Raw genomic sequence first — 57671 nt, 5'->3', positions numbered from 1 at the left:
TGTCCTGCTCCAGCGCTTGTCCCAGTCCCAACACATTGCCATGACCGAAAATGGCGAAAATGCCTTTTACAAACTTTGTCTCTGTGCCGTCTACGTCAATGTATTGATTATCGAGAAACTTAACTAATGCCTGTGCGGTAGTCAGTTTGATGGTGGCCATAAACCTTCCTCAACGTGCTGGCAGTAGCAGAGTCCGGCACCGCGCTAAAAAGGCGTGACGTAACGGAAAAGGCTACCTGAAGAACTGAAATGTCAGAGGATTATAAACAAATGCATTTTTCATAAAATACGATTACAGAAGAAATATTTCATTTTGCGAGGGGGATCAAATTTACCCTTGCTGACAGGGCAGCGGGAAGCTATGCCATAAGCGTAACTGGAATGTTTAGTGAGAGTTACAAAGTTTTCGAGATTTCATTTCATCACGCAGAAAGATGCTGCAAAACGGGCAGGAGCGTCATGGCCCTGTCGCACCGGGCCCGCGAGGTCCCGTCCGGCAACGCCTGACTGACGTGTCGGGCATAACAGATTTTTAACTGCTTCACATAATCGCAGTGTAAGTTTCATTTTGAATTGAGTTTGGAATATTTGTTCCTCATACTGCGTTTATCGTTAACCAGACACCTTCAGACCCCACGCACAACCTGTCCGCAGTGTCTGCTCATCACAGAAGGAAACCAGAAGCATGCAGAGAGAACAGAAGCGTCTTGATGTGATTTGTATCGGACGCATTGCCGTCGACTTCTATGGTCAGCAAATTGGCGCGCGGCTGGAAGACACCACGTCTTTCGCGAAATATCTGGGCGGGTCATCAGGCAATGTCGCATACGGTACGGCGATTCAGGGGCTGAAATCCGCCATGCTGGCTCGTGTAGGCGATGAACATAATGGCCGTTTTCTGCGGGAAAGTTTGCAGCGGGTCGGCTGCAATACAGAAGCACTTATCACGGACAAAAAGCGGCTGACCGCTCTGGTCATCCTGGGCATTAAAGATGAAGACACTTTTCCGCTGATTTTTTACCGCGACAACTGCGCCGATATGGCCCTGGTGCCAGACGACATTAATGAAGACTTTATCGCTTCTTCTCGCTCGGTTGCGGTAACCGGCACGCATTTGTCGCACCCGCAGACGCGAGCGGCCGTGCTGAAAGCGCTGGAGTATGCCCGTAAGCATGGTCTGCGTACCGCGCTGGACATCGACTATCGCCCGGTATTGTGGGGCCTGACTTCACTGGGGGACGGGGAAACCCGGTTTATCGCCTCCTCTGAAGTCACCGCGCAACTGCAGCAGGTTATGCATTATTTCGATCTCATTGTCGGCACGGAAGAAGAGTTTCATATCGCAGGCGGCAGCACCGATACGCTGACCGCGCTGAAAAACGTGCGCACGGTGAGCAACGCAACGCTGGTCTGTAAGCGAGGAGCAATGGGATGCGTGGTATTTGAAGGCGCGATTCCAGGCAACTGGGCAGCGGTGAAACTTCACAGCGGCGTGCGTGTCGAGGTCCTGAATGTGCTGGGTGCAGGGGACGCGTTTATGTCCGGTCTGCTGCGCGGCTGGTTAAACGATGAAGGATGGGAACAGGCCTGCCGCTACGCAAACGCCTGTGGCGCGTTGGTGGTTTCGCGACACGGGTGCGCCCCTGCGATGCCCACCCGACAGGAGCTGGATGACTTTTTAAGCCGCGAACAGGACGTGAAACGCCCCGATCTGGATAGCCGTCTGACCCATCTGCACCGCGTCACATCGCGTCAACACGCCTGGCCGGAACTGAATATTTTCGCTTTTGATCACCGCAAACAGCTGGTAGAGATGGCTACGGAGGCTGGCGCGGACGTTTCGCGCATTCCGCAGTTGAAACTTTTGCTATTGCAGGCTGCGGAGCAGGCCGTGCAGCAAGCCGGCATTGAAAGTAAAAGCGGCATTCTGGCGGACACGACCTTCGGTCAGAAAACGCTGAATGCGATTACGGGTAAGAACCGATGGATTGGCCGACCCATTGAACTACCGGGGTCGCGTCCGTTACGCCTGGAACATGGCAGCATTGGTTCCCAGTTGATCGGCTGGCCAGCGGAGCATGTGGTAAAATGCCTGGTGTTTTATCATCCTCACGACAGTGCCGAACTGCGCGAGGAGCAGGACGCGCTGTTGCTGGAAGTGTGGAAAAGCTGTAACCAGAGCGGTCATGAGTTACTGCTGGAAGTGATCCTGCCTGACAGCCAGCCAGACCACAATGAAGCGCATTTTCTGAAGATGCTGAACCACTTTTATGCGCTTGGCATCAAGCCTGACTGGTGGAAGCTCCCACCCCTGTCTCCGGCAAGCTGGCGTGACATAGGTGCCTTGATCGAACAGCAGGATCCTTACTGTCGTGGCATTTTATTACTGGGACTTGATGCGCCAGAAGCCACGCTTAAAGCGGGGTTTGCCGCGGCGGCGCAGGCCCCGTGGGTAAAAGGGTTTGCGGTGGGGCGCACAATCTTTGCACAGCCCTCGCGCCAGTGGTTGCAGGGTGAAATACGTGACGACGCACTGGTGGCGGCGGTAAAAGAGAACTACCTGCGGCTGATTGATTACTGGCGTCAGGCGCGCGAACAGTGTGTCTAAAGCAGAAGGGATGAGTGATAACTGAGCCATGCGGCAGAATGATCATTGCATGGCTCAGTATTAACGCGCGGTGGTGTGGTGTGCCCTTGCCGTTATTTCAGGGTAATGCTTTTCACCACGGTTTCAGCATCGCTTTGGGCCTGCTGTTGATTGTTCCCGGGCAGTGTAATCTGCATCGTCATCAGCTTACCATCGACTTTGGCCAGAACAACCGAGGACCAGGAGGTCTGGTTGTTTGCTGAGATGACGGTATCCAGCTGCTGTGCCGGCTCACCGCCCAGCGTGACCGCTTTATTGGAGACAACCTGAAGCTGGGGATCGCGATTACGCTGCTGTTGTTCCATGCGTTGCGCTAACACATCCAGGGCCTCATTCGTCGGCTCACCGGCAATGACGATAATCGCCCGCGCACCGCTTTCATCAGCATAAACGTGCATGTTGGTACTCTGAGAACCCAGTTTACCGCTCTTATCTGACAGGCCAGGTGGCAGTGTAAAACGTAATTTACCGTCCATCAGCGCCACGGTTTGTGCAGACTGACTGGCAGATGCGCCATTATCGTTTGCTGCTTCATCTTTCTTTTGATCGCAGGCGGCAAGGCCGAGTACCAGCAAACCAATTCCCGCATATTTCACTAAATTACGCATCAGAATCCCTTTTTAACATTCCACGAAGGCGTTTATACAACAGGAATCAGGTTGCAAACGCAACCTGAGTATTGTCAGGAGATTTTAGCGGATTGTCAGGAAAGGCTGTATTGCCGGTTAGCCGAAATGTATCTGCGGCTGGGCCTGGCGTTCGGCCAGGCGTTTGAGCGCAGCGTTGAGTAAAACACCATAGGCAGGCAAAAAGAAAATCATACAAATCAGCACTTTGAAACTGTAATCGACCAGAGCGATTTCTACCCAGTGCTGTGCCATAAACGGATCGGAGCTTTTGTAGAAGGCAATGAAAAAGAAGGCCAGCGTATCGCTGATGTTGCCTAAAAACATGGCACAGCCTGGCGCCACCCACCACTGCGGCAAGCGACGCAGGCGGTTGAAAACGTGCACATCCAGAATCTGGCCCAATGCGTAAGCCATAAAGCTGGCGCAGGCGATACGGGCGACAAACAGGTTTACCTGTTGCAGCGCCTGCCAGCCTTGCCATTCGCCCTGGTAAAACAGGCTGGAAATCGCGTAAGAGATAAACAGGGCCGGCACCATCACCGCCAGAATAATGCGGCGTGCAAGCGGCGCACCAAAGATGCGCACGGTCAGATCAGTGGCCAGGAAAATAAACGGAAAGCTAAAGGCGCCCCAGGTGGTATGAAAACCGAAAAGGGAAACAGGCAACTGCACCAGATAATTGCTGGAAGTGATCACCAGCAGATGAAACAGGGACAACCAGACGAGCGCATGAGCGCGCTGACGCGGGGTAAATGCGAGCATAGTAAGCCTTTTTAGTGGTGGGGTGAGGGAACCCAGTGCAGGCAACTGAACATTCAGTGCGCTGCAGTTGTATGAACAAAAAACGGCCGCATCTTACCCTGTTGTGCTATTAATGCAATGGCTAATTTTAACGCAATCGTTACCGCCTTGCGTCAAAGGGCGGACGCGCTAGAATAAGCGCCCGTTAACTGAAATCGAGACCGTCATGAGTGATGCATTTTCTTCCGCCGACCATCAACTGGATGCTCAGGGCCTGCGTTGTCCCGAGCCGGTCATGATGGTACGTAAAACGGTGCGCGGCATGCAGGACGGTGAAACGCTGCTGATTATCGCGGACGATCCGGCAACCACGCGGGATATCCCCGGTTTTTGCCGGTTTATGGAGCATCAGCTACTGGCCGAACAAACCGACACGCTGCCTTACCAGTTTTTGATTCAGAAAGGGATGGGAGAATAACGGCGGCAGTGAGCCGCCGTCAGGTTATGCATCCCGCGTGCGTAACAGCCGCAACGCGTTTGCCGTGACCAGTGCGGTGGCACCGGAATCAGCCAGCACCGCCAGCCACAATCCCGTTAACCCCGCCAGCGTCGTCACCAGGAACAGCGCCTTCAGCCCCAGCGCAATACCAATATTCTGACGGATAATCGCCCGGGTGCGGCGCGCCAGAGCAATCATCGGGGCCAGGTTACTGAGCTGATTGCGCGTCAGGGCGGCATCCGCCGTTTCCAGCGCGACATCCGTCCCACTGCCCATCGCAATACCCAGCGTGGCGGCCTTCATGGCTGGCGCATCGTTGATACCGTCGCCCACCATCGCCACCACCTGCTGCTCACTGAGCTGACGAACCGCCTCCACCTTACCGGCTGGCAACAGGCTGGCATGCCAGGCGATGCCTAAAGGTTGGGCGACGACAGCGGCCGCCCGCGGGTTATCACCTGTCAGCATGAGGCTGTTGATGCCAAGCGCTTTTAAGGCCTGCAAGGCGGCGGGGGTTTCGCTGCGCAGCTTATCCCGTAAGGCCAGCGCCCCCAGCACCTCGCCATTACGCAGCACCATCACAAGGGTTTCGCCCTGGGCTTCCTGCTCATGCACCATTGCCTGGTGCGCCGGGCTCAGGCTGCTGACGTACGACGGTGCCAGCAACGTTATACGCTGGCCGTCCACTTCAGCCTGAATACCGCTTCCCGCCAGTGCCTGCTGTTGAGTGGCAGACGGAAGCGGCAGTGCCCTGGACTGTGCGGCTGCCACAATCGCCGTTGCCAGTGGATGGGTAGAACCTTGTTCCACCGCGGCACCTAATTGCAGAATCGCGTCTTCGTTAGCCTCGCCGAACGGCAAAATTCGCGTCAACTGCGGCCGGCCTTCTGTCAGCGTACCCGTTTTATCGAACGCGATCGTCTGCACTGTGCTCAGCCGTTCCAGGGCCGCGCCTCCTTTAATCAGCGCACCACGGCGGGCGGCGGCGGCCAGTCCGGACGTGATGGCGGCGGGCGTGGAGATCACCAGCGCACAGGGACAGCCGATCAACAGCAGCGTCAGGCCTTTATAAACCCAGGGCAGCCAGGCACCCGCGCCAAACAGGGGCGGCAGCACCATCACCAGCAGGGCCAGCAGCATGATGGCTGGCGTATAAATCCGGCTAAAGTTATCGATAAAACGTTCTACCGGAGCACGATGACTTTCGGCTTCCTCAATCAACTGCAAAATGCGGTCAATGGCACTTTCGCCAGGCCTGGAAACCACCTCCAGTTCCACCAGACGATCAACGCTGGTCGCACCCGCCAGTATTTTTTCGCCACGCTGACGCAGCACCGGTACCGACTCGCCCGTCAGCGCGCTCTCATCGAAACTGGCGCTTTCCGCCAGTAAGCAGCCGTCGACCGGCAAACGGTCACCGGCGGCGATTACGATCCGGTCGCCAGGCTGCAACGCGGACAGGGGCACCTCACTACGGGTGCCATTTTGCAGGCGCACAGCGAACTCGGGACGCAACGCCATCAGCTGGCTTACCCCACTGCGCGCGCGGGTTGCGGCATAGGCTTCCAGTTTTTCGCCCAACAGGAACAGCAGCAGAACCATGGCGGCTTCCGCATGCGCACCAATTAATAACGCACCTGCCGACGCCAGGGTCATCAGAGTTTCAATGGTAAAGGCAGAGCCGGTTCGCAGACGTTGCCACGACTTACGCGCGACCGGCACCAGCCCGACCAGCGTCGTCAGAATAAATAACCGGTCGCCCCAAACGGCATTCACCTGCGTAAGCGCAGCGCTGGCTACCATGAGCGCAGCAAGCAGTAAAAGCGGGAAACGGGCACGCCAGGGCGATGGCGCAGGCGCAGAAACAGAGGTTGAGGAGAGATGAAAACCTGCTTTTACCACGGCGTCTTCTATTGCAGACTGAACCGGGGCGCGGGCATTAACGACAAGTTTTTCACTGGAAAAGACGACGCGGGCCTGCAGGACGTCAGGGAGTTGGCGAACGGCGGTTTCGATTGCGCGGGCACAACTGGGGCAGTCCATACCGCTAACCTGCCAGCTGAACTGAAAAGCATCAGAGGATCGTCGTCGGTCACCTTCGTCACTGGCTTCGCCGGCAGACGCGGCAGAGCAGCTACAGTCGCCGCCGCAGCTGGTGCTCTCTGTCGTTTCAGGAGAGGCCGCAGTAATGGATAAGGTGCCCGGACGAACAGGGCGAATGGCACAAAGTGGTTTTGCGGCTCGATGAGTATTGCGTGGCTTACCGCAGCCACAAGCATGATGTTGATGCATATAACCTCCGGAAGACGTGGGCGACGTGCCCACGGCTTATCTTACACCCAGAGGTTTAACCCAACGCCAGCATTATTGTGCCTTTTTTCAGTAGATCCACAGGGAGCGGACGATCATAAAGTGACCGGCAAAGTAGCAGGCCGCGACAATCGCGCTGTCGGCGCTGAAACGGCGGCGATAATGGCTGATAAACCACACGATATTGGCCAGCAGCAGCAGGGCAGAGCCAACCAGAATTGAGAAGCTGTAATCGCTGGGGCGGAAGACATATTGTTCAGTAGCCATCCAGTTCATGACCAGCGTCATGCCGATCAGCGTACAGACGGGCCAGCGCAGCGTTTCCAGCTTACTCCACAGCACACCAATCACAACCACCCCGATGATCAGAAACGTTAGTGGGATGGGCCAGTAAAATGTCATCGTCATATTGGCCGCAAAACACAGCGTGTACAGCAGATGCGACAGGAAAAACGCGCCCAGCGCATAAAGCATTTGTTGCCGCGGGAGCAGCGTCAGCGTGTCGCCGATGAGCGTGGCGACTAACCCAGCCACAATCAGGTAATCAGATGTATTGCGTGTGGGGGCCTGCCAGGCCAGACCGACTAACAGGAGCAACGTAACAGGTTTAAATAACCAGCGTTGCCATTGCGGGCCCCGGTAAGAGGCATCAACGTACAGCCAGCCGGAGAAAAGTACAGCGAGAAAGGACCAGAGCATTGCTTCTCCCTTTTTACCAAAATGGTGACAGTTCCTGAAACACTCCTGTCAGTCTAGGTTATGCCAGCGCGATGTGACAATCGGTCAACTCTGGTTGTATGCTTTATCGCGCAATGCAAGACGATCTGAGACCGGATAAACGCTGAGGAAAGATGAAACCACCGCTACTTTTTATTATCGTCGTGGCCATTATTGCCGTACTCGCGACACGCCAGTTCATCAAACAGCGGCGCGAGGCAGCCGTCAACGATGCCTCGCCGGTACGCACCGTCGCGGTTGAGGTCAAAACCAAACGTGAGTTTTCGGTATCCAGTCGCCGCTCACGTGAGCGCGAAGTGATCGCCGGAGACGAAATGCGCTATGAGGCCTGGTTTCATCCGCTCAATGGCGAAAGCGATATTAAGATGCGCGTTAATGAAAGCGACTACCACCTGATGGACAAGGGCACGAAAGGCGAGCTGACACTTCAGGGCACGCGTTTTATCCGCTTCACGCCTGCCGGAAACTGACGGCGAGCGTGACGCCCGCCGTTATCCTTTATTTACGTGGGAAATTTTTTTTCTGCCACGCAACCAGTTCGAACACGCCAAACAAAAAGACTTTGATCTGGGTAGCGCGATCGAGCGGTGGTGCATCTTTGCCCTGCGTCGTGCGCAGCAGGACTAACTGCAGGCCGTGCATCAGGATCATAAATATCAAGGCCACATTGATGAACCAGGTCAGGGGCTTCGGATACGGATGAATCAGGTTAAACAGTAAAAAACCCCATACGCACAGCATCAGCAGGCGTCCTAAATTAAGTAACATCATGCGTCTCCTGTTGGCGCTGATATAAACGATAGGCCACCTGGCCCGCAATTTTTTCGCGATGTAAATCCCAGTGAACCGGCACCGGCGGTGGGCCGTTTTCCACTTCGCTTTCAACGTAGACGAGTGCATCCGCTGTCAGCCAGTTATTTTTTTCCAGCAGTTGCAGGGTTTGCTCCAGCAAACCCTGCCGAAACGGAGGATCGACAAACACGATACCAAAGGGATGGCCATCCTGCGCCAGCCAGCTCAGGGTGTTGGTTTGTACGACGTTGCCGTTTGAGGCCTGCAATGTCTGAAGGTTTTTGCTCAGCTGTTGCGCCACCGGGCGCTCCAGCTCAAGCAGCGTCGCCGACGCGGCATAGCGTGAGAGCGCTTCCAGCCCCAGTGCGCCACTTCCGGCAAAGCAATCCAGGCAGTCAGCCTGCTGCAGGTGGGGTGCCAGCCAGTTAAACAGGGTTTCTCGCACCCTGTCGGTGGTGGGACGAAGACCCGCGCTGTCTGGCACCGGTAATTTGCGGCCGCGCCACTGTCCGCCAATAATGCGGATTTGGCCCGTACCACCTGTTTTACGGGGAGGTTTTATCATCTTGCTCACAAATCGTCATAATTTGTTGCGTAGTTTAACGGGCGAAACGATGAGAAGAAACGTTAAAAAAGGGTGCTGTGGTGAGCTGCCAGGAAAGTGTTAGACTACGACGCTGCTGATGTTATGCATAATTCTGCGGTTTAACGCCACTTTGGCGTTTATCACCAATACTGTTTTTAACCCTGGGAACATTGTGCTACCGGGATGAAGCCATCGAGGAGTGTGGTTACACAATGGCAAAAGAGAAGAAACGAGGCTTTTTTTCCTGGCTGGGATTTGGCAAAGAAGAAGAGAAACAACCCTTAACGGATGCGCAGACGGCACAACCGGAAGCCCAGCAGCCAGAACAGGAAGCCCCGGCACGCAGTCAGGCGGAAACCGCTGAACAGGAACGCGGTGCCGCACCTGAAAACCGTGTTGAACAGCAACAGGAAAGTGATGCAGCTACGTCTGAAGACGTACCGGTTACCGCCCGTGTAGCCGGGCCTGAAACGGCGGTTGATCCGCATACCGGTATGATCACGCCCGTTGAGCCTGCCGATGACGTCAACGATGAGGAACTGACTGCGCTGCCGTCAGCGGAGGTTGAGCTTGCCTCATCCGCGCCTGAACAGGCACCTGTGGCGGACGATGCGCCGCTGAGCGACGATGAGCTGGCCGCGCTGGCGCTGGCGGATGCCGACGTGACAGATATCGCGCCGCACGACGCTGCCATCGCTGAAACTGAACAGGCGGACGATGCGCCGTTGAGTGACGAAGAACTGGCTGCGCTGGCACTGGGAGACGCGGACGTCGTTAACGTTGAAACTGTCGGGCACGATGCCGGGGCGACAGCGCCAGACGACACGGTCAGCGATCTTCCGTTAGCCGCCGCACCGCTGGTAGCGCACGAGCAGGAACAGGAGCGCCCCACCAAAGAGGGATTCTTTGCCCGCCTGAAGCGCAGCCTGGTGAAGACCCGCCAGAACCTGGGATCGGGTTTTATCAGCCTGTTCCGTGGCAAGAAAATCGACGATGACCTGTTCGAAGAACTGGAAGAACAACTGCTGATTGCCGACGTGGGTGTGGAAACGACGCGGCGCATTATTACCAGCCTGACGCAGCATGCTGACCGTAAGCAACTGCGCGATGCGGAAGCGCTTTATGGCCTGCTGAAAAGCGAAATGGCGGCGATCCTGGCGAAAGTCGATGAACCGCTGAATGTCGAAGGTAAAACCCCGTTTGTCATCTTAATGGTCGGCGTGAACGGCGTGGGTAAAACCACCACCATCGGCAAGCTGGCACGTCAGTATCAGGCAGAAGGTAAATCTGTGATGCTGGCGGCGGGCGATACGTTCCGTGCGGCCGCTGTTGAACAGCTTCAGGTCTGGGGCCAGCGCAACAACATTCCCGTTGTCGCGCAGCATACCGGCGCGGATTCTGCCTCGGTGATTTTCGATGCCATCCAGGCGGCCAAATCACGTGGCGTTGACGTGTTGATCGCGGATACCGCAGGGCGCTTGCAAAATAAATCGCACCTGATGGAAGAGCTGAAGAAAATTACCCGTGTGATGAAGAAGCTGGATGAGCAGGCGCCACATGAAGTCATGCTGACCCTGGATGCCAGTACCGGGCAAAATGCCATCAGCCAGGCCAAACTGTTCCATGAAGCGGTAGGGCTGAGCGGCATTACACTGACTAAACTGGATGGGACAGCCAAAGGTGGCGTGATTTTCTCGGTCGCCGATCAGTTTGGCATCCCTATCCGTTATATCGGTGTCGGAGAAGGCATCGACGATTTACGGCCCTTCAAGGCCGAGGATTTTATTGAGGCACTGTTTGCCCGAGAGGACTAATTAGGATGATTCGCTTTGAAGAGGTCAGTAAGGCATATCTCGGCGGACGTCAGGCGCTGCAGGGCGTAGATTTTAATCTGCGTCCTGGCGAAATGGCGTTTTTGACCGGCCACTCCGGGGCAGGTAAGAGTACGTTGCTGAAGCTGATTTGTGGCATTGAGCGCCCCAGCGCCGGGCAAATCTGGTTTAGCGGACACGATATTTCGCGCCTACGTAACAGCGAAGTGCCGTTCCTGCGTCGTCAGATCGGGATGATCTTTCAGGATCACCATCTGCTGATGGATCGTAGCGTTTATGACAATGTGGCCATCCCGTTGATCATCTCCGGTGCCAGCGGCGAGGATATCCGTCGTCGTGTTTCGGCGGCGCTCGATAAAGTGGGCCTGCTCGACAAAGCAAAAAGTTTTCCTATTCAGCTCTCCGGCGGTGAACAGCAACGTGTCGGTATTGCCCGTGCCGTCGTGAATAAGCCCGCCGTTCTGCTGGCTGACGAACCAACGGGTAACCTGGATGAGGCGCTGTCAGAAGACATCCTGCGCCTGTTTGAAGAGTTTAACCGCGTAGGTGTGACCGTTTTGATGGCGACGCATGATGTTGCCCTTATTGGTCGCCGCAATTATCGGGTAATGACGCTGAATAAAGGACGCCTGCACGGAGGCCACGATGGTCAATAAACGCAACAAACGCGCGGCAGCCCCGAAGGCGAAGCAACCGTCAAAGAGTAAAGCGTTACGCGGTGGCTGGCAGGAACAGTGGCGCTACGCGCTACGCGGTACGCTGTCAGATATGTGGCGTCAGCCGCTGGCGACGTTGCTGACAGTGATGGTGATTGCGATTTCCCTGACGCTGCCCAGCGTCTGCTATATGGTGTGGAAAAACGTCAGTCAGGCGGCTTCGCAGTGGTATCCCGCGCCGCAGCTGACGGTGTATCTCTCAAAAACGCTGGATGATACGGCTGCTGAGAATGTGACCGCGCAACTGAAACAGGTTGAGGGCGTGGATCACGTTAACTATCTGACGCGTGAAGAAGCCCTGAATGAATTCCGCAACTGGTCAGGCTTCGGCGGCGCGATGGACATGCTGGAACAGAATCCGCTGCCTGCTGTCGTTATCATTACGCCAAAGCTCAACTTCCAGAATTCGGACACCATGCAAACGTTACGCGACAGAGTGGCGAAAGTGCAGGGCGTCGATGAGGTACGGATGGATGACAGCTGGTTTGCCCGTCTGGCGGCGCTGACCGGCCTGGTCGGTCAAATTGCGTCGATGATCGGTATCCTGATGATCGTGGCGGTCTTCCTCGTGATTGGTAACAGCGTCAGGCTGAGTATTTTTGCCCGCCGCGATACGATCAACGTTCAGAAGCTGATCGGGGCAACGGATGGATTTATCCTGCGGCCGTTCCTGTATGGTGGCGCGTTACTGGGGTTTAGTGGCGCGGTACTTTCCCTGATCCTGTCTGAAGTGCTGGTGCTGCGCCTGCAGTCTGTTGTGGCTCAGGTGGCGTCGGTATTTGGCACCACCTTCTCTCTGGAAGGGTTTTCCTGGGATGAGGCGTTACTGCTGTTGCTCATCGCCGCCATTATCGGCTGGATTGCCGCCTGGCTGGCAACCGTACAACATTTACGTCGATTTACGCCCCAGTAAAGCGCTGCAACATTTTTTTGTTATAATCATCCTCTGCTGCCGACAGTGGGCGCAGAGGATGTTGCCCTGCTGTCATCTGTGTGTAAAATATTCACTGCTATAATTGAACTTGTGGATAACTTTGTTTTCTAAGTAGCACAGATTGCTTTTGGTTTTCCTGCGACGTTGACATAATGTGACGTGCGCTTATGGAAAGATGCGGCAATTCCACTGATTTTGTGAGGGTTTGAATGACCAAAGAAATGCAAACTTTAGCTATTGCTCCTCTGGGCAACCTGGAATCTTACGTTCGGGCTGCCAACACCTGGCCGATGCTGTCGGCAGAAGAGGAAAAAGCGTTGGCTGAACGGCTGCATTACCAGGGCGATCTGGATGCGGCAAAGACGCTGATCCTGTCTCACCTACGCTTTGTTGTTCATATCGCTCGTAACTATTCTGGCTATGGCCTGCCTCAGGCTGACCTGATCCAGGAAGGTAACATTGGCTTGATGAAAGCCGTTCGTCGCTTCAATCCTGAAGTGGGTGTTCGTCTGGTGTCCTTTGCCGTTCACTGGATCAAAGCAGAAATTCACGAGTATGTGCTGCGTAACTGGCGCATCGTGAAAGTGGCAACCACTAAGGCACAGCGCAAGCTGTTCTTTAACCTGCGTAAAACCAAGCAGCGTCTGGGCTGGTTTAACCAGGACGAAGTCGAGATGGTGGCGCGTGAGCTGGGCGTGAGCAGCAAAGATGTGCGAGAAATGGAATCGCGCATGGCGGCTCAGGATATGACCTTCGATATGTCCGCTGACGATGAAAGCGGCGAAGGAAAATCTATGGCGCCGGTGCTGTATCTCCAGGATAAAACCTCTGACTTTGCGGACGGCATCGAAGAGGATAACTGGGAATCGCATGCAGCCGATAAGCTGACTTATGCAATGGAAGGGCTGGACGAGCGCAGCCAGCATATTATCCGTGCCCGCTGGCTGGACGAAGACAACAAAACCACTCTGCAGGAACTGGCCGATCAATACGGTGTTTCTGCTGAGCGCGTCCGACAGCTTGAGAAGAATGCGATGAAAAAACTCCGAATGGCTATCGAAGCCTGACGAGACAGGGCGGCCTCAGGTCGCCCTTTTTATTGCCCGCGATTTATTTTACCCAGCCATCAACCTGCGCACGAAATCCACAGGCCTGCATAAACGCCGCCCGAACGCGTTGATCTTCGCTACCGTCATCAGCAATCCACCAGTCCTCCAGCGATGGGTTCTGCTTCATCGTGTCTTCCAGCAAATATTGCCCGACACCGCGACGTCGCGTGACATCTCTGACGGTCAGATGATGCACTTTACCGTGGATACCGGCTATCTCTAACTGTAACGCCGCCAGCAAACGGTCGTTGAAGCGTGCGACATAAAGGCGGTGATTTTCATTTAACGCGTTTTCCAGCGTGGCCAAATCCCTCTCAGGCCAGATTTTCTCCAGATCGATCCGATCCTGCTGCGTTAGAGAGGTCAACCGCAAAATAGTAAGCTTCATAACAAACACCTGTCCGTGTAAAAGCCGAAAGTGTAGTCAATTCCCGTAATCAGAACCCCGGCACATTTTACGCAATAAAACAGGTCAAAACAGCGACAGAGTGCCAGGATAATAGTTATAAACAGGTAGTCAGCATTTAAAGCCAGCATAACGCGCTGGCCTGGTGAACAAAAGCCGCGCATTGCATCCAGTTGATTATGCTGCTTTTGGCCGCGAATCATGAATATGTCAGTTGCTTTACAGAATAAACTTCCTGTTTAATAGACTGAAATATAAAGCCTTATTATTAATAAAAGCCAGAAAAGCGTGCTAACTCCTTATTGTTAAATCAGTTTTCCCCTTTATCTGGCCAAAATAAAACCACTCACAACAAACACGACATAACTGATGGGGTAGTTCGCATGAAAATGACAGGTCGCGCGTTACTGGCAGGATGCATTGCATTGGCGATGAGCCATGCGGCAATGGCGAAAGACATTAAGATCGCTATCGTAGGTGCCGCTACTGGCCCGGTCGCGCAATATGGTGATATGGAATTTACCGGCGCCGCACAGGCGATTAAAGACATCAATGCCAAAGGTGGCGTAAACGGCGACAAACTGGTCGGTGTCGAATATGACGATGCCTGTGACCCGAAACAGGCGGTTGCGGTGGCTAACAAGGTCATCAATGACGGTATCAAATATGTTATCGGTCACCTGTGCTCCTCCTCTACGCAGCCTGCATCAGATATCTATAACGATGAAGGCGTGCTGATGATTACGCCTGCGGCCACCGCGCCAGAACTGACTGCACGTGGCTATGCCGACGTGATGCGTACGACCGGTCTGGATTCTGATCAGGGTCCAACTGCGGCGAACTACATTCTGGATGTCATCAAGCCAAAACGCATTGCTGTGGTGCACGACAAGCAGCAATACGGCCAGGGTCTGGCAGAATCGGTACAGAAAACCCTGAAAGCGAAAGGCGGCAACGTGGTGATGTTTGAAGGGATCACCGCGGGCGATAAAGATTTCTCAACGCTGATTGCGCGACTGAAGAAAGAAAACGTCGACTTTGTTTATTACGGTGGTTATTACCCGGAGCTGGGCCAGATTCTGCGTCAGGCAAAAGCGGCAGGACTGAAAGCAGGCTTTATGGGGCCAGAAGGTGTGGGCAACGCCTCGCTGTCTAACATTGCGGGCGACGCGTCAGAAGGGCTCTACGTAACCCTGCCAAAACGTTACGACCAGCTGCCTCAGAACAAGGCCATCGTGGACGCTATCAAAGCGAATAGCGCGTCTAACCGTAAAGATCCTACCGGCCCGTTTGTCTGGACAACCTATGCGGCTATCCAGTCTCTGGTGACCGGCATGGAGCGCAGTAAGAGCGATGAGCCGGATGCGATTGCGAAGAACCTGAAAACCGGCGCACCGGTTCCGACAGTAATGGGCGACCTGAGCTGGGATCAGAAAGGCGATTTGAAAGGCTTCGAGTTTGGCGTCTTCAAATGGCACAAAGACGGTTCGTCTACCGCAGTTAAATAAGGCACTGATTCTTCCCCGTCGTACGACAGCGGGGAAGCAGGAGAAGGCGTGACTGACGCGCCATCGCCTGGCTAACCCTCTTCTGGCAGCAGGAGAGGGGTTTTCTGGTTTCTGAGCAGGTCCTCACTATGTCCGAGCAGTTTCTCTATTTTATTCAGCAGATGTTCAACGGGGTGACTCTGGGGAGCACCTACGCGCTGATCGCCATCGGTTACACCATGGTTTACGGCATTATCGGCATGATTAACTTCGCCCATGGCGAAGTCTATATGATCGGTAGCTATGTCTCTTTTATGGTTATTGCAGCCCTGATGATGATGGGTATTGATACCGGCTGGCTCATGATTGCCGCCGGTTTTGTTATGGCCGTTATCATCTCCAGTGCCTATGGCTGGAGCATCGAACGGGTGGCTTATCGTCCCGTACGGGCATCCAAGCGTCTGATTGCGTTGATCTCCGCCATCGGAATGTCCATCTTTCTGCAAAACTACGTCAGCCTGACGCAGGGTTCACGTGACCTTGCCCTGCCGAGCTTAATCACCGGCCAGTGGACGCTGGGCGAAAGTAACGGCTTTGCCGCCACGCTGTCGACGATGCAGATCGTGATTTGGGTGGTCACGTTCCTGGCAATGCTGGCCCTGACCCTGTTTATCCGTTATTCCCGCATGGGACGCGCCTGCCGCGCCTGTGCGGAAGACCTCAAAATGGCCAGCCTGCTGGGCATTAATACTGACCGGGTGATCTCGCTGACCTTTGTGATTGGTGCGGCGATGGCGGCGGTTGCGGGCGTGCTCTTGGGGCAGTTTTATGGCTCGATTAACCCGTTTATCGGCTTTATGGCGGGGATGAAAGCCTTTACTGCGGCGGTCCTGGGCGGCATCGGCAGTATTCCCGGCGCGATGATTGGCGGGCTGGTGCTGGGCATTGCCGAAGCGCTGACCTCGGCTTATCTCTCCACCGAATACAAAGATGTGGTGTCGTTTGCCTTACTGATTGTGGTGCTGCTGGTCATGCCTACCGGTATTCTGGGCCGCCCGGAGGTGGAGAAAGTATGAAACGCCTTGGTCTGGTCAATGCGATTGTTTCAGCGGTCATGCTGCTGGTGCTGGCGGCCTTCTTTATGGGAATGCGCCTCGATCTGAATGGTACGCAGCTACAGATAGTGAATGCCGGCAGCGTGCGCTGGAACTGGATATTCATCGGTTGTGCCGTTGTGTTTTTGTTTCAACTGCTACGTCCGCTGTTTCAGGGCAAGCTGACACGTAGCGGTGGTGGCCTGGTGCTGCCGGGCTTCGACGGCTCAACGCCAAAGCAAAAAGCCATTATGGGCTTGATGATCGCCGCGGCGGTTATCTGGCCGTTCCTGGTTACACGCGGCAGCGTCGATATTGCCACCCTGACACTGATCTACATCATGCTGGGTCTGGGACTGAACGTGGTCGTAGGGCTGTCGGGTCTGCTGGTGCTGGGCTACGGTGGTTTCTATGCCATTGGCGCGTATACCTTCGCGCTGCTTAATCATTACTATGGTTTTGGTTTCTGGCAAAGCCTGCCGCTGGCGGGCCTGGTGGCGGGCGCATTTGGCCTTATGCTCGGTTTCCCGGTGCTGCGCTTGCGCGGTGACTATCTGGCTATTGTTACGCTCGGCTTCGGCGAAATCGTCCGTATTCTGCTGCTCAATAACACGGCAATCACCGGCGGTCCGAATGGGATTGCTCAGATTCCTAAGCCCACCTTTTTTGGCCTGGAGTTTGGCCGTCGCGTCAGCGAGGGGGGATGGGGCACGTTTCACGATGTCTTTGGCATGAAGTACGATCCTAACGACCGGGTGATATTCCTCTATCTGGTGGCGTTGTTGCTGGTGGTGCTGACGCTGTTTGTGATCAACCGCCTGCTGCGCATGCCGCTGGGTCGGGCATGGGAAGCGTTACGTGAAGATGAGATCGCCTGTCGTTCGCTGGGCTTGAGCCCGACCCGCATTAAGCTGACCGCGTTTACTATCAGCGCCGTCTTTGCTGGCTTCGCGGGGACGCTGTTTGCCGCTCGCCAGGGCTTTGTCAGTCCGGAGTCCTTTACCTTTGTCGAGTCCGCTTTTGTTCTGGCTATCGTGGTGTTGGGCGGAATGGGCTCGCAGTTTGCCGTTATTCTGGCCGCCATTTTGCTGGTGGTTTCGCGTGAGCTGATGCGCGACCTCAACGAATACAGCATGCTGGTATTGGGGGCGCTGATGGTGCTGATGATGATTTGGCGTCCGCAAGGCTTACTGCCGATGAAACGACCGCACCTGAAACTGCGTCAGGGTAAACAAGGAGAACAGGCATGAGTCAGCCTTTATTAGCCGTTGAAGGCCTGATGATGCGCTTCGGCGGTCTGTTAGCCGTGAACAACGTTAAACTGGAATTGCGCCCCCAGGAAATTGTGTCACTTATTGGTCCAAACGGTGCAGGTAAAACCACCGTGTTTAACTGCCTGACCGGCTTTTATAAGCCAACGGGCGGCAGTATCACCTTACGCGACAAGAACCTGACTGGCCTGCCCGGACAGAAGATCGCCCGTATGGGGATCGTGCGGACCTTCCAGCACGTCCGTTTATTCCGCGAAATGACGGTGATTGAAAACCTGTTAGTCGCCCAGCACCAGCACCTGAAAAGTGGCGTGTTTGCGGGGCTACTGAAAACCCCGGCTTTTCGCCGCAGTGAAGGCGAGGCGCTGGATCGCGCTGCCACCTGGCTTGAGCGGGTTGGCTTACTCGATATGGCGAATCGCCAGGCCGGTAACCTGGCTTACGGTCAGCAGCGCCGACTGGAGATCGCCCGCTGCATGGTGACGCGGCCGGAGATTTTAATGCTGGATGAACCGGCAGCCGGACTTAACCCGAAAGAGACGCATGAGCTGGATGCGCTGATCGCCGAGTTACGAGGCGAGCATAAGGTATCCGTTTTGTTGATTGAGCACGATATGAAGCTGGTAATGGGCATTTCTGACCGTATTTATGTGGTGAATCAGGGCACGCCACTGGCGAACGGCACGCCGGAAGAGATTCGTAATAATCCGGATGTGATCCGTGCCTATTTAGGAGAGGCGTAATATGGCCATGTTAACCATTGATAACGTCAGTGCGCACTATGGCAAAATTCAGGCGCTGCATAATGTCAGTTTGCATATCGATCAGGGCGAAATCGTCACCCTGATCGGCGCAAACGGTGCAGGCAAAACCACTTTGCTGGGCACATTATGCGGCGAGCCGCGCGCCACCAGCGGTACGATCACGTTTGACGGCAAAACCATTACCGACTGGCAAACGGCGCGCATTATGCGTGAGGCGATTGCCATCGTGCCCGAAGGTCGCCGCGTGTTCTCACGCATGACGGTGGAAGAGAACCTGGCCATGGGCGGATTTTTTGCCAGTCGCCCGGAGTATCTGGCGCGCATCGATCGCGTTTACACTCTGTTCCCACGTCTGGCAGAGCGTAAGGTGCAGCGTGCGGGCACCATGTCGGGCGGTGAACAGCAAATGCTCGCCATCGGCCGCGCGTTAATGAGCCAGCCGCGCCTGTTGTTACTCGATGAGCCTTCTCTGGGTCTGGCGCCGATTATTATCCAGCAGATTTTTGACACGATTGAGCAACTGCGCAGCGAAGGTATGACGATTTTCCTGGTTGAACAGAACGCGAACCAGGCGCTGAAGCTGGCCGATCGGGGCTACGTACTGGAAAATGGTCATGTCGTGCTGGAGGACAGCGGTGCGGCACTGCTGTCGAATGAAGCCGTGCGCAGCGCCTATCTGGGCGCCTAGGTTTCCCCGCCATCATCTACGCCGGGTGACTGCAGGCTCTGTGCCGGGCTGTCACCCGGCGGATTTTCCTTCCCTTACGGCACATACTTATCCCTGCTTCAGCAGCGCGGTTCAGCCCGGTGCTTTCCGGTCCATTAAACGCGCTTATCACTGTCATATCCTGACATTCTGTCGTCATTTTTCCGTCATCTGACTGTTATTTTTCCGTCATTTCCACATGTCATGTTACTTCGCGAGCAAAAAATGCGTGATAGCGCGCGTACCTACCTGAACAGGAAAATCCTATGTCCGTTGTTACTTTTCGTCGTAGCCTGATGAGCGCCCTGCTCGGTCTGGCGATCAGTGGTAATGCACTGGCCGTCACTGAGATCCCTTTCTGGCACTCAATGGAAGGCGAGTTAGGCAAAGAAGTTGACTCACTGGCACAACGTTTTAACCAGGAACACCCTGACTACAAAATCGTCCCTGTGTACAAAGGGAACTACGAACAAAGTCTGGCGGCAGGTATCGCTGCGGTCCGCACCGGAAAAGCGCCCGCGCTGTTGCAGGTTTACGAAGTGGGCACCGCCACCATGATGGCCTCTAAAGCCATTGTGCCTGTTTATCAGGTCTTTAAAGACGCGGGCATTTCAATGGACGAGAAGCAGTTTGTTCCTGCGGTCGCGGCTTACTACAGCAATTCAAAAGGCCAGCTGATCTCGCAACCGTTCAACAGCTCCACGCCTGTGCTGTACTACAACAAAGATGCGTTTAAAAAAGCCGGTTTAAACCCGGATCAGCCACCCAAAACCTGGCAGGAACTGGCAAAAGATGCCGATGCACTGCGTAAATCAGGCATGAGCTGTGGCTATGCCAGCGGCTGGCAGGGGTGGATTCAGATTGAGAACTTCAGCGCCTGGAACGGTTTGCCGGTGGCCACAAAAAATAACGGATTCGACGGCACCGATGCGGTACTGGAATTCAATAAACCGGCGCAGGTTCGCCATATCCAGTTGCTGGAAGACATGAACAAGAAAGGTGATTTCACCTATTTTGGTCGTAAAGATGAATCCACCGCGAAGTTCTATAACGGTGACTGTGGCATGACCACGGCCTCGTCAGGTTCACTGGCCGATATCCGCCATTACGCCAAATTCCATTACGGCGTCGGCATGATGCCTTACGATGCGGATATTCCGAATGCCCCGCAGAACGCGATTATCGGCGGTGCCAGCCTGTGGGTGATGAAAGGCAAAGATGCCAATACCTACAAAGGCGCGGCGGAATTTATGAAGTTCCTTACCGAGCCAAAAATTGCCGCGGAATGGCACCAGAAAACGGGCTACCTGCCTATTACTACCGCCGCGTATGAGCTGACGAAGAAAGAAGGCTTCTACGAGAAAAATCCAGGTGCGGATATTGCGATTCGCCAGATGATGAACAAGCCGCCGTTGCCTTACACCAAAGGCATGCGTCTGGGGAATATGCCGCAGATTCGTACCATCCTGGATGAAGAGTTAGAAAGCGTCTGGACCGGCAAGCAGACACCGCAGGCTGCGTTAGATAACGCCGTGAAGCGGGGTAATGAGCTGCTGCGTCGTTTCGAGCAACAGAATAAATAATCCGTTCTGCAGGCCAGCTCCGGCTGGCCTTTTTTCACCCAAGTCAGAGAACGTTATGTCTCCATCTCGCCCGGTGTTTCGTAATCGCCTGTTACCCTATTTGCTGGTGCTGCCGCAACTCCTGATCACCGCTATTTTCTTTGTCTGGCCAGCGGGTGAAGCGTTGTGGTATTCACTGCAAAACCTGGATCCTTTCGGCATCTCCAGCACCTTTGTGGGTCTGGCGAACTTTGAACGGCTCTTTTCCGACGGGCTTTATCTGGACACCTTCTGGACCACCATCAAGTTCAGCAGCATGGTCGCCTTTTTTGGCATGGTGTCCTCATTGCTCCTGGCGGCGCTGGTGGACTACGTCGTACGCCTGCGCAAGCTCTATCAGATGTTGCTGCTGTTGCCTTATGCGGTGGCACCGGTGATCGCGGCCGTATTGTGGATGTTCCTGTTCAGTCCCGGACTGGGGTTGCTGAGCTACCTGCTTAACCACATGGGCTATAACTGGAACTTCGCACAGAACAGCGGCCAGGCCATGTTCCTGGTGGTGCTGGCTTCAGTGTGGCAGCAGATGAGCTACAACTTCCTGTTCTTTTTTGCCGCGTTACAGTCGATACCAAAGTCGCTGGTCGAAGCCGCCGCCATTGATGGGGCAGGGCCGGTGCGTCGGTTCTTCTCTATTTCGCTTCCGTTGATTACCCCGGTGAGTTTTTTCCTGCTGGTGGTTAACCTGATTTATGCCTTCTTCGATACGTTCCCGGTCATTGATGCCGCGACAGGCGGTGGCCCGGTCCAGGCGACGACGACGCTCATCTATAAGATTTATCGTGAAGGCTTTACCGGTCTGGATCTCTCCTCATCTGCTGCGCAGTCCGTGGTGTTGATGCTGTTGGTTATCGCGCTGACCGTCATTCAGTTCCGCTTCGTCGAGCGTAAGGTGCAATATCAATGATTGAAAATCGTCGCGGGCTGGACATTTTCAGCCATGTCGTCCTGGTGCTGGGTATTCTGACCATCCTGTTTCCACTCTATGTGGCCTTTGTGGCCGCCACGCTGGATAACGACGCCGTCTATAACGTCCCGATGACGCTGATTCCCGGTACTCACCTGTGGAAAAACATTTCGCATATCTGGACGCAGGGCGTGAACGGCAACGGTCCGGCCTTTAGCCTGATGCTGATGAACAGCGTTATCATGGCGCTGGGTATCACCGTCGGTAAGATTCTGGTGTCGATTCTGTCCGCTTTTGCCCTGGTGTGGTTTCGCTTCCCCCTGCGCTCACTGTTCTTCTGGATGATCTTTATCACCCTGATGCTGCCGGTCGAAGTGCGCATTTTCCCAACGGTGCAGGTGATTGCCGATCTCAACATGCTGGACAGCTACAGCGGTCTGACACTGCCCTTGATGGCCTCCGCGACGGCCACTTTCCTGTTCCGGCAGTTCTTTATGTCGTTGCCGGATGAGCTTATTGAAGCCGCGCGCATTGACGGTGCCAGCGCGATGCGTTTTTTCTGGGACATCGTGCTGCCCTTGTCAAAAACCAATCTGGCGGCGCTGTTTGTTATCACGTTTATCTACGGCTGGAACCAGTACCTCTGGCCATTATTAATCATTGATAACGCCAGCCTGGGCACGGCCGTGGCGGGGATCAAAAGCATGATTTCTACCAGCGGTTCGCCAACGCAGTGGAACGAAGTCATGGCCGCAATGTTATTAACCCTGATTCCACCCGTGGTGGTGGTGTTTGTTATGCAGCGCGCCTTCGTGCGTGGTCTGGTTGAGAGTGAGAAATAGTGATGGCAGGCGTAACCCTTCAGGCGGTGACCAAATCTTACGACGGTAAAAATCAAATCATCCAGCCGCTCAACGTCACGATCAATGACGGCGAGTTTATGGTGATGGTAGGCCCTTCGGGTTGTGGAAAATCCACGCTGTTGCGCATGGTGGCCGGACTGGATCGCGTCACGTCCGGCGATATTTATATCGCCGATAAACGCGTCACGCATGAGGAGCCCAAGGATCGCGGCATTGCCATGGTGTTCCAGAACTACGCACTTTATCCCCATATGTCCGTCGAAGAAAATATGGCTTACGGCCTCAGGATTCGTGGGATGAGTAAAGAGCATATTCGCCAACGCGTGCTGGATGCGGCACGGAGCCTGGAGCTGGATCATCTGTTAACGCGCCGTCCACGTGAGTTATCCGGTGGACAGCGCCAGCGCGTGGCCATGGGGCGTGCCATCGTGCGTGAACCCGCCGTATTTTTGTTCGACGAGCCGCTCTCTAACCTGGATGCGCGCCTGCGCGTACAAATGCGCCTTGAGCTTCAGCAACTGCATCGCCGTCTGCAAACGACCAGCTTATATGTGACGCACGATCAGGTTGAAGCGATGACGCTGGCCCAGCGCGTGATGGTGATGAACAAAGGCGTGCTGGAACAGATTGGCACGCCGGTCGACGTTTACGAGCGCCCGGCCAGCCTGTTTGTGGCCTCCTTTATGGGTTCCCCCGCGATGAGTCTGATACAGGGCAATTTCAGCGAAGATGGCGCTCGCTTTGTGGTTGATGCGTCCCACGCTATTCCGGTGGGCGAGGGCAAAGCCAAATGGGCCAATCGCCCCGTGGTGCTTGGTATCCGGCCCGAACATGTTCAACTCAGTAGCCAGCAGCAGGGCGGCATTCCCTTCCGTGTTGAGACGCTTGAGATGCTGGGTGCTGACAATCTGGCACACGGTCGCATCGGTGAGGCACGTTTAGTGGTACGCTTACCCCATAGCGAGCGCCCGGAAGCAGGCAGCACCCTGTGGCTGCATCTGCCTGTTGAGGCGTTACATTTCTTCGATTCAAGTCACGGGAAGCGTCTGGAATGAGTGAAAAGCAATGGCCCTATCCGCGCATTGTCGCCCATCGTGGTGGTGGCAAGCTGGCACCTGAAAATACCCTTGCTGCGATTGATGTTGGCGCAAAATACGGACATCTGATGATTGAGTTTGATGCCAAACTCTCGGCAGATGCGCACATTTTTCTGCTGCATGACGATACGTTAGATCGCACCAGCGACGGCTGGGGCATTGCGGGCGAGCTCCCGTGGGACAAGCTGTCGCAGCTTGATGCGGGCGGTTGGTTCAGCGCGGCCTTTCAGGGCGAAAAGCTGGCCCGACTGGATGAGGTCGCGGCACGCTGCCGTCAGCATGGTTTGATGGCCAATATCGAAATTAAACCGACCACAGGGACCGACGCCGAAACCGGACGCGCCATTGCGCAGGCCGCTGCCACGCTGTGGCAGGGGCAACCTCTTCCTCTTCTATCCTCGTTCTCCTTTGTGGCACTGGAAGCGGCCATGCAGGCCGAACCACAACTGCCGCGCGGCCTGTTATCTCATCACTGGGATAACGCATGGCAGGAGAAGACGCGGGCGCTGGACTGCACTTCAATTCACCTGAATCACAAGGTCCTTACTGAGGCCAGAGTCGCTGAGCTGAAAGAGGCCGATCTGCGTATTTTGGTGTATACCGTGAACAGCCCGGAACGGGCAAGGACATTACTGAAATGGGGCGTCGATGCCATCTGTACCGACAGCATCGACAGCATTGGCCCCGATTTTCACTAGTTCATATTCTGTTGGTTCTGCTGCTGGCCCGGCTGCGATTTGATCACGCGCTGCTGGGCACTATCCCGCTGCTCCTGCAACTTCCGCTGTACGTCCTGATTCTGCCGCTGCTGGTCCTGCTGTAACTTCGTCTGCTGTTGCTGCGACTGGTTAAGCATCTGGGTCTGCATGCGTTGCTGGCTGGGATTATAGCCAGGCTTGTTGGGATCATTCGTGCTGTTCAGCATGTTCGCCATGCCAGTTAACGGCAGCAGGGCGGCGAAAACCATAAGCCACTTTTTCATTTTAATCCTCCAGTAAACGACCGGTGCTGTGTGTGCATGCCTGAAGCAGGTCATGTGATCGTTAGCGTAAGTTTATGCGCTGGTTCAGATTACTGCTCCAGGAGTGCACTGAATTTGCGTTAATCCTTGATATTCGGCTTTGTTTGTAGTCAGTTACATAAAGGATAAAGAAATGTAAATAACCGTGAAGGTGGGAACGGAATGATGATGCAAGCCAGGTTACGCCAGCTGAGCTGGTCACTACTAATGAGTTTTACTGTTGTTACGGGGGCACATGCCGCACCGGTTCAGGCGCCGCCCGTCTCCTATGGCGTGGACAGCGATACGTTTCATCCGGTCAAAGCCCATAACGGCATGGTAGCGTCAGTCGATGCGCTGGCCACCAATGTGGGCGTGGATATCCTGCGTCAGGGCGGTAACGCGGTCGATGCCGCTGTGGCGGTTGGCTTCGCGCTGGCAGTGACGCATCCGCAGGCGGGCAACCTGGGCGGCGGTGGATTTATGCTGTTGCGAACGGCATCAGGACAGACCGCGGCGATCGATTTTCGTGAAATGGCACCGGCCGCGGCCACGCGCGATATGTTCCTGGACAAGCAAGGCAACGCCGACAGTAAGCTTTCTCTAACGTCACCGCTGGCTTCAGGCACGCCTGGCACCGTGGCTGGCTTTGCGCTGGCGGTGAACAAATACGGTACGCTGCCGCTGAATAAACTGCTGGCTCCTGCCATCAAACTGGCGCGCGACGGGTTTATCGTGAACGATGCGCTGGCGGACGATCTTAACACCTATGGCAAGGAAGTCCTGCTCGCCCATCCCAACAGTAAAGCTATTTTCTTCAAACCGGATGGCACGCCCTGGCTGAAAGGCGAACGTCTGGTACAAAAGAATCTGGCTCACAGCCTGCAGTTGATCGCACAACAAGGCCCGGATGCGTTTTATAAAGGCAAGATTGCCGATCAGATTGCGGCCGAGATGGCGCAGCATGGCGGTCTGATAACGAAAGCCGATCTCGCGGCCTATCATGCGGTGGAGCGTAAGCCGATCAGCGGCACTTACCGGGGCTATGAGGTCTTCTCGATGCCACCACCCTCATCGGGCGGTATTCATATCGTGCAGATCCTGAATATCCTGGAAAATTTCGATCTGGGAAAAATGGGTTTTGGCAGCGCCGACGCCATGCAGGTCATGGCTGAAGCAGAGAAGTATGCCTATGCGGATCGCTCAGAGTATCTGGGCGATCCAGACTTCGTCAAAGTCCCGTGGCAGGCGCTGACCAGCAAAGCCTATGCCAAATCGCTGGCACAGCAAATCGATCTGGCGAAGGCACGGCCATCCAGTGATATTAAGCCCGGTAAACTGGCCCCTTACGAAAGTAATCAAACCACTCACTTCTCTGTGGTGGACAAAAGCGGCAATGCGGTTGCGGTCACCTACACCTTAAACACTAACTTCGGCAGTGGCATCGTAGCGGGTAACAGCGGCATTCTGATGAACAACCAGATGGATGATTTCTCGGCCAAACCGGGCACGCCGAATGTATATGGGCTGGTGGGCGGGGAAGCCAACGCGGTGCAGGCTGGTAAACGTCCGTTATCCTCAATGTCACCGACTATCGTTGCGAAGGACGGAAAAACCTGGCTGGTTACCGGTAGCCCGGGCGGCAGTCGCATTATCACCACGGTATTACAAATGGTCGTGAACAGCATTGATTACGGCATGAACGTGGCAGAGGCGACCAATGCGCCGCGTTTCCATCATCAGTGGCTGCCCGATCAGTTACGGGTTGAGAAGGGCTTCAGCCCGGATACGTTGCGCTTACTCGAAGCGAAAGGGCAACACGTTAAAGTGCAACCGGCCATGGGCAGTACACAAAGTATTATGATTGGTCCTGACGGTACGCTGTACGGAGCGTCTGATCCCCGCACGGTGGGCGATCTGAGTGCCGGTTATTGATATCGGTGGGCAGCCTTCTGGCTGCCCGTTTCGTTATGCTCTGATACGCGCCATAAAATGCGCATCTGTCATGTTCCCCTCGCGTATCGCATAGCCCTGCGCGGTGCCTTCAATTCGGAAACCGAACTGCTGGTACAGCGCGATTGCTTTGTGATTATCAGCAAAGACCGTCAGTTCAATGCGCGTCACCTGAAGCCAGTTGTCGCAAAGATCGACCATTGCCGCCATCAAAGCTTTGCCCACCCCGCGTCGATGAAACGCCGGATCAACGCCCATCCCTATGCTGGCGCAGTGTCGCCGCCGTGCTGTCGTAACGCCTTCAAGCGTGAGTTGCCCGACCACCTGCTCATCAATACAGGCTACCAACATATGCACACTGGCGCGTGGACTGGCCAGTTTTTGCTCCCATAGTGAGGGCGAGGGATAGGGCAGGTGCAGGGTTGCGGCCTGGGTTTCAGGCTGGCTGTAAAGACGAGTTAACGCGGGGGCATCAGCCGGGACAGCATGGCGAATCATCACTGAAGGCATGGCGGTTATCCTTATGAGCACGTGGTAAACCCTTTAAACATCAGGGGATTTACGTCAGGCGTCAACAGAAATAATACACAAAAGCGCTTTACAGACGAGAATGATAATGATTATTATTGTCATGCTTTCTGGATGTTGTCGAGACGTCAGAAAGCACGACATTGCTCACATTGCTTCCAGTATTATTTAGCCAGCCGGGTGCTGGCTTTTTTTTGCGCGCCCGTCCTGCTTTCCTTCAGTTCCGTTCAACAACCCCTTGCCAGAGGTTCATAATTTTTGAACAGAGAGGTGAAGTTTTTCAGCTATCAATCTTTCTCACCTGATACCAAACTATAAAAAACAGTGAGGAGATTTGAACATGATCTATTTACGTAAAGCTGAAGAACGTGGCCACGCTAATCATGGCTGGCTGGACAGCTGGCACACCTTCTCGTTTGCCAACTATTACGATGCAAATTTTATGGGCTTCTCAGCCCTGCGGGTGATTAATGAAGATGTGATCGATCCCGGCCAGGGATTTGGTACGCATCCGCATAAAGACATGGAAATTTTGACCTATGTCCTGTCGGGTACCGTGGAACACCAGGACAGCATGGGCAACAAGGAACAGATTCCCGCGGGTGAGTTCCAGATCATGAGTGCAGGTACCGGCGTACGTCATTCAGAATACAACGCCAGCAAAACAGAACCGCTGCATCTTTACCAAATCTGGATCATTCCAGAGCGCACGGGGATTGAGCCGCGTTACGATCAGCGTCGCTTTCCGGATGTGCAGGGTCGCCAGTTTATCCTCACCCCGGATGCCCGTGACGGTTCGCTCAAAGTCTGGCAGGACATGACGCTATCGCGCTGGGTATTTGCGGCAGGCGAAAGCGACAGCGTGACCATTGAGGCGGGACGCCGTATCTGGATTCAGGTTGTCAAAGGCGACGTGAAGGTGAACGGGCAATCCGCGTCAAACAGTGATGCCTTTGCCGTTTGGGACGAAACTGGCCTGACGCTTGAAGCCGACAGCGCGGCCGAAGTGTTGTTGTTCGACCTGCCGCCGGTCTGAGCCTGAAGGGGGCGAGCCTGTCTCGCCCCATTAGCAATCTGCCTGTAAAAAAGTGGTAGACTCGTCGTCATGTGCTTTCAGCGAGATCCAGACGCTTACGATGAAGAAGAAAAGACCGGTTTTACAGGACGTTGCCGATCGTATCGGTATCACCAAAATGACTGTCAGTCGTTATCTGCGCAATCCTGAGCAGGTGTCGGCTGCGCTGGGGGAGAAGATCGCCGTTGCGCTGGATGAGTTGGGTTACATCCCCAATCGCGCCCCCGATATGCTGTCCAACGCGACCAGCCGCGCCATCGGCGTGTTGCTGCCCTCGCTGACCAATCAGGTGTTCGCCGATGTTCTGCGGGGAATCGAAGCGGTGACGGATGAAGCCGGTTACCAGACGCTGGTGGCACACTTTGGTTATAACCCGGAAAAAGAGGAGCGCCAGCTGCGGTCGCTGCTTGGCTGGAACATTGATGGCGTGATTCTGACCGAACGCACACATACAGCAGGGACGTTACGCATGCTGGAGGTGGCCGGTATTCCGGTGATTGAAATGATGGACAGCGTTACGCCCTGTCTGGATATGGCGGTAGGCTTTGACAACGTCGAAGCCGCCCGGCAAATGACGCTGGCGATTCTGAAAAAAGGACACCGTCATACCGTTTATCTGGGGGCGCGCCTGGATGAACGCACGCTGCAAAAGCAGCGGGGTTATGAAAGTGCCATGCGCGAAGCCGGATTAACGCCACGCAGTGTCATGATGGAAGAAGCCTCCTCTTTCAGTGCCGGTGGCGAATTGCTCCGCGAAGCGCAGCGACGCTATCCTCAGACGGACAGCCTGTTCTGTACCAACGACGATTTGGCGGTGGGCGCGATGTTTGAGTGCCAGCGTCAGGGACTTCAGGTGCCTTCCCAAATGGCTATTGCCGGTTTTCACGGTCATGATATCAGTCAGGTGGTGACGCCTGCGCTGGCGACGGTTCTGACGCCGCGTGACCAAATAGGTCGTGAATCGGCCGCGTTGTTGCTGGCGCGCATTGCCGGCGAAAACCGGGTCAGCCAGCCGCTGGATATGGGATTTGCTATTGTGGAAGGCGGCAGTATCTGATTCGCGCAAATTTATGAGTCAGCTCACACTTTAAGGCTTCAGTCAGTAAAAAGGTTGCCAGAGTGTAATGTCACCAGGAGAATGATAAGCATCATTGTTATCGGTAACATGGCACATTGACTTGCCGGAGTAGAAAATGACGACGCAATCCACGCCACATCACGTTTTTATTTTGATGGGTGTTTCAGGCAGCGGCAAATCCGTTGTGGCAAACCGGGTCTCCCACCAGTTGAACACCGCTTTTCTCGATGGCGATTTTCTTCATCCCCGCGCCAATATCTTAAAGATGGCAGAAGGCCATCCGCTGGACGATAACGACCGTTTGCCATGGTTACAGGCATTGAATGACGCGGCGTTCGCCATGCAACGTACGCAGGCGATCTCCATCATCGTCTGCTCAGCGTTGAAAAAGCATTACCGCGATATGCTTCGACAGGGCAACGACAACCTGCGTTTTGTCTACCTGGAAGGGGATTTCGACACCATCGAATCGCGTCTGAAAGCGCGCAAAGGGCACTTCTTTAAGCCGCAAATGCTGGTAACACAATTTGCGACGCTGGAAGAGCCGGGTGCGGATGAAACGGATGTGCTGGCTGTCGATATCACGCACTCCCTGGACGAGGTTGTAGCGGCAACGGTTGCAACCATTAAGGATGCAATCAATCAAGGCTAGACCATGAATACCGCAACACTTATTTTGACTGCAGCAGGCTCTGTCCTGCTGCTGCTTTTTCTGGTGATGAAAGCCCGGATGCATGCTTTTCTTGCCCTGATGTTGGTTTCTGTGGGCGCGGGTCTGTTGTCGGGCATGCCGCTGGATAAAATCGCGGAAACGATGCAGAAAGGCATGGGCGGCACGCTCGGTTTCTTAGCCATCGTCGTGGCGCTGGGTGCCATGTTTGGCAAGATCCTGCATGAAACTGGCGCGGTGGATCAGATTGCGATTCGCATGCTGAAAACCTTTGGTGAGAGCCGGGCGCATTTTGCCATGGGGATTGCCGGCTTAATCTGCGCGTTGCCGCTGTTCTTTGAGGTGGCCGTAGTGCTGCTGATTAGCATCGCATTCGCTGTCGCCAGGCGGACAGGGGATAACCTGGTCAGGCTGGTTATTCCCTTGTTTGCCGGTGTGGCGGCGGCGGCGGCCTTTTTGCTGCCGGGCCCTGCGCCCATGCTGTTAGCTTCGCAAATGCATGCGGATTTCGGCTGGATGATTTTGCTTGGGCTGTGTGCCGCTCTGCCGGGCATGCTGATTGCCGGGCCGTTGTTTGGCAATTTTATCGCGAAGCGCGTAACGTTCAGCGCACCACCGGAAGATCATCAGCCCGACGTTGATGCCGGCAAGTTGCCCTCTTTTGGCTTTAGCCTGGCGCTTATCCTGTTTCCACTTGTGCTGGTCGGGCTGAAAACCATTGGTGCACGCTTCACCGCTGAGGGCTCTACACTTTACGAGTGGTTGGAATTCATCGGGCATCCCTTCATCGCGATTCTGCTGGCCTGTCTGGTCGCTATCTATGGCCTGGCGTACCGTCAGGGCATGGATAAAGAAAAAGTGATGCAGATTTGTGGCAGTGCGCTGCAGCCTGCAGGGATTATTTTGCTGGTAATAGGAGCGGGCGGCGTCTTTAAACAGGTGCTGGTTGATTCTGGCGTAGGGCCGGTACTGGGCAATGCCTTAACCGGTGCCGGGCTGCCGGTTGCTCTGGCCTGTTTTATTCTGTCCGGTGCGGTCCGGGTGATTCAGGGGTCGGCGACGGTGGCCTGCCTGACGACGGTGGGCTTGATCATGCCGGTGATAGAACCGTTGCATTACTCCGGCGCACAACTGGCAGCCTTGTCCATCTGTATCGGCGGCGGTTCCATTATTATCAGCCATGTTAATGATGCGGGCTTCTGGTTGTTTGGCCGCTTCACCGGCGCGACCGAAGGTGAAACGCTCAAGACATGGACGCTGATGGAAACCATTTTAGGTACCGTGGGCGCGGTGGTCGGGATGATCGCCTTTACCCTGCTCACCTGAGCGATTTAACCCGGGCAACGCTGCCCGGGTTAACGCCGACAGCTATAGCTTCAGATACACACGAATCCCGTCTAAAAACATCTGCGTCGCCAGCATAATCAGGATCAATCCCATCAGGCGCTCCAGTGCGTTAACGCCTTTGTCCCCCAGCAGACGCAGAAACAGGCCCGATAATAGCAGGATCATCACCGTTACGCCCCAGGCGATGAGTAAGGCTCCAACCAGATGCGACATCTGGTTCGGATACTGGTGGGATAACAGCATCAGTGTCGCCAGCAGTGAAGGCCCCGCCACCAGTGGGATGGCCAGCGGCACCAGAAAGGGTTCTTCGCCCGCCGGTAACCCGGTACTGCTGCTTTCCGGCGAGGGGAAAATCATCTTAATAGCGATTAAAAACAGGATAACGCCACCGGAAATGGAGACGGTTTCGGTACGCAGATTAAGGAAGGCCAGAATGCGTTCGCCCGTGAATAAAAACAACAACATGATGATAAGGGCAATCAGCATTTCGCGAATAAGCACGACGCGCCGACGTTTGGGTTCCAGATGCTTTAAAACCGACATAAAAATCGGCAAATTGCCCAACGGATCCATTATTAACAACAATAATATTGTTGCTGAGATCATTTCAGTCATTCGTTTAACATCTTCTCGTTATAGATAAAGCCGGGTTATTAGCAGGGCTGCTGAAAAAGTTGGCCCGATTACATTAATTCACTTGCCAGAAAATCTGCATTTTGTAGAGTTAATCATCACAGGCAACGTTGATTATTACGCAGAGTGGCGTGAAAGTACCACGACACTTTTCCCTTCGATGAGAAAGTCAGGTGTTTATCACCCTGAAACGGATATGACATGAAGAATGTAGGTTTAGTGGGTTGGCGCGGTATGGTGGGTTCAGTGCTGATGTCCCGCATGAGTGAAGAACGTGATTTTGATGTAATCAATCCGGTCTTTTTCTCCACTTCACAACATGGTGAAGCGGCCCCGACGTTTGCGGGCAAACAGCAGGGAACATTGCAGGACGCCTTTGATATTGACGCGTTGAAGGCGCTGGATATCATCATTACTTGCCAGGGCGGCGACTATACCTCTGAGGTGTATCCGAAATTGCGTGCCAGTGGCTGGAATGGCTACTGGATTGATGCGGCGTCCACGCTGCGCATGAAAGACGATGCCATTATTATCCTGGATCCGGTTAACCATCAGGTTATTCGTCAGGGCATCGACAGCGGCATCAAAACTTTTGTTGGCGGCAACTGTACGGTGAGTCTGATGTTGATGTCACTGGGCGGCCTGTTCGCACATGATTTGGTTGAATGGGTTTCCGTGGCTACGTATCAGGCTGCGTCCGGGGGCGGTGCCCGTCACATGCGCGAGCTGCTCACACAGATGGGCATGCTGCACGATCACGTGGCGACCTCGTTGCAAAATCCTGCCTCTGCCATTCTGGATATCGAACGTAGCGTGACGGATTTCACGCGCTCTGGCACGTTGCCGACGGATAATTTCGGCGTGCCGTTAGCGGGCAGCCTGATTCCGTGGATCGACAAGCAGCTTGATAATGGCCAAAGCCGCGAAGAGTGGAAAGGACAGGCTGAGACTAACAAGATTCTGGCGACCCCGCGCGTCATTCCTGTCGATGGACTTTGCGTCCGTGTCGGTGCGCTGCGCTGTCACAGTCAGGCCTTCACGCTGAAACTTAAAAAGGATCTGCCGCTGGCCGAGATTGAGCAACTGCTGGCGTCCCATAATGAATGGGTAAAAGTCGTGCCTAACGATCGTGAAATCACTATGCGTGAACTGACGCCTGCGGCGGTAACGGGTACGCTGAACACGCCGGTCGGCCGTCTGCGCAAACTGAATATGGGGCCAGAATACCTCTCGGCCTTTACCGTGGGCGATCAGCTACTGTGGGGTGCGGCTGAGCCGTTGCGCCGCATGTTACGTCTGTTGATCGACTAAATCTGAAAGACGAAAAAGACCGGGTTTTTCCGGTCTTTTTTCTACAAATCCCTGCAAACTGTTCTACCGTTACGATCACTAAGTGATCCGCTTCCCCTTTTTGCCTGTCCAGAAATAAATTTTTGCTGATCTGCTCTGTCAACGCTCGCCGCCAAGCTATGATTTAACAAGGGCGTGTAACAGACGGGCTGTTTTAATGTATTCACTAACTGGTTGTTGTGGCTGGTAAAGACAGACTTTTTTCGGTGCAAGCTGGCCGCGTTTTTTTTCAAAAGGCGCGTGGTTCCGGCGTGTGAGCGGAATCCTGTCACACTGTTAACTCACACTCGGCAGTTGTCCGTTTTATGTCATGTTAAAGCGGCCAGGGAAATGTCGCCGTGGCTCACGGCTCCCGGCGCGTAAGACAGGTGGCGAGTCCGGCAGGCCGTTGACCGCCTTTCGTCCATACGGCACGCAGGCATGATGATCGCGCCAAAAAAAGATACTGCATTTGAGTGAAGATTATGAGACATAAATCCGTTATGTATTAATATATTTTACTGTTTTTCATCATTGTGCAAGGGCGCTCACATACCGGCTCCGCGGTTGAAGTCGACGGTATACAGGAAAATCGTCCGAATGGCGCAGGATTGCATCAGGAACCGGACGGTAGGGAAAAGTCAAAATTATCTAATGTCTCGGAGTGCCGGATAGTCGTCTGGTGATACTGCGGGATTGGCATCAAGCAGACAGGCTTAATGCTTACTGGTTGTGATTTAAGGAGGCGCGTGGTGACAAGCGTTTTTTGCTGGCGCCCACGCCGCTGTACTCATGGCTCAATGAAGAGCAGCGCAAGAGATATGCGATAGCGCGTGCATCGTGGTCTTTTAGCCTGCCAACTATCACAGGAAGAAAGTCATGTCAGAGCTACCCGATCGCCAGGCGATCAATGCCCTTTTTGCGGGTAACTATTCCGACCCCTTTTCGTTGCTGGGGATGCATAAAACGGAAAACGGTCTTGAAGTGCGGGCGTTGCTCCCCGAGGCCCTTGAAGTCTGGGTTATCGAAACCTCCACAGGACGTAAGCTTGCTCAACTGAAATGCGATGACGCGCGCGGGTTTTTCAGCGGCGTTATTCCTCGTCGTAAAAATCCCTTTCGCTATCAACTGGCTGTGAACTGGCATGGTCAGCAAAACCTCATCGATGATGCTTACCGCTTTGGTCCTCTGTTGCAGGAGATGGATTTGTGGCTGCTGGCGGAAGGAACTCACCTTCGGCCTTATGAAACCCTGGGCGCGCACGGTGATGTGATTGATGGCGTCATCGGCACGCGTTTCTGCGTCTGGGCTCCTAATGCGCGTCGTGTCTCCGTTGTCGGTGATTTCAACTTTTGGGATGGCCGTCGCCATCCGATGCGTTTGCGCCAGGAAATGGGGGTCTGGGAGCTGTTTGTTCCTGGGGCCATTAACGGGCAGCTCTATAAATTTGAAATCATCGATGCGCAGGGTCAGTTGCGAATCAAAGCCGATCCCTATGCCTTTGAGGCGCAAATGCGGCCACAAACGGCCTCGATGATTTGTGGCCTGCCAGAAAAAGTCGAGATGTCAGAGGCCCGTAAAGCGGCCAATGGCTTCGACAAGCCTGTTTCTATTTACGAAGTTCACCTGGGATCGTGGCGCCGCCATACCGACAACAACTTCTGGCTCAGCTACAAAGAGCTGGCTGAGCAGCTGGTGCCTTACGTGAAAGAGATGGGGTTTACCCATATCGAATTGCTGCCCATCAATGAGCATCCTTTTGACGGCAGTTGGGGCTATCAGCCGCTGGGCATGTATGCGCCCACGCGCCGTTTTGGCACCCGGGATGATTTCCGTCACTTTATCGAGACGGCCCATGCAGCGGGACTCAACGTTCTGCTGGACTGGGTGCCAGGCCATTTCCCCAGCGATGACTTTGGCCTGGCGAAATACGATGGCACAGAACTGTACGAACACAGCGATCCGCGTGAAGGCTACCATCAGGACTGGAACACACTGATTTACAACTTTGGTCGCCGCGAAGTCAGTAACTACCTGTCAGGCAATGCGCTTTACTGGCTGGAACGTTTTGGTATTGATGGTCTGCGCGTGGATGCCGTTGCTTCAATGATCTATCGCGATTACAGCCGCGCCGAGGGCGAATGGATCCCCAATCAATATGGCGGTCGGGAAAATCTCGAAGCGATTAACTTCCTGCGCTACACCAACCGCACGCTGGGGCATGTTGCGCCCGGTACGGTGACGATGGCCGAAGAGTCTACCGATTATCCCGGCGTTTCACGTCCTCCTGAAAGCGGCGGCCTGGGATTCTGGTACAAATGGAATCTGGGCTGGATGCATGACACGCTCGACTACATGAAGCTCGATCCCGTTCATCGCCGTTACCATCACAACCTGATGAGCTTCGGCATCATGTACAACTACAGCGAAAACTTTGTCCTGCCGTTGTCCCACGACGAGGTGGTGCACGGTAAACGCTCTATCCTGGATCGCATGCCCGGCGACGCCTGGCAAAAATTTGCCAACCTCCGCGCCTACTACGGCTGGATGTGGGCGTTCCCGGGTAAAAAACTGCTGTTTATGGGCAACGAATTCGCACAGGGCAAAGAGTGGAACCATGATGTCAGCCTGGACTGGCATTTGCTGGAAGGGGAAGACAACTGGCACCACGGTGTGCAGCGTCTGGTGCGCGATTTGAACCATACCTACCAATATTACACCCCGCTTCATCAGCTTGATTTCGATCCGGCCGGATTCGAGTGGCTGGTGGTGGATGACGCCGAACATTCAGTTTTTGCCTTTGTGCGTCGCGATCGTGAAGGCAATGAAATCATTGTCGTCAGCAACTTTACGCCTGTACCGCGGCCGGGCTATCGCTTTGGCGTCAATCAGGCGGGCAGCTGGCGCGAAGTCATCAATACCGATCAGCATGACTATCACGGCAGCGACGTACGTAATCATCGTGTCCATACCGATCAGCAGGAAAGCCACGGTCGTCCCCAGTCACTGAGCCTGAACTTACCGCCGCTGGCGACGGTATGGTTGGTGCGGGAGGGAGAATGATCGTGCGTGCCGGACATCCCCACCCGCTGGGTGCCAGCTATGACGGGAAGGGCGTAAACTTTACGCTGTTTTCCCATCATGCTGAGCGCGTTGAACTCTGCCTGTTCGACGAGAACGGGCTTGAGCAGCGCGTTGAACTCCCTGCGCGTAGCGGCGATATCTGGCACGGTTATCTCCCGGGCGTCCAGCCCGGACAGCGCTATGGTTACCGGGTTTATGGCCCCTGGGCACCGGAGGCGGGGCATGTTTTCAATCCCGCCAGGCTGCTGGTCGATCCCTGTGCCAAAGCGGTGCTGGGCGACATCCCCGACGATCCGCGTTTCCACTGTGGCTACACGGAACCCGACACACGCGATAACGCGGCGCTGGCACCCAAATCTGTCGTGGTGATGGAGGATTTCGACTGGCAGGGAGATCAGGCTCCGCGCACGCCATGGGGCAGCAGCGTGATTTATGAAGCCCATGTTCGCGGTTTGACCCAGCTGCATCCCGGTATTCCTGAGGCACTGCGTGGCACTTATGCCGCACTGGCGCATCCTGTGATGATCGATTACCTGCTCCAACTGGGCATTACGGCTATCGAGTTACTGCCTGTGGCCCACTTTGCCAGCGAGCCGCGCCTGTTGCGTCTGGGCTTAACCAACTACTGGGGCTATAACCCTTTTGCCCTCTGGGCGATCGATCCTCGTTATGCTTCCGGCCAGGATGGGCTGTCTCCGCTGCAGGAGTTTCAGCAGACGGTGAAGCGCCTGCATGCTGCGGGCATTGAAGTGCTCCTGGACGTGGTGTTTAACCATACGGCAGAACTGGATGAGACCGGGCCGACAATATCCTTTCGCGGCATCGACAATGCCAGCTATTACTGGCTCGACGACCGGGGCGGTTATCACAACTGGACTGGCTGCGGTAACACACTCAATCTGAGCCATCCTCAGGTCATGAACTGGATACTGGAGGCGTTGCGCTACTGGGTGCGCGTCTGCCACGTGGATGGCTTTCGCTTTGATCTGGCACCGGTTCTGGGGCGTGAGCCTGACTACCATCGCGACGCCGCGCTGTTCGAGGCCATGCGCGCCTGCCCGATCCTGTCAACGGTCAAACTGATTGCCGAGCCCTGGGATATTGGCCCCAATGGTTATCAGGTAGGGAATTTCCCCGCACAGTTTGCTGAATGGAACGATCAGTTTCGTGATACGGCCCGCCGGACGTGGCTGCATGGGGATGTGACGATGGGGGATTTTGTCCGCCGGTTTGCCGCCTCAAGCGACCTTTTTCAGCACAATGGCCGCAAGCCCCATGCCAGCCTGAATATGATCACCGCGCATGATGGTTTCACGCTGCGCGATCTGGTGAGCTTCAGTCAAAAACATAATGAAGCCAACGGCGAACAAAACCGTGACGGACACGGTAACAATTACAGCCATAACCATGGTACAGAAGGATTGGTGGTCAGTGCGGATGTGGCCCAGCGCCGCAGGCGCAGCACGGAAGCGCTGCTGACGACGTTGTTGCTTGCTCAGGGCACACCGATGCTGCTGGCCGGGGACGAGCGTGGTCAAACCCAGCACGGCAACAATAATGCCTACTGCCAGGACAACCCACTGACCTGGCTCAAGTGGGACGATGAAGAAAAAGGCCTTGTCGACTTTACCGCATCGCTGATTCACCTGCGTAAGCGCATTCCGGCACTCACTGCGGATAGCTGGTGGCAGAACGAGGACGGCAATGTCGAGTGGCTGGATGACCAGGGTAAACCTGTGGATGAAGGCGGCTGGAAGCAGGGCATGCGCAGGTTGCAAATTCTGCTCTCTGGTTGCTGGTTAATAACAATAAATGCGACAGATACGCAATGTGATATCGCCTTACCAGACGGAGAATGGCACGTCCTTCCTCCTTTTACCGGGGAATGTAACCCCATCCGATTAACTGTCTGGCATGGTCCCGCACACGCTGTGTGTGTGTTCCAAAAGCAATGATAAGGAGTCAGACATGGTTAAATTAGAAAGAGCAGAACATCTTATGCTGGCGCGCCAGCTCCCTACACAAACCATCGCCCTTGTACTCGCTGGAGGACGCGGGACGCGCCTGGTGGATCTGACCGCCAAACGCGCCAAGCCCGCCGTTCATTTTGGCGGCAAATTCCGCATTATCGATTTTGCGCTCTCCAACTGTGTTAACTCCGGCATTCGCCGTATCGGCGTCATTACGCAGTATCAATCTCATACGTTAACCCAACATATTCAGCGTGGTTGGTCTATCTTCAACGAAGAGATGAATGAATTTGTTGATCTGCTTCCGGCTCAGCAGCGGTTTTCCACTGAGCACTGGTATCGCGGCACGGCGGATGCGGTGACCCAGAACCTCGACGTTATCCGGCGTTACAACGCGCAGTATGTGGTTATCCTGGCAGGCGATCACATCTACAAAATGGATTACTCCAGAATGCTGCTGGATCACGTGCTGAACGATGCCCGCTGCACGATCGCGTGTCTGCCGGTGCCCGTCGCAGAGGCGACCGCGTTTGGTGTGATGGCGGTTGACGAAAACAATAAAGTAATCGATTTCGTGGAGAAGCCGCCGAAGCCGCCAACCATGCCGGGCGATGACACAAAATCGCTCGCCAGCATGGGGATTTACGTTTTCGACGCCGAGTATCTCTATGGTTTGCTGGAGGACGATCTGCATCAGGCCGGTTCAAGCCACGATTTCGGCAAAGATATTTTGCCGAAGGTCGTAGAAAGTGGTGAGGGCTACGCCCATTCATTTGCGATCTCTTGTGTGCAAAACGATCACGAGGCTCCGCCTTACTGGCGGGATGTCGGTACGCTGGAGGCTTACTGGCGTGCGAACCTCGATTTGGCCTCGGTCACACCGGAACTGGATATGTACGACAGCAGCTGGCCGATTCGTACCCATATGGAACCCTTACCCCCGGCGAAGTTTGTCCAGGACCGTTCCGGTAGCCATGGTATGACAATGAATTCCCTGGTCTCTGGCGGCTGCATTATTTCGGGCTCGGTGGTCGTGAATTCGGTTATGTTTTCCCGCGTGCGGGTGAACTCATTTTGCAACATTGATTCAACGGTACTGCTGCCTGATGTGGTGGTTGGCCGATCCTGTCGTCTGCGCCGCTGCGTCATTGACCGCGCCTGTGTGTTGCCAGAAGGGATGGTGATTGGTGAAAACCCTGATGAAGACAGCCGCCGCTTTTTCCGTTCAGAAGAAGGCATTGTACTGGTGACCCGCGCCATGCTGGCCAAACTCAGTAGTGCGGGACAATAAACGACAAGCGGCACACAACCCATCGGCACGAGGATCGTGCCTGGTAACTTAATGAGGTCGAGGATGCAGGTTTTACATGTCTGTTCAGAACTTTTCCCGCTGTTGAAAACGGGCGGGCTGGCTGATGTAGTCGGGGCATTACCTCAGGCACAAATTGCGGGTGGAACAGATACGCGAGTGTTACTTCCCGCGTTTCCTGCATTACGTAAAGGAATACCGGATACGCAGTTGGTGGCGGAGTTGCAGACGTTTGCCGGGCCCGTTCGCTTACTGTTTGGGCAGTTTGATGGGGTAGGCATTTACCTAATTGATGCCCCTGATCTCTATGATCGTCCGGGTAGTCCTTATCATGATGAATCGCAGTTTGCCTACGTCGACAACTATTTACGCTTTGCTTTACTGGGGTGGATGGGCTGTGAGTTAGGCTGCGGTCTGGACAGCTACTGGCGGCCCGATATCGTCCACGCACACGACTGGCATGCAGGGCTGACCTGTGCCTATCTTGAAGCGCGTGGACGGCCTGCAAAATCCGTTTTCACCGTGCATAACCTGGCCTATCAGGGACTGTTTTCCGCGCATCATCTGGATCAGATTCAACTGCCACAATCCTTTTTTAATATGTACGGCCTGGAGTTTTTTGGACAGATCTCGTATCTGAAAGCGGGCCTGTTTTACGCAGATCATGTGACGGCCGTAAGCCCAACCTATGCGCATGAAATCACCACGCCCGAATACGGTTACGGCATGGAAACCCTGCTGGCCCAACGGATGCGCGAAGGGCGTTTAAGCGGTGTGTTAAATGGTGTCGATCCGGCAATCTGGGATCCCTCCCATGATCTGCTGCTGAGCTCACGCTATAACCGCGATACGCTGGAAGCCAAAGCGGAAAACAAGCGTCAGCTGCAGGTGGCGATGGGACTGAAGGTGGACGACAAAGCCCCCGTCTTTGCCGTGATCAGCCGCCTGACCCGACAGAAAGGGCTGGATCTGGTACTGGAAGCGCTGCCCGGTTTGCTGGCTCAGGGCGGACAACTGGTGCTGTTAGGGCAAGGTGATGCCGAACTGCAACAGGGTTTTCTGGCCGCTGCGGCGGAACATCCCGGCAGTGTTGGCGTACAGATTGGCTACCACGAAGCGTTTTCGCATCGCATTGTTGGCGGCGCGGATGTCATCATGGTGCCAAGCCGCTTCGAGCCTTGTGGTCTGACACAGCTCTACGGACTGAAATATGGCACCCTGCCATTAGTGCGTCGCACGGGCGGCCTGGCCGATACGGTAAACGACAGTTCGCTGGAAAACCTTGCGGATGGTATTGCCAGTGGATTCAGTTTTGAAGACAGTAATGCCTGGTCTTTATTAAGGGCTATTCGTCGCGCGTTTGTGTTGTGGTCTCGCCCTTCACTGTGGCGTTATGTGCAGCGTCAGGCGATGGGGATGGATTTTAGCTGGCAGGTCGCCGCTCAAGCCTACCGCGATCTTTATCAACGTTTGTTGTAACGGATTGGGAAACTGAAAATGAATACACCATTCACTTACGCTTCACCTACGTTGACGGTTGATGCTTTAAAGCACTCAATTGCATACAAACTGATGTTCACCATTGGTAAAGACCCTTCCATTGCGAATAAACACGAATGGCTGAACGCCGCACTGCTGGCCGTGCGCGATCGTATGGTTGAGCGCTGGCTGCGTTCTAACCGCGCGCAACTTTCTCAGGATGTGCGGCAGGTTTATTACCTGTCGATGGAATTTCTGATGGGGCGCACGTTGGGTAATGCTCTGCTGGCGATGGGGATCTACGACGATCTCAATCTGGCGCTCGACGAAATGGGCCTCGATCTGGCCGAGTTGATGGAAGAAGAGAACGATCCCGGTCTGGGTAACGGTGGCCTGGGTCGCCTCGCGGCCTGCTTCCTGGACTCGCTGGCAACGCTCGGTATGCCGGGCCGCGGCTACGGCATTCGCTACGATTACGGCATGTTCAAACAGAATATTGTGGATGGCGAGCAGAAAGAGTCACCGGATTACTGGCTTGAATACGGCAACCCGTGGGAGTTCCAGCGTTTCAACACCCGTTATAAAGTTCGCTTCGGTGGCCGTGTTCAGCACGAAGGGGCCAAGGTTCGCTGGCTGGAAACCGAAGAGATTCTGGCTATGGCCTACGATCAAATCATCCCCGGCTACGATACGGATTCTACTAACACGTTACGTTTGTGGGGCGCGCAGGCCAGTAACGAAATCAACCTGGGTAAATTCAATCAGGGTGACTATTTTGCGGCTGTGGAAGACAAGAACCATTCAGAAAACGTGTCCCGCGTGCTTTACCCCGACGACTCAACCTATTCCGGTCGGGAACTGCGTTTGCGCCAGGAATATTTCCTCGTGTCGGCTACCGTGCAGGACATTCTGAATCGTCACTGGACGATGCACCGGACCTGGGGCAACCTGGCGGACAAAATTGCCATTCACCTCAATGACACCCATCCGGTGCTGGCGATTCCCGAGCTGATGCGGTTGTTGATTGATGAGCATAAATTTACCTGGGATGATGCGTTCGATGTGTGCTGCCAGGTGTTTTCGTATACCAACCACACCTTGATGAGCGAAGCGCTGGAAACCTGGCCGGTAGATATGATTGGCAAGATCCTGCCGCGCCACCTCAGCATCATTTTTGAAATCAACGACTTTTTCCTTAAAACGATTCAGGAATATTATCCTGACGACTGGGATCTGCTGTCGCGCATTTCTATCATTGATGAGAACGACGGGCGCCGGGTGCGCATGGCCTGGCTGGCCGTGGTCGTCAGTCACAAGGTCAATGGCGTTTCAGAGCTGCACTCGAACCTGATGGTTCAGTCCCTGTTTGCCGATTTCTCCCGCCTGTTCCCCGGCCGTTTCTGCAACAAAACCAATGGCGTTACGCCGCGCCGCTGGCTGGCGCTGGCAAACCCACCTCTGTCTGAATTACTGGATGAGCAGATTGGTCGTAACTGGCGGACAGATTTAAGCCAGCTCAGCGAGCTGAAAGCCTGTATCGATTACCCGGCCTTTATTGAGAAAGTGGCGGATGCCAAGCTGGAAAACAAAAAACGGCTCGCCGTCTGGGTGGCGAAAAACCTCGATGTGGTGATCGATCCTAACGCGTTGTTCGACGTTCAGATCAAGCGTATTCATGAGTATAAGCGCCAGTTACTTAACGTCCTGCACGTGATTACCCGTTACAACCGCATCAAAGCCGATCCCGATGCCGAGTGGGTGCCGCGCGTGAATATTTTTGCGGGTAAAGCGGCTTCGGCGTACTACGTTGCCAAGCACATTATCCATTTGATTAACGATGTGGCGAAGGTGATTAACAATGATCCTCAGGTTAAAAATAAGCTGAAGGTCGTCTTTATCCCTAACTACAGCGTGAGTCTGGCGCAGATTATTATTCCGGCGGCCGATCTCTCTGAGCAAATCTCGACGGCAGGTACCGAAGCCTCGGGCACCAGTAACATGAAATTTGCCCTCAACGGTGCGCTGACCATTGGCACGCTGGACGGTGCCAACGTCGAAATGCTGGAGCATGTGGGCAAAGAAAACTTCTTTATTTTTGGTAATACCACTCCGCAGGTCGAAGCCTTGCGTCAGGCAGGCTACAACCCGCGTAAGTACTATGAAGAAGATGCCGAACTGCACCAGGTGCTGACCCAGCTCGCCTCGGGCGTCTTTAGCCCGCAGGATCCGGGCCGCTACCGTAACCTGTTCGATTTGCTGGTGAACTTTGGCGATCACTACCAGTTGCTGGCGGATTACCGCAGTTATGTGGATACGCAGGATAAGGTCGATGAACTGTATCGTCAGCCAGACGAATGGCAGCGCCGCGCCGCCATGAATATCGCCGGCATGGGCTATTTCTCGTCTGACCGCACGATTCAGGAGTATGCGGATGAGATCTGGAATATTTCGCCGGTGAGGTTGTAGTCTGGCGGTAAAGTTGAGATTGAGGGGGCTGGTGACAGCCCCTTTTTTTATTGGGGCGTTGTTCGTGGGGTGAGGGTTTACGGTTGTGCGCCGGGAGTATTTTGCCCGCGGGGCGGGGGAGATTACGGTCGTACACCGGGAGTTTTCCGCCCGCCAGGCGATGGCAGTTTCAGCCAGTCCGTGCAGGCGGCCGGGTTAAGGGGCTTGCGCCAGCCCCTTAACAATCCCGGCGGCCGTCAGCCGTCGCTGTTCCTTCGTCACTCACTGCGGCCTGACGGACCGTCCGGATGCGCCGTCCCTGGCGCAGCCGTCCTCTGCGCGGCATCCCTGCCGCTCCGCCCTGTCCTCCGTTCTCTCCTCAGCGCGCCGGATGCCGGCAGGAAACCCCTGCCTGTGGGATCGTGTTAATGATTTGGTGTGGTGTTGTCTGAGGTTTTGTCTGTTTGCCCGCGGGGCGGGGGGATATTACGGTCCTGCACCGGGAATTTTCCGCCCGCCAGGCGACAGGGAGTTTCAGCCTGTCCGTGCAGGCGGCCGGGTTAAGGGGCTTGCGCCAGCCCCTTAACAATCCCGGCGGCCGTCAGCCGTCGCTGTGCCTTCGTCACTCACTCCGGCCTGACGGACCGTCCGGATGCGCCGTCCCTGGCGCAGCCGTCCTCTGCGCGGCATCCTGCCGCTCCGTCCTGGCCTCCGTTCCCTCCTCAGCGCGCCGGATGTCGGCAGGAAACCCCTGCCTGTGGGATCGTGTTAATGATTTGGTGTGGTGTTGTCTGAGGTTTTGTCTGTTTGCCCGCGGGGCGGGGGGATATTACGGTCCTGCACCGGGAATTTTCCGCCCGCCAGGCGACAGGGAGTTTCAGCCTGTCCGTGCAGGCGGCCGGGTTAAGGGGCTCGCGCCAGCCCCTTAACAATCCCGGCGGCCGGCAGCAATCGCTGTTCCTTCGTCTCTCACTCCGGCCTGACGGACCGTCCGGATTCGCCCTCCCTGGCGCAGCCGTCCTCTGCGCGGCATCCCTGCCGCGCCGCCCTGGCCTCCGTTCTCTCCTCAGCGCGCCGGATGCCGGCAGAAAACCCCCGCCTGCCAGTCCTGGTTTTTTAAAAAAAGCGGGTATTGTCTGTTTGAATGTGTTCAGTGAGGCTTAAAAAGAGAAGACTTGATAAACGGGGAGTGATTCAGAACCTACAAGAGCAGGTTTTGCGATTACCTACAGCGACACCGGAAGTGGCTTTAACACAGAGATAGTGAAGCGGGGGTTTGGGGCGGCCTTCCCACCCGCTGAGCGGATGAAGGATTTCCGGATGAGCCGACAGGACGTCGGCGAGAGCCGGGCCGCGCCACGGATGGCGCGTCCTGGCGGTCCGCAGAAATCCTGAAGGAGCGAAGGCACCGCGAAGCGGCGGGTGGGCAGGACGGGAGCCCGGGGTCAAGGGGCCGCGGCGGCTGGCGGCCCCTTGTCGGTCGCCCGCATCGGGCTGGCTGAAACTCCAGGCCGTCTGGCGAGCGAAACCCTCTCAGCGTTTCATCAGCCGCTTTCCCACCACCGCCCAGCCGCGCAGGCAAAAAAAAACGGCACAACAGGCCGTAACCTGTTGTGCCGCACGCTCAACGCTGACGCGCTGTTACGAGGCCAGCGACAGCGTCGGCTTGGCCTTCTCCGCCAGCCACTCAGCGATACGGGCCTGCTGGGCTTCGTTGAGCCACATACCTTGCTTGGTGCGGCGCCAGATAGCGTCGTCGACTTCACGCACCCATTCATGCTGAACAAGGTAACGCAGTTCGGCCTCATAAAACTCGTGGCCAAAGTTCTCACCCAGATCTTCCAGCGACGTTGCATCGTTGAGCAGTAGTTCCGTGTTGCTGCCGTAAGTGCGGGAATAGTGGCGCGCCATGTTTTCAGTAATAAACGGATAACGGCGTCGCAGGCTGGCAGCGTAGTCATCACTGGTGCCAGAGATATTACCGCCGGGCAATACGCAGTTCTTCGTCCAGGCCGGGCCAGCCTTGGGATAATACTTCGCCAGTTTCTCCATCGCATGCTCAGCCAGCTTGCGATAGGTCGTTAATTTACCGCCAAAGACCGACAGTAATGGCGTTTTACCGTTTTCATCACGGACGTCCAGCGTGTAGTCACGGGTGATGGCCTGCGGCGAATCCGATTCATCATCGCACAGCGGGCGCACGCCGGAATAGGTCCAGACGATATCGTCTGGCGTTAACTGCTTTTTAAAGTGGCCGTTGTACACTTTCAGGATGTAGTCGATTTCGTTGTCGTCAATAGCGACATTTTTCGGATCGCCTTTGTATTCCACGTCGGTTGTGCCGATGATGGAAAACTCGTCCATCCACGGAATGACAAACACAATGCGGTTATCTTCGTTTTGCAGGATATAAGCCTGCTTCTCGTTGTGAACGCGTGGCACCACGATATGGCTGCCTTTAATCAGGCGGATACCGTAAGGCGACTTCAGCGCCAGCCCGTCGTCAAAGAATTGCTTAACCCAGGGGCCGGCTGCGTTGACCAGACCTTTAGCCTGCCAGGTCAAGGTTTTGCCGCTGTCAATGTCTTCTGCTTCGACCATCCACAGGCCATTTTCACGCCACGCGCGGGTAACGCGGGTACGGGTGCGCACTTCACCGCCATGCTTAACCACTTCCTGCGCATTGAGGACGACCATACGGGCATCATCGACCCAGCAGTCGGAATACTCGAAACCACGTTTAATTTCAGGCTTCAGCGCCGAATCCGGCCCAAAGGTCAGGCTTTTACTGCCCGGCAGGCTGGTGCGTTTGCCCAGGTGGTCATACATGAACAGACCGGTGCGAATCATCCAGGCCGGGCGCAGATGCGGACGGTGCGGCAGGCGGAAACGCATCGGGAACGCGATATGCGGTGCCATTTTTAGCAGCACTTCGCGCTCAGCCAGCGCTTCACTTACCAGACGAAACTCATAATGTTCAAGGTAGCGCAGGCCACCATGAATCAGTTTTGAACTGGCGGAAGAGGTCGCGCAAGCCAGGTCCCGCGCCTCTAGCATTAACACCGACAGTCCGCGTCCTGCAGCGTCTGCTGCGATGCCAGCACCGTTGATGCCGCCGCCGATAACGATCAGGTCTTTGGTTTCCACGTTGTCTCCTCCGATGTTCGGAATAGTTCACTTATGTTCGTTTTCGAGCATAATCATAATCGCAAACCAACATTGATGCCAGTATTTAACCGCTTAAAAACAATTTTGCGTGATATGGATAACATTATGTGTGCGGAAAGGTGAGTAGCCACAATTATTGTCAGGTTATTGCCGAGGATTATCGGGTTACACTAGCTGTCATTTTGATGATGAAACATGATGAGAGACACCATGGAAACCTACCAATGTATCGATGTTCACCAGGCGCAGGCGCATCTTGAGCAGGGCGCAGTGCTGGTGGATATTCGCGATGCGCAAAGTTTTGCACTCGGCCATGCCCGCGGTGCCTTGCATTTGTCGAACAGCAACCTCAATGATTTCATCAGCACCACTGACATGAGCCTGCCTGTACTGGTGATGTGCTATCACGGCAACAGCAGTAAGGGCGCGGCGGACTATCTGCATGGTCAGGGATTTGCCACGGCTTACAGTATAGATGGCGGATTTGACGCCTGGCGCGCCGCCTTTCCTCAACAGGTTGCCAGCGGCGCTGAATAAATAAGCGGGCGTAACACGGAGAGTGAGTAATGCGCATTACCCAATTTAATCAGCCGCGCATGGCGCAGGCTTTTGTTGACTACATGGCGACGCGTGGCGTGAAATTGCGTATTGAGCATGAAAGTCACTATGTCATTGTGCTGGATGATGAAAGTCAGCTTTCAGTGGTCGAAAACGAACTTCAGGCGTTCGTGCGCGATCCCAATCATCCGCGCTACCAGGCAGCGAGCTGGCAAAGTGGTAAAACCGACAGCGGCCTGCGCTATGAGCGCAGCAACATCTGGGCAAACATACGTGAGCGGGCCGGACCATTGACGACCGTTGTGATGCTGGCCTGTATCGCCGTCTTTATTCTGATGCAGGTGCTGGGCGATCGCACCGTAATGTACTGGTTAGCCTGGCCCGATGCCGATCAGCACTTTGAGGTCTGGCGCTGGTTTAGTCATGCGTTGCTGCATTTTTCGCTGCTGCATATCCTGTTTAACCTGATGTGGTGGTGGTATCTCGGTGGAGCGGTAGAAAAACGGTTAGGCAGCGGCAAACTTTTTGTCATTTTACTGATCTCCGCCCTGCTCAGTGGCTGGCTGCAGGCAAAGTTCAGCGGCATCTGGTTTGGTGGTCTGTCCGGCGTGGTCTATGCATTAATGGGATATTGCTGGCTGCGTGGCGAACGCGATCCTGAGAGTGGTATCTGTCTGGAGCGCGGGTTAATCGGATTTGCCCTCGTCTGGCTGGTGGTCGGCTGGTTTGGGGCCTTTGGTCTGGCCATCGCCAATGCCGCGCACGTGGGTGGGCTACTGGTTGGCCTGGCGATGGCATTTGTTGATACGCGCAAGAAAAAACGCTAGTCACAACGAAGAAGAATAAGCCCGAAACAGGAGAGGAATGTGAAGCAGACGCAACGTCATGACGCCATTATTGATCTGGTTCGGCGTCAGGGATATGTCAGTACTGAGGAGCTGGTCGACCATTTTGAAGTCAGCCCACAAACGATTCGTCGTGATTTAAACGACCTTGCCGATCAAAATAAAATTCAACGGCACCACGGTGGGGCGGCTTTGCCCTCCAGCTCGGAGAACACCGCCTGGCAGGACCGTAAAATGATGTGGTCGGCCGAAAAAGCGCGCATTGCCCAGCGCGTTGCCAGCCAGATTCCCGACGGCGCAACGCTGTTTATTGATATCGGCACCACGCCGGAAGCGGTGGCGCATGCGCTGCTGGGCCACAGCGATCTGCGCGTGGTGACGAACAACCTGAACGTAGCCATGCTGTTGATGGGCAAACCGGACTTCAGAGTCATTATTGCGGGTGGCGAAGTACGTACCCGTGACGGCGCGGTCATGGGCGAAGCGACGCTGGACTTTATTTCACAGTTTCGCCTTGATTACGGCATCCTCGGGATTAGCGGCATTGATATGGACGGATCACTGCTGGAGTTCGACTACCACGAGGTGCGCACCAAGCGCGCCATCATCGAGAACTCACGCTGTGTCATGCTGGTTGTGGATCACTCGAAATTTGGACGTAATGCCATGGTCAACCTGGGCAATATGAGCCAGCTTGATTATCTTTATACCGATAAAATGCCGCCCGCCAGCGTCATGAAGGTGATTGAACAGCACGACGTTCACCTCGAACTTTGCTAATTCCTGCCCGCCAGTGAGTAAACTGGCGTTTTTTACCTCAGTCTGTCGCTTTTTCCCGCACTCACGTATTTAATTAAAACGGTCGCTGGCCATGTTGCCGGCCCATGCGCATGCCATGTTTACCTTACCCATATGGATACAAAGGGAGTGATATGCCACAGCAGAAATTCAATAAATCCCGCTTTCAGGCTGCATTAACCCGCCAATGGCAACATCTTGGCTACACCTCCGCCAGGCAAATGACGCCGCATCAGTGGTGGCAGGCACTCAGTGCCGCAGTGAATGATGTGATCAGTGTGCAGCCCACCGCCCGATCCCTCTCGCCACAACGTCATGTGAACTATCTGTCGATGGAATTTCTGCTGGGACGTCTTACGGGCAATAACCTGCTTAATCTGGGCTGGTTTGATGAGGTAAAAGCCCTGCTGGCTGAACATCAGGTTGAGCTGAGCGAACTGCTGGAAGAAGAGGTCGATCCAGCCTTAGGTAACGGCGGCCTGGGAAGGCTGGCGGCCTGTTACATGGACGCCATGGCGACGGCAGGCCAGCCTGCAACCGGACATGGGCTGAATTATCAATATGGCCTGTTCCGCCAGCGCTTCGCAGAGGGCAAACAGGTTGAAGAACCGGATGACTGGGAGCGCGACACCTATCCCTGGTTTCGCCATAACGCAGCGCTGGATGTGCGTGTCGGGCTGGGAGGAAAAGTGATCAAGCGCGATGAAGGTCGCCTGGAATGGGTACCTGCCCTTTATCTTCGCGGGGAAGCCTGGGATCTGCCGATTACGGGATACCGTAACGGGGTGACGCTGCCGTTACGGCTGTGGAAAGCTACCAGCGAACATCCTTTTGACCTGACGCTGTTTAACGATGGTAAGTTTTTACAGGCTGAACAGCAGGGGATTGATGCCGCCAGCCTGACCAAAGTGCTTTATCCCAACGATAATCACCCACAGGGAAAACGCCTGCGCCTGATGCAGCAATATTTTCAGTGTGCCTGCGCAGTGGCGGATATTTTGCGACGTCATCATCAGGCAGGGCGCAGTATCCATGCCCTGCCAGATCATGAAGTGATCCAGCTAAACGATACGCATCCCACCATCGCTATACCGGAAATGCTGCGTGTATTGCTGGATGCGCATCAGCTGAGTTGGGATGAGGCCTGGCATATCACCAGCCGCGTGTTTGCCTATACCAATCACACCTTAATGCCTGAAGCGCTGGAACGCTGGGATGAAAAGCTGATGCGCAGTGTGCTGCCGCGTCATATGGTCATTATCAAAGAGATCAATCGCCGCCTGAAACAGCAGGTTAAACAGCGCTGGCCAGGTGATAAAGCGATATGGAAGAAGCTGGCAGTGGTGGCCGATGGTCAGGTGCGCATGGCAAACCTGTGCGTGGTGAGCGGTTTTGCAGTGAATGGCGTGGCGGCCCTGCATTCCGGCCTGGTCGTGACCGATCTTTTCCCCGAGTACCATCAGCTTTGGCCGCAAAAATTCCACAATGTCACGAACGGCATCACGCCGCGCCGCTGGATTAAGCAGTGTAATCCCGCCCTGTCGAGCCTGATTGACGACACGCTTCAATGCGAATGGGTCAGTAATCTGACGGCCTTACAGGGCCTGGAGCCCTGTGCGGATGATCCTGCCTTCCGTGAGCGCTTCCGTGCGGTTAAGCGCCATAACAAAGCGCGTCTGGCTACCTACATTGCGCAGCGCACCGGCATCCTCGTTAATCCAGAAGCGATCTTTGATGTGCAGATCAAGCGGCTGCATGAGTATAAGCGTCAGCATTTAGGCCTGTTGCATATTCTGCACTGCTATAAACGCGTTCGCGATAATCCCGATGATGCCAGCATGATTCCCCGCGTGTTTCTCTTTGGTGCCAAAGCCGCACCGGGTTATTACCTGGCAAAAAACATTATCTATGCCATCAACAAGGTGGCAGACGTGGTGAATAACGACCCGCTTGTTGGCGACAAACTCAAAGTCGTCTTTATGCCGGATTACCGCATTACGGCAGCCGAATACCTGATCCCTGCTGCCGATCTGTCGGAGCAGATCTCCACAGCGGGCTACGAAGCCTCAGGCACAGGCAACATGAAGCTGGCATTAAATGGCGCACTCACTATTGGTACGCTGGATGGCGCGAATGTAGAAATCGCCGAACAGGTCGGCGAAGAGAACATCTTTATTTTCGGCCATACCGTGGATGAGGTTAAGGCGCTTAAAGCGGCAGGTTACAAGCCGCAAAAGATCCGCAAGCATAACAAAGAGCTGGATGAATTACTGACGTCTCTGAAAAAAGGGAAGTTCAGTAATGGCGATAAGCATGCATTCGACCTAATGTTGGAGAGTCTGACAAAAAATGGCGATCCCTGGCTGGTGCTGGCGGATTATCAGGCTTACGTCGATGCGCAAAAACGCGTTGAGGCGTTATGGCGCGATCAGGAAGCCTGGACGCGCGCCGCCATTCTCAATACGGCACGAGCCGGGTTTTTTAGTTCGGATCGTTCTATTCGGGACTACCAACAGCGCATCTGGCAGGCGCAACGCTAAGGAATTGCGATGACATCCTCTTCACTTGATAAAGCCGCACTGGCGGCAGGAATAGCGCTGACGTACTTCAATGCGAACGGTGAACCGGAAGCGATCAGCGATGAGACAAAGCGTGCCTTGCTCGCCGTGATGGAAAATCCGCAGAAAGCCAGCAAATCACCGCTGCCGCCTGTTGTGGTCTTCAGCGGTAATCGCCAACGCGTGCTGGCGCCACAGATTGACGGTCGCATAAGCTGGCAGTTGCAGACAGAGAAAGGCAAAACTTTTAGCGGAACACTCGAAGGTGGTGCGCCCTTTACGCTGCCTTCTCCTCTGGGGCAGGGTTATCACCAGCTTACCCTGAGTAAGGGCAAGCGTACGTGGCAGACGAGAGTGATCGTCGCGCCCCGCCGCTGTTATCTCCCCCCGGCCTTGCGTGCCGGAGAGAAACGCTGGGGCGCGCTGGTTCAGCTTTATACCGTGCGTTCAGCAAAAAACTGGGGCATTGGTGATTTTGGCGATCTGGAATATTTGCTGGAGCAGCTTGCCGCGCGCGGTGGTGATTTTGTCGGCCTGAATCCCCTGCACGCGCTCTATCCGGCCAGCCCCGCTTTTGCCAGCCCTTACAGTCCGTCGTCCCGTCGCTGGTTAAATATTATCTATATCGATGTGGCACAGGTAGAGGATTTCCAGCAGAGCCGCGCGGCGCAAAAGTGGTGGAAAAGCGCGAAAACACAAAAAGCACTCAGCAAGGCCCGGGAAAGTGAGTGGGTGGATTACGATGCAGTGATGGCGCTGAAGCTGACGGCGTTGCGCCATAGCTGGACTCAGTTCCAGGCCCGGCGTGCGGAAGATGAGCAGAAACAAGGCTTTGCCGAATTTATCCAGCAAGGGGGCGACAGTTTGCGCTATCAGGCCGTTTATGACGGTCTGCAGGCAGACATGCAGCGTGAAGGCTCCGCACTGACAGGGTGGCCTGCCTGGTCCGAAAGCTGGCGTGACTGCCGCTCCGCGGAGGTGCAGAACTGGTGCGAACAGCACGGCGAGGAGATTGCTTTCTGGCAATGGTTGCAATGGCTGGCGCAGCAGCAGTTTTCGCAGTGCTGGGCGCGAAGTCAGGCGCTGGGTATGAGTGTCGGCCTGTACCGCGATCTGGCCGTCGGCGTAGCAGAAGGCAGCGCTGAAACCTGGCACGATCCAGAGCTCTACCGGCTGAAAGCGTCCATCGGCGCGCCGCCCGATCGGCTTGGTCCGCTGGGCCAAAACTGGGGGCTGCCGCCGATGGATCCCCATGTTCTGCAGGCCAGAGGTTATCAACCCTTTATCGACATCCTGCGTGCGAATATGCGTGACTGCGGCGCGCTACGTATCGACCACGTAATGGCGCTTCTGCGCCTCTGGTGGGTACCGGCGGGTGAAACGGCGGATAAAGGGGCATATGTGGCTTATCCGGTTCACGATCTGTTAGGTATTCTGGCGCTGGAAAGCCACCGACAGGGCTGTATGGTGATCGGTGAGGATTTAGGTACCGTGCCTGAAGAGATTGTCAGTCTGCTGCGCGACAGTGGCGTCTTTTCGTGGAAAGTGTTGTGGTTTGAACAGGGCAGGCAGGGCCAGTATCGCGCGCCCCGGGCCTATCCACGGCAGTCAATCGCCAGCGCCAGCACGCACGATCTGCCCACATTGACAGGGTTCTGGAGTGGCGGCGATTTGCAGCTCGGCGAGGAGCTTGGGCTTTATCCCGATAAAAAAACTGTCCTCACCCTGCAGCAGCAGCGACTGAAGCAAAAGCAGGCGCTGCTCAATGCGCTACATAAAGCGGGCGCGGTGCCGGCACGGAGCGCAAAACAGGCTGCGTCGCTCGCGATGACGCCCGGTCTGAATCAGTCTGTGCACCGCTTTCTGGCGGATACCAACAGTGCACTGCTTGGGTTGCAGCCTGAGGACTGGCTGGGCATGACCACGCCGGTTAACGTCCCGGGCACCGTCGATCAATATCCCAACTGGCGTCGCAAGCTGGTGCAGCCACTGGAAAGCATCTTTGCCGATGATGACGTCAATAAGCTACTGAAAACCGTGACTAAACGGCGAAAGGCGGGATAACGGGAACGCGCGACAGCGGTGCTGTCGCGCGTGAACATCAGTAGAACGAGTGCTCGCCACGCTGGTGCTCAGTAATATCGCGCACGCCTTTCAACTGCGGGAAGGCTGCCAGCAACTCTTTCTCAATGCCATCCTTCAGGGTAACGTCGATCATCGAACAGCCGTTACAGCCGCCACCAAACTGCAGGATAGCAAAACCGTCGTCGGTGATTGCCATCAGCGAAACGCGTCCGCCGTGTCCGGCCAGCTGTGGGTTAATCTGCGCCTGTAACAGGTACTCAACGCGCTCAACCAGTGGCGCATCGTCAGAAACCTTGCGCATCTTAGCGTTAGGCGCCTTCAGCGTCAGCTGCGAGCCCAGGTTATCGGTGACGAAGTCAATTTCAGCGTCTTCCAGATAGGGCGCGCTCAGTTCATCAACATACGCGGACAGTTTTTCAAACTTAAGTTCAGTATCCGTGGCTTCAACCGCATCGGGTGGGCAGTATGACACGCCGCATTCGGCCGTTGGCGTACCCGGGTTAATCACGAATACGCGAATCTGGGTGCCATCTTCTTGTTTAGACAGCAGTTTTGAAAAATGCTCTTGGGCAGAATCAGTAATTCGGATCATGTCAGTTGCTCAATAGTTGACTAATTTAGTTGGTTATAATACGCCCATCATTCGGGCTCTACAAGGTACGGCACAGGCACCAGATGTGCACGCTGGCTGCGCCTCGCGCCCGGAGCAGCCGGCTGATTTCTTTGACCGTACTGCCGGTGGTGACCACATCATCGATCAGGGCGATATGGCGTCCGGTGACATCGGCTTCAAGATGAAACGCTCCTCGCAAGTTGCGACGACGCTGGCGGGCGCTTAAGTGATGCTGAACGGCACCTGCGCGCCGTCGGTATAACGCCGGACTGAATGCACAGCCCAGCCAGTGAGCCAGGGGTGCGGCCAGCAGGACCGTTTGATTGTAGCCGCGCCACCAGCAGCGTCGTGAATGCAGCGGAACACACATCAGCAGATCGGGACGGCTCGTCCGTTTGCTACGGTACGCATTCAACCAGCTTAACAAAAGCAAACGCGCCAGCATCACCCTTAGTGCGGTCGTCCCGGAGAATTTTAACTGGTTTACCCATGTGCTGAGCGGGGGCTGCCAGGCGCTGACGCAGACTAACGTCTGCCAGGGCGGCGGGTGACGCAGGCAGCGCCCGCAGGTCAGATTGCCAGAAGCGGCAGGCAGACCGCATACCGGACATAACGGGGGCAGGCGGGGCAACTGGCGCAGACAGACACAGCAAATGCCGTGCCGGGCAAGACGTAGCGGCAACTGGCATAGCCAACACAGGGCGGGCATTGGTAGCATAGTGGCCTCCTTATTAATGAATGATGGAAGCATAACGGATGAGCTCACTTTACTGGCATACCTGCGGCGAAGGAGATAACGATCTTGTGCTGCTGCACGGTTGGGGACTGAATGCGGAAGTGTGGCAAAACATCGTGCCGCGACTCAGCACGCATTTCCGTCTGCACTTAGTGGATTTACCCGGTTATGGCCGCAGCCAGGGATTTCCGGCAATGTCGCTGGAAGCGATGGCACAGGTGCTTGAGCCGCATCTGCCCTCGCGCGCCACTGTACTGGGCTGGTCTCTGGGCGGGCTGGTTGCCACGCAGCTGGCGTTGAGCGTCCCCGAACGATTACGTGCCCTGATTACCGTCGCCTCGTCACCTTGCTTTACCGCCCGCGATGACTGGCCTGGGATTGCCCCTTTAACCTTACATAACTTTCAGCAGCAGTTGAGTCAGGACTTTCAGCGTACCGTTGAGCGTTTTCTGGCTCTGCAAACCATGGGCTCGGAAAGCGCCCGCGCCGATGCACGCCAGCTGAAAGACATTGTGCTGTCACAGCCGATGCCCGACGTAGCGGTGCTGAATGGTGGCCTGCAGATTCTGAGCGAATGCGATTTACGTGACAGGCTTGCCACGCTTTCGCTGCCTTTTCTGCGCATCTATGGCGCGCTGGATGGTCTGGTGCCCCGTCGCATTGCGCAACAGCTTGACCAACAGTTACCGGCATCGCCTTCTGTTGTGACAGACAAAGCCGCACATGCGCCGTTTATTTCTCATCCTGACGCCTTCTGCCAGCATATTATTTCATTTATCAGCGGATTAGACAGTTAACCCAGACCGTAACTGGCAAATTTCTGTGTAGCGGCAATACTTGATGAGTGAGCAAGGCCGCTGCACTTCTATGCGATTAGTCAGGGAAATGACTATGCCGTTCGATATAGCCTTAAGCGATTTGCGGCTGCTTACATCTCAACAATGGATCATGAATGAGGGTAGACAAATGAAGGTTATGAAATGGGTAGTTGCATCAGTGATGATGGGCGCAGTGTCATTTTCTGCACTGGCGGCGAAAGAAGTCACCAAAGAAGAAGTGCAGAAGATGAATCTGACCAAAATTGGTACCGTAAACACCACGGCAGAAACCACCTCGCCAATGGATGCCAAGAAGAAGCTGTCAAAAGCAGCGGATGAGAAGGGCGGCAAGTACTTCCTGGTGATCGCGGGCCGTGAGCACGGTAAGTTCAGTGCAACTGCGGAAGTGTACAAGTAATTAGCGTAGCCACATGAATTGCCAGGCATCCAGCACCACGGGCTGGGTGCCATCCACCTTCTCACCTCTGATCACATCCTGAAAAAGGCGCGCTTCGGGTAACAGCGCTGTAACCTGTCTGCCACTGAGATTAAATACACACAGTAACGCATCGCCGCGGACGGGCTCATCACGCTTCATTATTAACAGCGCATTATCACTCTGAAAGAGCTGCATCGGATTATCGGGATGGAAAGCGGCCAGACGGCGACGCTGCTGAATCAGTTTACTCAAATGCGTATAAACCTGATGGCGTAAACCGTTCCTTTTCGCCAGCGCGTCTTCAATCTCCGGCATCGCATATTTTTGCCGGTTGATCGCCCGGTTATGGCCGGCTTCGCGTACGCCCTCATAATCGTTACGTGCACCCAGTATGCTCTGGATATAAATGGCGGGTACGCCCGGAAACGCCAGTAAGATAGCGTGCGCTAACATAAAGCGTTTGAGCCGCGTTTCATCGTCATCGCCTTCACGGTTGAGCGCGTCGAAATAGGTCACGTTGATTTCATAGGGGCTGGTTGTGCCATCAGGATTATTTTTGTACGAGATCAGCGCACCTTCCAGCGCCAGATCGCGCACCAGGGCGGTAATTTCCACTTCAGATAAAATACCGCGTGCCGGATTCAGGCCAATACCATCGTGCGATGCCAGGAAATTGAAAAAAGTGGTATTGCCATTGCCTGTCGTAAGGGTACTGGCCCATTGGCGTAACGCACGCGCCGAGCCGGTGTGGATGGCGTGCAGCACCAGCGGCGGCAGCGAGAACTGATACACCATCTGGGCTTCATCATAACCCTTGCCGAAATAGCTGATGTTGTCTTTGTGCGGCACATTGGTTTCAGTGATGATCACGGTGCCCGGTGCAACCTCGTCGGCGATGGCACGAAACAGTTTGACCAGCAGATGCGTTTTTTCGAGGTGAATGCACGTGGTGCCGGGTGTTTTCCACATATAGCCCACTGCATCCAGCCGTACGTAATCGGCTCCACGTTTCAGGTAGTCGAGCAGGACCTCAACCATGCGCAGCAGCACGTCAGGGCTGGCAAAGTTCAGGTCAATTTGATCGGCGCTGAAGGTGGTCCAGACAAAACGAATGTCACCGTTTGCCAGCGTGAACGGGGTGAGCAAGGGCGACGTCCGTGGCCGCGTTACCGCACTCAGATCGGTAGTGGGCGGCAGGCTTATAAAAAAATCATCCCAGCCCGGATCCTGTGCAAGATAATGCTTAAACCATGCGCTGTGCGCCGACATATGGTTACAGACAAAATCGAACATCAGTCGTGTTTCCTGATGCAGCAGGGCAATGTCATGCCAGTCGCCACATAACGGATTGACCTGATGGTAATCGATGACGGAAAAACCGTCGTCGGACGAATAAGGATAGAACG

The 57671-nt window shown here is 55.1% G+C and carries 50 protein-coding genes (2 of these 50 cut by a window edge); 35 read left to right on the top strand and 15 right to left on the bottom strand.

All coding sequences use genetic code 11. From position 1 onward, the window contains the following. Positions 1-160: the 5' portion of a 3D-(3,5/4)-trihydroxycyclohexane-1,2-dione acylhydrolase (decyclizing) gene (gene iolD / locus RAC90_RS15870; RefSeq protein ID WP_058701441.1), read on the bottom strand. 1781 nt of this gene lie to the left of the window's left edge; 160 of the gene's 1941 nt are visible here — the first part of the coding sequence; its start codon is at positions 158-160; its stop codon lies off the left edge, out of view. A 525-nt stretch (positions 161-685) separates the two neighbouring features. Between iolD and iolC the strand changes: the two genes are divergently transcribed. After that, positions 686-2608: a 5-dehydro-2-deoxygluconokinase gene (gene iolC / locus RAC90_RS15865; RefSeq protein WP_375124538.1), complete on the top strand. Its 1923-nt coding sequence runs from the start codon at positions 686-688 to the stop codon at positions 2606-2608. Between the two features lie 92 nt (positions 2609-2700). Here the strand turns inward: iolC and RAC90_RS15860 are convergent, their stop codons facing one another. Together RAC90_RS15860 and RAC90_RS15855 are read right to left on the bottom strand one after the other, a co-directional pair. Then, positions 2701-3255, bottom strand: a complete 555-nt coding sequence (locus RAC90_RS15860; RefSeq protein ID WP_054686863.1) for a DcrB family lipoprotein — start codon at positions 3253-3255, stop codon at positions 2701-2703. Positions 3256-3372: 117 nt separating this feature from the next. Next, positions 3373-4038: a 7-cyano-7-deazaguanine/7-aminomethyl-7-deazaguanine transporter gene (locus tag RAC90_RS15855; RefSeq protein ID WP_039342735.1), complete on the bottom strand. Its 666-nt coding sequence runs from the start codon at positions 4036-4038 to the stop codon at positions 3373-3375. Positions 4039-4243: 205 nt separating this feature from the next. On the opposite strand from RAC90_RS15855, the gene tusA reads away from it, so the two are divergent. Then, complete coding sequence (gene tusA / locus RAC90_RS15850) at positions 4244-4495, top strand: sulfurtransferase TusA (RefSeq protein ID WP_006121061.1); 252 nt, start codon at positions 4244-4246, stop codon at positions 4493-4495. 24 nt (positions 4496-4519) lie between these two features. Here the strand turns inward: tusA and RAC90_RS15845 are convergent, their stop codons facing one another. Next, positions 4520-6808, bottom strand: coding sequence for a zinc/cadmium/mercury/lead-transporting ATPase (locus tag RAC90_RS15845; protein ID WP_375124537.1), 2289 nt, complete (start codon positions 6806-6808; stop codon positions 4520-4522). Positions 6809-6895: 87 nt separating this feature from the next. Further along, the gene (locus RAC90_RS15840; protein WP_033738214.1) at positions 6896-7525 is read right to left on the bottom strand and encodes a lysoplasmalogenase; all 630 of its coding nucleotides are present in this window, start codon (positions 7523-7525) and stop codon (positions 6896-6898) included. A 152-nt stretch (positions 7526-7677) separates the two neighbouring features. Here RAC90_RS15840 and RAC90_RS15835 point away from each other — a divergent pair, with 152 nt between their 5' ends. After that, positions 7678-8034, top strand: coding sequence for a DUF2500 domain-containing protein (locus tag RAC90_RS15835; RefSeq protein ID WP_033738213.1), 357 nt, complete (start codon positions 7678-7680; stop codon positions 8032-8034). A gap of 28 nt (positions 8035-8062) precedes the next feature. Here RAC90_RS15835 and RAC90_RS15830 read toward each other — a convergent pair whose 3' ends face one another. Together RAC90_RS15830 and rsmD are read right to left on the bottom strand one after the other, a co-directional pair. Next, a complete protein-coding gene (locus tag RAC90_RS15830; protein WP_006121057.1) occupies positions 8063-8332 on the bottom strand; it encodes a DUF1145 family protein in 270 nt (89 codons plus the stop codon). Further along, a complete protein-coding gene (gene rsmD / locus RAC90_RS15825) occupies positions 8322-8921 on the bottom strand; it encodes a 16S rRNA (guanine(966)-N(2))-methyltransferase (RefSeq protein ID WP_058701438.1) in 600 nt (199 codons plus the stop codon). Before rsmD ends, RAC90_RS15830 begins: the two co-directional genes overlap by 11 nt. A 233-nt stretch (positions 8922-9154) precedes the next feature. Here rsmD and ftsY point away from each other — a divergent pair, with 233 nt between their 5' ends. From ftsY to rpoH, 4 genes are all read left to right on the top strand, one after another. Next, complete coding sequence (gene ftsY, locus RAC90_RS15820) at positions 9155-10756, top strand: signal recognition particle-docking protein FtsY (RefSeq protein WP_054632936.1); 1602 nt, start codon at positions 9155-9157, stop codon at positions 10754-10756. Between the two features lie 5 nt (positions 10757-10761). After that, positions 10762-11430, top strand: a complete 669-nt coding sequence (gene ftsE, locus RAC90_RS15815; protein ID WP_006121054.1) for a cell division ATP-binding protein FtsE — start codon at positions 10762-10764, stop codon at positions 11428-11430. Then, positions 11420-12403, top strand: coding sequence for a permease-like cell division protein FtsX (gene ftsX, locus RAC90_RS15810; RefSeq protein WP_033738206.1), 984 nt, complete (start codon positions 11420-11422; stop codon positions 12401-12403). The genes ftsE and ftsX overlap by 11 nt, the downstream gene beginning before the upstream one ends. Positions 12404-12633: 230 nt before the next feature. Next, positions 12634-13491: an RNA polymerase sigma factor RpoH gene (rpoH, locus tag RAC90_RS15805; protein ID WP_006121051.1), complete on the top strand. Its 858-nt coding sequence runs from the start codon at positions 12634-12636 to the stop codon at positions 13489-13491. Positions 13492-13534: 43 nt separating this feature from the next. Here the strand turns inward: rpoH and panM are convergent, their stop codons facing one another. Next, positions 13535-13921 (bottom strand): aspartate 1-decarboxylase autocleavage activator PanM, encoded by a 387-nt coding sequence (gene panM, locus RAC90_RS15800; RefSeq protein ID WP_058701437.1) that lies wholly within the window; start codon positions 13919-13921, stop codon positions 13535-13537. A gap of 401 nt (positions 13922-14322) precedes the next feature. Between panM and RAC90_RS15795 the strand changes: the two genes are divergently transcribed. The 10 genes from RAC90_RS15795 (at position 14323) to ugpQ (ending at position 24445) form a co-directional block, all read left to right on the top strand. Further along, positions 14323-15447 (top strand): branched-chain amino acid ABC transporter substrate-binding protein, encoded by a 1125-nt coding sequence (locus RAC90_RS15795; RefSeq protein WP_006121049.1) that lies wholly within the window; start codon positions 14323-14325, stop codon positions 15445-15447. A gap of 128 nt (positions 15448-15575) precedes the next feature. Next, the gene (livH, locus tag RAC90_RS15790) at positions 15576-16502 is read left to right on the top strand and encodes a high-affinity branched-chain amino acid ABC transporter permease LivH (protein WP_033738195.1); all 927 of its coding nucleotides are present in this window, start codon (positions 15576-15578) and stop codon (positions 16500-16502) included. After that, complete coding sequence (locus tag RAC90_RS15785) at positions 16499-17770, top strand: high-affinity branched-chain amino acid ABC transporter permease LivM (protein WP_033738194.1); 1272 nt, start codon at positions 16499-16501, stop codon at positions 17768-17770. Before livH ends, RAC90_RS15785 begins: the two co-directional genes overlap by 4 nt. Continuing rightward, positions 17767-18534 carry a high-affinity branched-chain amino acid ABC transporter ATP-binding protein LivG gene (gene livG, locus RAC90_RS15780; protein ID WP_006121046.1) on the top strand — a complete coding sequence of 256 codons (768 nt, stop codon included), beginning with the start codon at positions 17767-17769 and terminating at the stop codon, positions 18532-18534. The genes RAC90_RS15785 and livG overlap by 4 nt, the downstream gene beginning before the upstream one ends. A gap of 1 nt (position 18535) precedes the next feature. Next, a complete protein-coding gene (gene livF, locus RAC90_RS15775; RefSeq protein ID WP_058701434.1) occupies positions 18536-19243 on the top strand; it encodes a high-affinity branched-chain amino acid ABC transporter ATP-binding protein LivF in 708 nt (235 codons plus the stop codon). Between the two features lie 284 nt (positions 19244-19527). After that, on the top strand, positions 19528-20844 hold the full coding sequence (ugpB, locus tag RAC90_RS15770; protein WP_033738192.1) for a sn-glycerol-3-phosphate ABC transporter substrate-binding protein UgpB: 1317 nt from the start codon (positions 19528-19530) through the stop codon (positions 20842-20844). Positions 20845-20899: 55 nt separating this feature from the next. After that, positions 20900-21787 (top strand): sn-glycerol-3-phosphate ABC transporter permease UgpA, encoded by an 888-nt coding sequence (ugpA, locus tag RAC90_RS15765; RefSeq protein WP_006121041.1) that lies wholly within the window; start codon positions 20900-20902, stop codon positions 21785-21787. Next, entirely contained in the window at positions 21784-22629 is an 846-nt protein-coding gene (gene ugpE / locus RAC90_RS15760) for a sn-glycerol-3-phosphate ABC transporter permease UgpE (protein WP_375124536.1), read from the top strand. The genes ugpA and ugpE overlap by 4 nt, the downstream gene beginning before the upstream one ends. 2 nt (positions 22630-22631) lie before the next feature. Then, the gene (locus RAC90_RS15755; protein WP_375124535.1) at positions 22632-23705 is read left to right on the top strand and encodes a sn-glycerol-3-phosphate import ATP-binding protein UgpC; all 1074 of its coding nucleotides are present in this window, start codon (positions 22632-22634) and stop codon (positions 23703-23705) included. After that, the gene (ugpQ, locus tag RAC90_RS15750; protein WP_172913570.1) at positions 23702-24445 is read left to right on the top strand and encodes a glycerophosphodiester phosphodiesterase; all 744 of its coding nucleotides are present in this window, start codon (positions 23702-23704) and stop codon (positions 24443-24445) included. The genes RAC90_RS15755 and ugpQ overlap by 4 nt, the downstream gene beginning before the upstream one ends. Here the strand turns inward: ugpQ and RAC90_RS15745 are convergent. Continuing rightward, a complete protein-coding gene (locus RAC90_RS15745; RefSeq protein WP_033738183.1) occupies positions 24442-24729 on the bottom strand; it encodes a DUF2756 domain-containing protein in 288 nt (95 codons plus the stop codon). The genes ugpQ and RAC90_RS15745 overlap by 4 nt on opposite strands. Before the next feature lie 207 nt (positions 24730-24936). On the opposite strand from RAC90_RS15745, the gene ggt reads away from it, so the two are divergent. Further along, positions 24937-26682, top strand: a complete 1746-nt coding sequence (gene ggt, locus RAC90_RS15740) for a gamma-glutamyltransferase (protein WP_375124555.1) — start codon at positions 24937-24939, stop codon at positions 26680-26682. 33 nt (positions 26683-26715) lie between these two features. On the opposite strand, the gene RAC90_RS15735 is transcribed toward ggt, so the two are convergent. Next, the gene (locus RAC90_RS15735; RefSeq protein ID WP_262959578.1) at positions 26716-27210 is read right to left on the bottom strand and encodes a GNAT family N-acetyltransferase; all 495 of its coding nucleotides are present in this window, start codon (positions 27208-27210) and stop codon (positions 26716-26718) included. Between the two features lie 358 nt (positions 27211-27568). Between RAC90_RS15735 and RAC90_RS15730 the strand changes: the two genes are divergently transcribed. The 4 genes from RAC90_RS15730 (at position 27569) to gntU (ending at position 31377) form a co-directional block, all read left to right on the top strand. After that, the gene (locus RAC90_RS15730; protein ID WP_006121035.1) at positions 27569-28264 is read left to right on the top strand and encodes a pirin family protein; all 696 of its coding nucleotides are present in this window, start codon (positions 27569-27571) and stop codon (positions 28262-28264) included. 100 nt (positions 28265-28364) lie between these two features. Next, positions 28365-29360: a gluconate operon transcriptional repressor GntR gene (gene gntR, locus RAC90_RS15725; protein ID WP_058708185.1), complete on the top strand. Its 996-nt coding sequence runs from the start codon at positions 28365-28367 to the stop codon at positions 29358-29360. A 136-nt stretch (positions 29361-29496) separates the two neighbouring features. After that, positions 29497-30033 (top strand): gluconokinase, encoded by a 537-nt coding sequence (gene gntK, locus RAC90_RS15720; protein WP_375124534.1) that lies wholly within the window; start codon positions 29497-29499, stop codon positions 30031-30033. A 3-nt stretch (positions 30034-30036) separates the two neighbouring features. Further along, positions 30037-31377 (top strand): gluconate transporter, encoded by a 1341-nt coding sequence (gntU, locus tag RAC90_RS15715; protein ID WP_039342707.1) that lies wholly within the window; start codon positions 30037-30039, stop codon positions 31375-31377. A gap of 42 nt (positions 31378-31419) precedes the next feature. Here the strand turns inward: gntU and RAC90_RS15710 are convergent, their stop codons facing one another. After that, positions 31420-32013 (bottom strand): YhgN family NAAT transporter, encoded by a 594-nt coding sequence (locus RAC90_RS15710; RefSeq protein WP_006121032.1) that lies wholly within the window; start codon positions 32011-32013, stop codon positions 31420-31422. Between the two features lie 219 nt (positions 32014-32232). On the opposite strand from RAC90_RS15710, the gene asd reads away from it, so the two are divergent. From asd to glgP, 6 genes are all read left to right on the top strand, one after another. Continuing rightward, positions 32233-33342, top strand: a complete 1110-nt coding sequence (gene asd, locus RAC90_RS15705; protein WP_033738171.1) for an aspartate-semialdehyde dehydrogenase — start codon at positions 32233-32235, stop codon at positions 33340-33342. Positions 33343-34239: 897 nt separating this feature from the next. Beyond that, the gene (gene glgB / locus RAC90_RS15700; protein WP_033738170.1) at positions 34240-36423 is read left to right on the top strand and encodes a 1,4-alpha-glucan branching enzyme; all 2184 of its coding nucleotides are present in this window, start codon (positions 34240-34242) and stop codon (positions 36421-36423) included. Further along, complete coding sequence (gene glgX, locus RAC90_RS15695; RefSeq protein WP_375124533.1) at positions 36420-38399, top strand: glycogen debranching protein GlgX; 1980 nt, start codon at positions 36420-36422, stop codon at positions 38397-38399. The genes glgB and glgX overlap by 4 nt, the downstream gene beginning before the upstream one ends. A 13-nt stretch (positions 38400-38412) precedes the next feature. Beyond that, positions 38413-39705 carry a glucose-1-phosphate adenylyltransferase gene (gene glgC, locus RAC90_RS15690; RefSeq protein ID WP_033738167.1) on the top strand — a complete coding sequence of 431 codons (1293 nt, stop codon included), beginning with the start codon at positions 38413-38415 and terminating at the stop codon, positions 39703-39705. Between the two features lie 63 nt (positions 39706-39768). Next, entirely contained in the window at positions 39769-41202 is a 1434-nt protein-coding gene (gene glgA, locus RAC90_RS15685) for a glycogen synthase GlgA (protein ID WP_033738165.1), read from the top strand. An 18-nt stretch (positions 41203-41220) separates the two neighbouring features. Further along, the gene (glgP, locus tag RAC90_RS15680) at positions 41221-43668 is read left to right on the top strand and encodes a glycogen phosphorylase (RefSeq protein WP_033738164.1); all 2448 of its coding nucleotides are present in this window, start codon (positions 41221-41223) and stop codon (positions 43666-43668) included. A 1620-nt stretch (positions 43669-45288) separates the two neighbouring features. On the opposite strand, the gene glpD is transcribed toward glgP, so the two are convergent. Further along, complete coding sequence (glpD, locus tag RAC90_RS15675; protein ID WP_039342698.1) at positions 45289-46794, bottom strand: glycerol-3-phosphate dehydrogenase; 1506 nt, start codon at positions 46792-46794, stop codon at positions 45289-45291. Between the two features lie 231 nt (positions 46795-47025). Between glpD and glpE the strand changes: the two genes are divergently transcribed. The 5 genes from glpE (at position 47026) to malQ (ending at position 53638) form a co-directional block, all read left to right on the top strand. Continuing rightward, on the top strand, positions 47026-47352 hold the full coding sequence (glpE, locus tag RAC90_RS15670) for a thiosulfate sulfurtransferase GlpE (RefSeq protein ID WP_006121025.1): 327 nt from the start codon (positions 47026-47028) through the stop codon (positions 47350-47352). A gap of 29 nt (positions 47353-47381) precedes the next feature. Then, positions 47382-48200 (top strand): rhomboid family intramembrane serine protease GlpG, encoded by an 819-nt coding sequence (gene glpG, locus RAC90_RS15665; protein ID WP_375124532.1) that lies wholly within the window; start codon positions 47382-47384, stop codon positions 48198-48200. Positions 48201-48239: 39 nt separating this feature from the next. Next, the gene (locus tag RAC90_RS15660) at positions 48240-48998 is read left to right on the top strand and encodes a DeoR/GlpR family transcriptional regulator (RefSeq protein ID WP_006121023.1); all 759 of its coding nucleotides are present in this window, start codon (positions 48240-48242) and stop codon (positions 48996-48998) included. A gap of 152 nt (positions 48999-49150) precedes the next feature. Then, positions 49151-51556, top strand: coding sequence for a maltodextrin phosphorylase (gene malP, locus RAC90_RS15655; protein WP_033741607.1), 2406 nt, complete (start codon positions 49151-49153; stop codon positions 51554-51556). A 9-nt stretch (positions 51557-51565) separates the two neighbouring features. Further along, on the top strand, positions 51566-53638 hold the full coding sequence (gene malQ, locus RAC90_RS15650; RefSeq protein ID WP_375124531.1) for a 4-alpha-glucanotransferase: 2073 nt from the start codon (positions 51566-51568) through the stop codon (positions 53636-53638). A 37-nt stretch (positions 53639-53675) separates the two neighbouring features. Here the strand turns inward: malQ and nfuA are convergent, their stop codons facing one another. Both nfuA and gntX read right to left on the bottom strand, forming a co-directional pair. Next, positions 53676-54251, bottom strand: a complete 576-nt coding sequence (gene nfuA, locus RAC90_RS15645; RefSeq protein ID WP_375124530.1) for a Fe-S biogenesis protein NfuA — start codon at positions 54249-54251, stop codon at positions 53676-53678. Between the two features lie 58 nt (positions 54252-54309). Then, positions 54310-54990, bottom strand: coding sequence for a DNA utilization protein GntX (gene gntX / locus RAC90_RS15640; RefSeq protein ID WP_262959573.1), 681 nt, complete (start codon positions 54988-54990; stop codon positions 54310-54312). A gap of 38 nt (positions 54991-55028) precedes the next feature. On the opposite strand from gntX, the gene bioH reads away from it, so the two are divergent. Next, positions 55029-55805 carry a pimeloyl-ACP methyl ester esterase BioH gene (gene bioH, locus RAC90_RS15635; RefSeq protein ID WP_033741601.1) on the top strand — a complete coding sequence of 259 codons (777 nt, stop codon included), beginning with the start codon at positions 55029-55031 and terminating at the stop codon, positions 55803-55805. Between the two features lie 169 nt (positions 55806-55974). Beyond that, entirely contained in the window at positions 55975-56244 is a 270-nt protein-coding gene (locus RAC90_RS15630; protein WP_006121016.1) for a YdgH/BhsA/McbA-like domain containing protein, read from the top strand. Here the strand turns inward: RAC90_RS15630 and RAC90_RS15625 are convergent, their stop codons facing one another. Further along, on the bottom strand, positions 56245-57671 hold the 3' portion of the coding sequence (locus RAC90_RS15625; RefSeq protein WP_375124529.1) for a sugar phosphorylase. Its footprint extends 259 nt past the window's final position; 1427 of the gene's 1686 nt are visible here — the last part of the coding sequence; the start codon falls outside the window, past its right edge; its stop codon occupies positions 56245-56247.

Source organism: Pantoea sp. CS_6, assembly GCF_041954745.1.
Lineage (GTDB): Bacteria > Pseudomonadota > Gammaproteobacteria > Enterobacterales > Enterobacteriaceae > Pantoea > Pantoea stewartii.
The sequence above is the reverse complement of the archived record's forward strand: the minus strand, read 5'-3'. Positions and strand labels throughout refer to the sequence as shown.

Coding starts and splice junctions, on each gene's coding strand:
- tusA (WP_006121061.1), top strand. CDS start 4,244: ATGAGTGATGCATTTTCTTCCGCCGACCATCAACTGGATGCTCAGGGC.
- livH (WP_033738195.1), top strand. CDS start 15,576: ATGTCCGAGCAGTTTCTCTATTTTATTCAGCAGATGTTCAACGGGGTG.
- ugpQ (WP_172913570.1), top strand. CDS start 23,702: ATGAGTGAAAAGCAATGGCCCTATCCGCGCATTGTCGCCCATCGTGGT.
- glgB (WP_033738170.1), top strand. CDS start 34,240: ATGTCAGAGCTACCCGATCGCCAGGCGATCAATGCCCTTTTTGCGGGT.
- RAC90_RS15735 (WP_262959578.1), bottom strand. CDS start 27,210: ATGCCTTCAGTGATGATTCGCCATGCTGTCCCGGCTGATGCCCCCGCG.
- gntR (WP_058708185.1), top strand. CDS start 28,365: ATGAAGAAGAAAAGACCGGTTTTACAGGACGTTGCCGATCGTATCGGT.
- bioH (WP_033741601.1), top strand. CDS start 55,029: ATGAGCTCACTTTACTGGCATACCTGCGGCGAAGGAGATAACGATCTT.
- RAC90_RS15835 (WP_033738213.1), top strand. CDS start 7,678: ATGAAACCACCGCTACTTTTTATTATCGTCGTGGCCATTATTGCCGTA.
- RAC90_RS15745 (WP_033738183.1), bottom strand. CDS start 24,729: ATGAAAAAGTGGCTTATGGTTTTCGCCGCCCTGCTGCCGTTAACTGGC.
- rpoH (WP_006121051.1), top strand. CDS start 12,634: ATGACCAAAGAAATGCAAACTTTAGCTATTGCTCCTCTGGGCAACCTG.
- RAC90_RS15845 (WP_375124537.1), bottom strand. CDS start 6,808: ATGCATCAACATCATGCTTGTGGCTGCGGTAAGCCACGCAATACTCAT.
- RAC90_RS15795 (WP_006121049.1), top strand. CDS start 14,323: ATGAAAATGACAGGTCGCGCGTTACTGGCAGGATGCATTGCATTGGCG.
- RAC90_RS15755 (WP_375124535.1), top strand. CDS start 22,632: ATGGCAGGCGTAACCCTTCAGGCGGTGACCAAATCTTACGACGGTAAA.
- gntU (WP_039342707.1), top strand. CDS start 30,037: ATGAATACCGCAACACTTATTTTGACTGCAGCAGGCTCTGTCCTGCTG.
- ftsE (WP_006121054.1), top strand. CDS start 10,762: ATGATTCGCTTTGAAGAGGTCAGTAAGGCATATCTCGGCGGACGTCAG.
- ugpB (WP_033738192.1), top strand. CDS start 19,528: ATGTCCGTTGTTACTTTTCGTCGTAGCCTGATGAGCGCCCTGCTCGGT.
- RAC90_RS15730 (WP_006121035.1), top strand. CDS start 27,569: ATGATCTATTTACGTAAAGCTGAAGAACGTGGCCACGCTAATCATGGC.
- glgC (WP_033738167.1), top strand. CDS start 38,413: ATGGTTAAATTAGAAAGAGCAGAACATCTTATGCTGGCGCGCCAGCTC.
- glgP (WP_033738164.1), top strand. CDS start 41,221: ATGAATACACCATTCACTTACGCTTCACCTACGTTGACGGTTGATGCT.
- gntX (WP_262959573.1), bottom strand. CDS start 54,990: ATGCTACCAATGCCCGCCCTGTGTTGGCTATGCCAGTTGCCGCTACGT.
- asd (WP_033738171.1), top strand. CDS start 32,233: ATGAAGAATGTAGGTTTAGTGGGTTGGCGCGGTATGGTGGGTTCAGTG.
- RAC90_RS15710 (WP_006121032.1), bottom strand. CDS start 32,013: ATGACTGAAATGATCTCAGCAACAATATTATTGTTGTTAATAATGGAT.
- RAC90_RS15860 (WP_054686863.1), bottom strand. CDS start 3,255: ATGCGTAATTTAGTGAAATATGCGGGAATTGGTTTGCTGGTACTCGGC.
- ftsY (WP_054632936.1), top strand. CDS start 9,155: ATGGCAAAAGAGAAGAAACGAGGCTTTTTTTCCTGGCTGGGATTTGGC.
- glpG (WP_375124532.1), top strand. CDS start 47,382: ATGCGCATTACCCAATTTAATCAGCCGCGCATGGCGCAGGCTTTTGTT.
- ugpA (WP_006121041.1), top strand. CDS start 20,900: ATGTCTCCATCTCGCCCGGTGTTTCGTAATCGCCTGTTACCCTATTTG.
- panM (WP_058701437.1), bottom strand. CDS start 13,921: ATGAAGCTTACTATTTTGCGGTTGACCTCTCTAACGCAGCAGGATCGG.
- RAC90_RS15630 (WP_006121016.1), top strand. CDS start 55,975: ATGAAGGTTATGAAATGGGTAGTTGCATCAGTGATGATGGGCGCAGTG.
- malQ (WP_375124531.1), top strand. CDS start 51,566: ATGACATCCTCTTCACTTGATAAAGCCGCACTGGCGGCAGGAATAGCG.
- RAC90_RS15785 (WP_033738194.1), top strand. CDS start 16,499: ATGAAACGCCTTGGTCTGGTCAATGCGATTGTTTCAGCGGTCATGCTG.
- iolC (WP_375124538.1), top strand. CDS start 686: ATGCAGAGAGAACAGAAGCGTCTTGATGTGATTTGTATCGGACGCATT.
- ugpE (WP_375124536.1), top strand. CDS start 21,784: ATGATTGAAAATCGTCGCGGGCTGGACATTTTCAGCCATGTCGTCCTG.
- ftsX (WP_033738206.1), top strand. CDS start 11,420: ATGGTCAATAAACGCAACAAACGCGCGGCAGCCCCGAAGGCGAAGCAA.
- livF (WP_058701434.1), top strand. CDS start 18,536: ATGGCCATGTTAACCATTGATAACGTCAGTGCGCACTATGGCAAAATT.
- rsmD (WP_058701438.1), bottom strand. CDS start 8,921: ATGATAAAACCTCCCCGTAAAACAGGTGGTACGGGCCAAATCCGCATT.
- RAC90_RS15855 (WP_039342735.1), bottom strand. CDS start 4,038: ATGCTCGCATTTACCCCGCGTCAGCGCGCTCATGCGCTCGTCTGGTTG.
- glpE (WP_006121025.1), top strand. CDS start 47,026: ATGGAAACCTACCAATGTATCGATGTTCACCAGGCGCAGGCGCATCTT.
- nfuA (WP_375124530.1), bottom strand. CDS start 54,251: ATGATCCGAATTACTGATTCTGCCCAAGAGCATTTTTCAAAACTGCTG.
- gntK (WP_375124534.1), top strand. CDS start 29,497: ATGACGACGCAATCCACGCCACATCACGTTTTTATTTTGATGGGTGTT.
- glgA (WP_033738165.1), top strand. CDS start 39,769: ATGCAGGTTTTACATGTCTGTTCAGAACTTTTCCCGCTGTTGAAAACG.
- livG (WP_006121046.1), top strand. CDS start 17,767: ATGAGTCAGCCTTTATTAGCCGTTGAAGGCCTGATGATGCGCTTCGGC.
- malP (WP_033741607.1), top strand. CDS start 49,151: ATGCCACAGCAGAAATTCAATAAATCCCGCTTTCAGGCTGCATTAACC.
- RAC90_RS15830 (WP_006121057.1), bottom strand. CDS start 8,332: ATGTTACTTAATTTAGGACGCCTGCTGATGCTGTGCGTATGGGGTTTT.
- glgX (WP_375124533.1), top strand. CDS start 36,420: ATGATCGTGCGTGCCGGACATCCCCACCCGCTGGGTGCCAGCTATGAC.
- ggt (WP_375124555.1), top strand. CDS start 24,937: ATGCAAGCCAGGTTACGCCAGCTGAGCTGGTCACTACTAATGAGTTTT.
- RAC90_RS15840 (WP_033738214.1), bottom strand. CDS start 7,525: ATGCTCTGGTCCTTTCTCGCTGTACTTTTCTCCGGCTGGCTGTACGTT.